The organism is Bradyrhizobium sp. SBR1B, from assembly GCF_014198205.1.
In the GTDB taxonomy this organism is placed as follows: domain Bacteria; phylum Pseudomonadota; class Alphaproteobacteria; order Rhizobiales; family Xanthobacteraceae; genus Bradyrhizobium.
The window spans coordinates 840,916-897,590 of sequence record NZ_JACIHC010000001.1 but is presented as its reverse complement, the minus strand read 5'-3'; the positions used below and the strand labels follow the sequence as shown (position 1 = coordinate 897,590).

At 64.1% G+C, this 56,675-nt stretch carries 52 protein-coding genes (1 of these 52 running past the window's edge); 32 read left to right on the top strand and 20 right to left on the bottom strand.

The window, feature by feature from the left end:
• The 3 genes in view from GGD61_RS04330 to GGD61_RS04320 are tightly spaced (at most 37 nt apart) and all read left to right on the top strand, a layout consistent with a single transcriptional unit that may run on beyond the window.
• A protein-coding gene (locus GGD61_RS04330) for an ABC transporter permease (RefSeq protein ID WP_092260864.1) crosses the window boundary here: on the top strand, positions 1-528 show its 3' portion. It extends 258 nt beyond the left edge of the window; the window shows 528 of its 786 coding nt (coding positions 259-786); its start codon lies beyond the left edge, outside the window; it ends in the stop codon at positions 526-528.
• Positions 528-1,292, top strand: a complete 765-nt coding sequence (locus GGD61_RS04325; protein ID WP_210310970.1) for an ABC transporter permease subunit — start codon at positions 528-530, stop codon at positions 1,290-1,292. The genes GGD61_RS04330 and GGD61_RS04325 overlap by 1 nt, the downstream gene beginning before the upstream one ends.
• Before the next feature lie 37 nt (positions 1,293-1,329).
• Complete coding sequence (locus tag GGD61_RS04320; RefSeq protein WP_183230283.1) at positions 1,330-2,376, top strand: peptidase M29; 1,047 nt, start codon at positions 1,330-1,332, stop codon at positions 2,374-2,376.
• Here the strand turns inward: GGD61_RS04320 and GGD61_RS04315 are convergent.
• Genes GGD61_RS04315 through GGD61_RS04295 form a run of 5 tightly spaced genes read right to left on the bottom strand, consistent with a single transcriptional unit; the run spans position 2,373 to position 8,109 of the window.
• Positions 2,373-3,365 carry a 3-hydroxybutyryl-CoA dehydrogenase gene (locus tag GGD61_RS04315; RefSeq protein ID WP_183230281.1) on the bottom strand — a complete coding sequence of 331 codons (993 nt, stop codon included), beginning with the start codon at positions 3,363-3,365 and terminating at the stop codon, positions 2,373-2,375. The two genes, GGD61_RS04320 and GGD61_RS04315, sit on opposite strands and share 4 nt — an antisense overlap.
• A gap of 3 nt (positions 3,366-3,368) precedes the next feature.
• Positions 3,369-4,457 (bottom strand): NAD/NADP-dependent octopine/nopaline dehydrogenase family protein, encoded by a 1,089-nt coding sequence (locus GGD61_RS04310; protein WP_183230279.1) that lies wholly within the window; start codon positions 4,455-4,457, stop codon positions 3,369-3,371.
• A complete protein-coding gene (locus GGD61_RS04305; RefSeq protein WP_183230277.1) occupies positions 4,454-5,989 on the bottom strand; it encodes a class I adenylate-forming enzyme family protein in 1,536 nt (511 codons plus the stop codon). Before GGD61_RS04305 ends, GGD61_RS04310 begins: the two co-directional genes overlap by 4 nt.
• 2 nt (positions 5,990-5,991) lie before the next feature.
• Positions 5,992-7,281 (bottom strand): acyl-CoA dehydrogenase family protein, encoded by a 1,290-nt coding sequence (locus tag GGD61_RS04300; protein ID WP_018319238.1) that lies wholly within the window; start codon positions 7,279-7,281, stop codon positions 5,992-5,994.
• 12 nt (positions 7,282-7,293) lie between these two features.
• The gene (locus tag GGD61_RS04295; protein ID WP_183230342.1) at positions 7,294-8,109 is read right to left on the bottom strand and encodes an alpha/beta fold hydrolase; all 816 of its coding nucleotides are present in this window, start codon (positions 8,107-8,109) and stop codon (positions 7,294-7,296) included.
• Positions 8,110-8,292: 183 nt separating this feature from the next.
• On the opposite strand from GGD61_RS04295, the gene GGD61_RS04290 reads away from it, so the two are divergent.
• The 4 genes from GGD61_RS04290 (at position 8,293) to GGD61_RS04275 (ending at position 13,688) form a co-directional block, all read left to right on the top strand.
• Positions 8,293-9,054 (top strand): SDR family NAD(P)-dependent oxidoreductase, encoded by a 762-nt coding sequence (locus GGD61_RS04290; RefSeq protein ID WP_183230275.1) that lies wholly within the window; start codon positions 8,293-8,295, stop codon positions 9,052-9,054.
• 43 nt (positions 9,055-9,097) lie between these two features.
• Entirely contained in the window at positions 9,098-9,934 is an 837-nt protein-coding gene (locus GGD61_RS04285) for an enoyl-CoA hydratase family protein (RefSeq protein ID WP_183230273.1), read from the top strand.
• 96 nt (positions 9,935-10,030) lie between these two features.
• Positions 10,031-12,382, top strand: coding sequence for a bifunctional salicylyl-CoA 5-hydroxylase/oxidoreductase (locus GGD61_RS04280; RefSeq protein ID WP_183230272.1), 2,352 nt, complete (start codon positions 10,031-10,033; stop codon positions 12,380-12,382).
• A gap of 55 nt (positions 12,383-12,437) precedes the next feature.
• The gene (locus GGD61_RS04275) at positions 12,438-13,688 is read left to right on the top strand and encodes a flavin-dependent oxidoreductase (RefSeq protein ID WP_092260882.1); all 1,251 of its coding nucleotides are present in this window, start codon (positions 12,438-12,440) and stop codon (positions 13,686-13,688) included.
• Between the two features lie 9 nt (positions 13,689-13,697).
• On the opposite strand, the gene GGD61_RS04270 is transcribed toward GGD61_RS04275, so the two are convergent.
• On the bottom strand, positions 13,698-14,156 hold the full coding sequence (locus GGD61_RS04270) for a cupin domain-containing protein (protein WP_018319243.1): 459 nt from the start codon (positions 14,154-14,156) through the stop codon (positions 13,698-13,700).
• Between the two features lie 12 nt (positions 14,157-14,168).
• A complete protein-coding gene (locus tag GGD61_RS04265; protein ID WP_183230270.1) occupies positions 14,169-15,362 on the bottom strand; it encodes an ABC transporter substrate-binding protein in 1,194 nt (397 codons plus the stop codon).
• 253 nt (positions 15,363-15,615) lie between these two features.
• Between GGD61_RS04265 and GGD61_RS04260 the strand changes: the two genes are divergently transcribed.
• The 3 genes from GGD61_RS04260 (at position 15,616) to GGD61_RS04250 (ending at position 18,443) form a co-directional block, all read left to right on the top strand.
• Entirely contained in the window at positions 15,616-16,134 is a 519-nt protein-coding gene (locus tag GGD61_RS04260) for a MarR family winged helix-turn-helix transcriptional regulator (RefSeq protein WP_018319244.1), read from the top strand.
• Between the two features lie 137 nt (positions 16,135-16,271).
• Complete coding sequence (locus GGD61_RS04255) at positions 16,272-17,963, top strand: benzoate-CoA ligase family protein (RefSeq protein ID WP_183230268.1); 1,692 nt, start codon at positions 16,272-16,274, stop codon at positions 17,961-17,963.
• 21 nt (positions 17,964-17,984) lie between these two features.
• A complete protein-coding gene (locus GGD61_RS04250; RefSeq protein ID WP_409362450.1) occupies positions 17,985-18,443 on the top strand; it encodes a RidA family protein in 459 nt (152 codons plus the stop codon).
• Between the two features lie 25 nt (positions 18,444-18,468).
• Here the strand turns inward: GGD61_RS04250 and GGD61_RS04245 are convergent, their stop codons facing one another.
• Complete coding sequence (locus GGD61_RS04245; RefSeq protein WP_183230264.1) at positions 18,469-19,197, bottom strand: CBS domain-containing protein; 729 nt, start codon at positions 19,195-19,197, stop codon at positions 18,469-18,471.
• Positions 19,198-19,410: 213 nt separating this feature from the next.
• On the opposite strand from GGD61_RS04245, the gene GGD61_RS04240 reads away from it, so the two are divergent.
• A complete protein-coding gene (locus tag GGD61_RS04240) occupies positions 19,411-21,261 on the top strand; it encodes an alpha/beta hydrolase (protein ID WP_183230262.1) in 1,851 nt (616 codons plus the stop codon).
• On the opposite strand, the gene GGD61_RS04235 is transcribed toward GGD61_RS04240, so the two are convergent.
• Together GGD61_RS04235 and GGD61_RS04230 are read right to left on the bottom strand one after the other, a co-directional pair.
• The gene (locus GGD61_RS04235; protein ID WP_183230260.1) at positions 21,258-22,229 is read right to left on the bottom strand and encodes a CHAD domain-containing protein; all 972 of its coding nucleotides are present in this window, start codon (positions 22,227-22,229) and stop codon (positions 21,258-21,260) included. The two genes, GGD61_RS04240 and GGD61_RS04235, sit on opposite strands and share 4 nt — an antisense overlap.
• Positions 22,230-22,254: 25 nt before the next feature.
• Positions 22,255-23,787, bottom strand: a complete 1,533-nt coding sequence (locus GGD61_RS04230) for a bifunctional aminoglycoside phosphotransferase/ATP-binding protein (protein WP_092260894.1) — start codon at positions 23,785-23,787, stop codon at positions 22,255-22,257.
• Between the two features lie 194 nt (positions 23,788-23,981).
• Between GGD61_RS04230 and GGD61_RS04225 the strand changes: the two genes are divergently transcribed.
• Positions 23,982-24,821 (top strand): universal stress protein, encoded by an 840-nt coding sequence (locus tag GGD61_RS04225; protein ID WP_183230258.1) that lies wholly within the window; start codon positions 23,982-23,984, stop codon positions 24,819-24,821.
• 66 nt (positions 24,822-24,887) lie between these two features.
• Positions 24,888-27,581 carry a bifunctional acetate--CoA ligase family protein/GNAT family N-acetyltransferase gene (locus GGD61_RS04220; protein WP_183230256.1) on the top strand — a complete coding sequence of 898 codons (2,694 nt, stop codon included), beginning with the start codon at positions 24,888-24,890 and terminating at the stop codon, positions 27,579-27,581.
• An 11-nt stretch (positions 27,582-27,592) separates the two neighbouring features.
• Here GGD61_RS04220 and GGD61_RS04215 read toward each other — a convergent pair whose 3' ends face one another.
• Together GGD61_RS04215 and GGD61_RS04210 are read right to left on the bottom strand one after the other, a co-directional pair.
• The gene (locus GGD61_RS04215) at positions 27,593-28,081 is read right to left on the bottom strand and encodes a phage holin family protein (protein WP_183230254.1); all 489 of its coding nucleotides are present in this window, start codon (positions 28,079-28,081) and stop codon (positions 27,593-27,595) included.
• Positions 28,082-28,357 (bottom strand): hypothetical protein, encoded by a 276-nt coding sequence (locus tag GGD61_RS04210; RefSeq protein ID WP_092260902.1) that lies wholly within the window; start codon positions 28,355-28,357, stop codon positions 28,082-28,084.
• Between the two features lie 174 nt (positions 28,358-28,531).
• Here GGD61_RS04210 and GGD61_RS04205 point away from each other — a divergent pair, with 174 nt between their 5' ends.
• The 3 genes from GGD61_RS04205 to GGD61_RS04195 are packed head-to-tail and all read left to right on the top strand — an operon-like array spanning position 28,532 to position 31,545.
• Positions 28,532-29,668, top strand: a complete 1,137-nt coding sequence (locus tag GGD61_RS04205) for an ABC transporter permease (RefSeq protein WP_183230252.1) — start codon at positions 28,532-28,534, stop codon at positions 29,666-29,668.
• A gap of 2 nt (positions 29,669-29,670) precedes the next feature.
• A complete protein-coding gene (locus tag GGD61_RS04200; protein ID WP_018319256.1) occupies positions 29,671-30,438 on the top strand; it encodes an ABC transporter ATP-binding protein in 768 nt (255 codons plus the stop codon).
• 3 nt (positions 30,439-30,441) lie between these two features.
• Complete coding sequence (locus tag GGD61_RS04195) at positions 30,442-31,545, top strand: ABC-type transport auxiliary lipoprotein family protein (protein WP_183230250.1); 1,104 nt, start codon at positions 30,442-30,444, stop codon at positions 31,543-31,545.
• Between the two features lie 6 nt (positions 31,546-31,551).
• On the opposite strand, the gene GGD61_RS04190 is transcribed toward GGD61_RS04195, so the two are convergent.
• Complete coding sequence (locus GGD61_RS04190) at positions 31,552-31,869, bottom strand: cytochrome c (protein WP_183230248.1); 318 nt, start codon at positions 31,867-31,869, stop codon at positions 31,552-31,554.
• A gap of 153 nt (positions 31,870-32,022) precedes the next feature.
• Between GGD61_RS04190 and GGD61_RS04185 the strand changes: the two genes are divergently transcribed.
• From GGD61_RS04185 to GGD61_RS04180, 3 genes are all read left to right on the top strand, one after another.
• Positions 32,023-32,736: a helix-turn-helix domain-containing protein gene (locus GGD61_RS04185; RefSeq protein ID WP_018319258.1), complete on the top strand. Its 714-nt coding sequence runs from the start codon at positions 32,023-32,025 to the stop codon at positions 32,734-32,736.
• A gap of 79 nt (positions 32,737-32,815) precedes the next feature.
• Positions 32,816-32,944: a hypothetical protein gene (locus GGD61_RS41195; protein WP_283806129.1), complete on the top strand. Its 129-nt coding sequence runs from the start codon at positions 32,816-32,818 to the stop codon at positions 32,942-32,944.
• Between the two features lie 273 nt (positions 32,945-33,217).
• Positions 33,218-33,946: a Crp/Fnr family transcriptional regulator gene (locus tag GGD61_RS04180; protein WP_092260910.1), complete on the top strand. Its 729-nt coding sequence runs from the start codon at positions 33,218-33,220 to the stop codon at positions 33,944-33,946.
• A gap of 10 nt (positions 33,947-33,956) precedes the next feature.
• On the opposite strand, the gene GGD61_RS04175 is transcribed toward GGD61_RS04180, so the two are convergent.
• Positions 33,957-34,733, bottom strand: a complete 777-nt coding sequence (locus GGD61_RS04175) for a cyclase family protein (protein ID WP_092261203.1) — start codon at positions 34,731-34,733, stop codon at positions 33,957-33,959.
• 291 nt (positions 34,734-35,024) lie between these two features.
• On the opposite strand from GGD61_RS04175, the gene GGD61_RS04170 reads away from it, so the two are divergent.
• From GGD61_RS04170 to GGD61_RS04155, 4 genes are all read left to right on the top strand, one after another.
• Positions 35,025-35,996, top strand: coding sequence for a TRAP transporter substrate-binding protein (locus GGD61_RS04170; protein ID WP_092260912.1), 972 nt, complete (start codon positions 35,025-35,027; stop codon positions 35,994-35,996).
• Between the two features lie 65 nt (positions 35,997-36,061).
• On the top strand, positions 36,062-36,613 hold the full coding sequence (locus GGD61_RS04165; RefSeq protein ID WP_092260914.1) for a TRAP transporter small permease: 552 nt from the start codon (positions 36,062-36,064) through the stop codon (positions 36,611-36,613).
• On the top strand, positions 36,604-37,896 hold the full coding sequence (locus GGD61_RS04160; protein WP_092260916.1) for a TRAP transporter large permease: 1,293 nt from the start codon (positions 36,604-36,606) through the stop codon (positions 37,894-37,896). Before GGD61_RS04165 ends, GGD61_RS04160 begins: the two co-directional genes overlap by 10 nt.
• A gap of 21 nt (positions 37,897-37,917) precedes the next feature.
• Positions 37,918-38,724, top strand: a complete 807-nt coding sequence (locus GGD61_RS04155) for an SDR family NAD(P)-dependent oxidoreductase (protein WP_092260918.1) — start codon at positions 37,918-37,920, stop codon at positions 38,722-38,724.
• A 14-nt stretch (positions 38,725-38,738) separates the two neighbouring features.
• Here the strand turns inward: GGD61_RS04155 and GGD61_RS04150 are convergent, their stop codons facing one another.
• From GGD61_RS04150 to GGD61_RS04135, 4 genes are read right to left on the bottom strand one after another with little or no spacing between them, the layout of a single operon-like run.
• The gene (locus tag GGD61_RS04150) at positions 38,739-39,437 is read right to left on the bottom strand and encodes a substrate-binding domain-containing protein (RefSeq protein WP_092260920.1); all 699 of its coding nucleotides are present in this window, start codon (positions 39,435-39,437) and stop codon (positions 38,739-38,741) included.
• On the bottom strand, positions 39,434-41,566 hold the full coding sequence (locus GGD61_RS04145) for a molybdopterin cofactor-binding domain-containing protein (RefSeq protein ID WP_092260922.1): 2,133 nt from the start codon (positions 41,564-41,566) through the stop codon (positions 39,434-39,436). The genes GGD61_RS04150 and GGD61_RS04145 overlap by 4 nt, the downstream gene beginning before the upstream one ends.
• The gene (locus GGD61_RS04140; protein WP_092260924.1) at positions 41,563-42,033 is read right to left on the bottom strand and encodes a (2Fe-2S)-binding protein; all 471 of its coding nucleotides are present in this window, start codon (positions 42,031-42,033) and stop codon (positions 41,563-41,565) included. Before GGD61_RS04140 ends, GGD61_RS04145 begins: the two co-directional genes overlap by 4 nt.
• 13 nt (positions 42,034-42,046) lie before the next feature.
• Positions 42,047-43,021: a tripartite tricarboxylate transporter substrate binding protein gene (locus GGD61_RS04135; RefSeq protein WP_183230247.1), complete on the bottom strand. Its 975-nt coding sequence runs from the start codon at positions 43,019-43,021 to the stop codon at positions 42,047-42,049.
• Positions 43,022-43,253: 232 nt separating this feature from the next.
• On the opposite strand from GGD61_RS04135, the gene GGD61_RS04130 reads away from it, so the two are divergent.
• Both GGD61_RS04130 and GGD61_RS04125 read left to right on the top strand, forming a co-directional pair.
• The gene (locus GGD61_RS04130; protein ID WP_183230245.1) at positions 43,254-45,341 is read left to right on the top strand and encodes a molybdopterin oxidoreductase family protein; all 2,088 of its coding nucleotides are present in this window, start codon (positions 43,254-43,256) and stop codon (positions 45,339-45,341) included.
• Positions 45,342-45,476: 135 nt separating this feature from the next.
• Positions 45,477-46,259: an enoyl-CoA hydratase/isomerase family protein gene (locus GGD61_RS04125; RefSeq protein WP_092260928.1), complete on the top strand. Its 783-nt coding sequence runs from the start codon at positions 45,477-45,479 to the stop codon at positions 46,257-46,259.
• A 1,150-nt stretch (positions 46,260-47,409) separates the two neighbouring features.
• Here GGD61_RS04125 and GGD61_RS04120 read toward each other — a convergent pair.
• On the bottom strand, positions 47,410-47,736 hold the full coding sequence (locus tag GGD61_RS04120) for a hypothetical protein (protein WP_183230243.1): 327 nt from the start codon (positions 47,734-47,736) through the stop codon (positions 47,410-47,412).
• A gap of 505 nt (positions 47,737-48,241) precedes the next feature.
• Between GGD61_RS04120 and GGD61_RS04115 the strand changes: the two genes are divergently transcribed.
• From GGD61_RS04115 to GGD61_RS04095, 5 genes are all read left to right on the top strand, one after another.
• Positions 48,242-49,843 carry a hypothetical protein gene (locus tag GGD61_RS04115; protein WP_092260932.1) on the top strand — a complete coding sequence of 534 codons (1,602 nt, stop codon included), beginning with the start codon at positions 48,242-48,244 and terminating at the stop codon, positions 49,841-49,843.
• 443 nt (positions 49,844-50,286) lie between these two features.
• Positions 50,287-51,303 carry a hypothetical protein gene (locus GGD61_RS04110; protein ID WP_183230242.1) on the top strand — a complete coding sequence of 339 codons (1,017 nt, stop codon included), beginning with the start codon at positions 50,287-50,289 and terminating at the stop codon, positions 51,301-51,303.
• An 11-nt stretch (positions 51,304-51,314) separates the two neighbouring features.
• On the top strand, positions 51,315-51,830 hold the full coding sequence (locus GGD61_RS04105) for a hypothetical protein (protein WP_143109095.1): 516 nt from the start codon (positions 51,315-51,317) through the stop codon (positions 51,828-51,830).
• A 348-nt stretch (positions 51,831-52,178) separates the two neighbouring features.
• A complete protein-coding gene (locus GGD61_RS04100; protein WP_244550752.1) occupies positions 52,179-52,862 on the top strand; it encodes a hypothetical protein in 684 nt (227 codons plus the stop codon).
• Positions 52,859-54,421 (top strand): AAA family ATPase, encoded by a 1,563-nt coding sequence (locus GGD61_RS04095; RefSeq protein ID WP_183230240.1) that lies wholly within the window; start codon positions 52,859-52,861, stop codon positions 54,419-54,421. Before GGD61_RS04100 ends, GGD61_RS04095 begins: the two co-directional genes overlap by 4 nt.
• A gap of 169 nt (positions 54,422-54,590) precedes the next feature.
• On the opposite strand, the gene GGD61_RS04090 is transcribed toward GGD61_RS04095, so the two are convergent.
• On the bottom strand, positions 54,591-54,848 hold the full coding sequence (locus tag GGD61_RS04090; RefSeq protein ID WP_210310935.1) for a hypothetical protein: 258 nt from the start codon (positions 54,846-54,848) through the stop codon (positions 54,591-54,593).
• A gap of 25 nt (positions 54,849-54,873) precedes the next feature.
• Here GGD61_RS04090 and GGD61_RS41595 point away from each other — a divergent pair, with 25 nt between their 5' ends.
• Both GGD61_RS41595 and GGD61_RS40350 read left to right on the top strand, forming a co-directional pair.
• The gene (locus tag GGD61_RS41595) at positions 54,874-55,050 is read left to right on the top strand and encodes a hypothetical protein (protein WP_183230238.1); all 177 of its coding nucleotides are present in this window, start codon (positions 54,874-54,876) and stop codon (positions 55,048-55,050) included.
• Positions 55,051-56,391: 1,341 nt separating this feature from the next.
• A complete protein-coding gene (locus GGD61_RS40350; RefSeq protein WP_246785857.1) occupies positions 56,392-56,577 on the top strand; it encodes a hypothetical protein in 186 nt (61 codons plus the stop codon).
• Positions 56,578-56,675: the final 98 nt, after the last annotated feature.

Below are 56,675 nucleotides of genomic sequence, written 5' to 3'. Positions count from 1 at the left end.
AGCCGCGGCGTCGCGGCCTTTTTCAATCCGCTCCTGATGGTGATTTATCCGGTGCCGAAGGCGGCATTGATGCCGATCATCATGCTTTGGCTGGGCGTCGGCGACGTCACCAAGACATTGGTGATCTTCCTGGGCGTCAGCCTTCCCGTGATCTATCACAGCTTCGAGGGGGCCAAGGCCGTCGAAGAGAAGATGCTGTGGTCAGGTGCCGCGATGGGGCTTTCGCCGGCGCAACGCCTGGTGCGGATCGTGTTGCCCGCGGCGCTGCCGGAGATCCTGACCGGCTGCCGCACGGGACTGGTGCTGGCGCTGATCACGATGATCACCAGTGAGATGATCGCCCGCCAGTCCGGCGCCGGCAATATCCTGTTCAACGCGCTCGACATGGGCCAATACGACACCGTCTTTGCGATGATCATCATCGTGGGCGCGATGGGTATCTGTCTCGACGCGATTTTTGAAAGGGTTCGGGCCAGACTCGTGCGTTGGTCCGAGCCTCAGTTCGACATGCCGCTGAGTTTTTCGTGATGTCGCGCCTTCTCTCCGCAAGCGTCCTTCTCGGCATTGCCCCGATCGTGCTGGTCATCGCCTTGTGGCAAGGCCTGGTATCATTCGGCTTCGCGCCTGCGGTCTTGCTGCCGCCGCCTGGCTTCGTCTTCGGCCGGCTGCTCCAGCAACTCGTGACGTGGACGTTTCAGCAGGAGATTGCCGCAACCCTGGTCCGGCTATTTGCAGGCTTCGCGATTGCCGTCGTGCTGGGTGTCAGTATCGGCATTGCCGCCGCCGCCAATCCGGCGATCAATGCCGTGGTTCGGCCGATCGTCCGCGTATTGGCGCCGCTGCCCAAGGTCGCGCTCTATCCGGCACTTCTGCTCTTGCTCGGATTCGGCCACGGGTCGAAGATCACATTGGTGGCCGCGGACGCGCTCTTTCCCATTCTGCTCTCGACCTATTACGGCGCGTCGACCGTCGAACAGAAGCTAATCTGGTCGGCGATGGCGGCGGGAACGCCGCGCTACGAAATCCTCTTCAAGGTGGTACTGCCGGCGGCGATGCCGTCGATCCTGACCGGATGCCGGATCGGGCTTGTCATTTCCTGCATCGTGGTGTTTCTGGCCGAGATGATCACGTCGACGGACGGATTGGGGCACGCGCTCGTGACCGCGGCGCGAACTTTTCAGGCCGTCGACATGTTCGTGCCGCTGATCACGATCTCGCTGCTGGGCCTGATCTTGAATGGCCTGCTCGGCGCGTTGCGCTCGTACCTGCTGCGGGGCTTTCCTGAGGCGTGAACCGACCAAGAAGAAACCAGAAGACCGGGAGTGAACCATGCTGGCTGATCGCATCGAGGCAAAATGGATCGACGCATTTTGCGAGATCTTTGAACGTTGCGCCGTCAAGGCCGGCGATACCGCGGCGATCCTGTCGGAAACCCAGTCGCGTGCGTTGAATGTGCATCTGGCGGAGCTCGCGCTGCTGCGTATGGGCGCACGGCCGTTTCACGTGGTGATGCCCACACCGCGCAACCGCAATATCGTTCCGGTTCGCTCAACGGGGGCGAGCGAGGCGATCCAGAAGCTTGGGCCAGTCATCAGCGCACTTCAGCAGGCCGGCTTCGTGGTGGATTGCACCATCGAAGGCTTGATGCACGCGGTGGAGACGCCGGAGATCCTCAAAGCCGGTGCGCGGATCCTGGTGATCTCGAACGAGCATCCCGAAGCGCTGGAGCGGATGGTGCCGGATCCTGCGCTCGAGAAGCGCGTTCGTGCGGCGGCGAAGATGTTGCGGGGGACCAAGCGGATGCGGGTGACCTCGAAGGCCGGCACCGCGCTCGATGTCGATATGGTCGGCGCGTCCACGGTCGGTGTCTGGGGCTGGACCGACAAGCCCGGCACGCTGGCGCATTGGCCAGGCGGAATCGTCGTCAGCTTCCCCAAGAGCGCGACCATCAACGGCACGCTGGTGATGGCGCCGGGCGACATCAATCTCACCTTCAAGCGCTACCTGACGTCACCTGTGAAGATGACGTTGAAGGACGACTATGTCGTCGAGCTGGAAGGCGAAGGCACGGATGCCGCCATGATGCGCGCCTATCTCGCGGCCTGGGGCGATCGTGAGGCCTATGCCGTCTCGCATATCGGTTTCGGCATGAACCCCGGCGCGCGCTATGAAGCGCTGTCGATGTACGACCAGCGCGACACCAATGGCACCGAGATTCGGGCCGTCTCCGGCAATTTCCTGTTCTCAACCGGCGCGAACGAATTCGCCGGCCGCTACACGGCGGGGCATTTCGACCTGCCGATGATGGGAACGACGATCGAGCTCGATGGCGTCGCGGTCGTTCGCGAAGGCGTGTTGCAGGACGTCTTCGGCTAACTGCGGTCGAGCACGGGTGGACGCGCCAGGTCGAAGTGGCGCAGCAGACCCACCATGGCCTGGAGCCGCTTTACGCGATAGGCGTCAACGTCCATACCCGAATAGTCGAGAAAGCCGGCCCCCGTGCGTAACCCGATCCGACCTTCATGCATGTTGCGTGAGATGACGTCCGGCGCGCGGTAACGGTCGCTGCCGAGCGCGCCTTCAAGATAGCGACTGGCGTAGTACAAGATATCGCCGCCACCCCAATCGATGAATTCGAGCAGTCCGAGTACGGCGTAGCGGAAGCCAAAACCGTAGCGGATCGCCTTGTCGATCTCCTCGGCACTGGCGACGCCTTCCTCGACCATGCGTGCGGCCTCGTTCATCGCCAGCGCCTGGATGCGCGGAACGATGAAGCCGGGCGTCGCCGCGCAGACGACCGGGACCTTGCCGATGCCTTCGAGCAGTCCCTTGACCTCGGCGACGATTGCCGGATCGGTGCCCTTGCCGGGCGAAACCTCGACCAGCGGAATCAGATAGGCCGGGTTGAGCCAATGCACGTTGAGGAAGCGGCGAGGATTCACGATCGCGCCGGAGAGATCATCGACGAGGATGGTCGACGTCGTCGATGCAATGATCGTGTCGGGTCGGAGCTGCCGTGAGGCTGACCCAAGCACCTCGCGCTTGAGCTCGACGACCTCCGGAACCCCTTCGAAAACCATACCGGCCTCGGAGAGTGCTGCCCCGCTCTGGCTGGCGGGCACCACCGAGACGCGCGCGACGAGCGGATCGACATCAGCCTCCGTCAGCAGCCCCAGCTTGGACAGGCTGGCAAAGGTCTTCGCGACCTCACCGAGCGCGTCCGCCTCCAGCTTGGCAAACTCCTCCGCGGAGCGCGCCTTGACGTCGATCATCGTGACCTGATGCCCGGCGTAGGCAAACGCGACGGCGATGCCGCGTCCCATGCGGCCAGCCCCCAGACAGACGATATCGGCGCGATTGATCATCGGTCAAAATCCATTGCGAAGCAACGTCTGCAATTCAGCCTTGCTGAGATTGTCGAGCCCCAGCGTCTCAAGCGTTCGGCCGCCCTGCGCAAAGCTCTCGCCGCAAATCGCGCCACCGATCGCCAGAAAAGCTTTCGCCAGCGGCGTGGCCACGCCGGCCAGGCCGGCAACGGAGACCAGCAGCGACAGCCCAAGCCGCAGGTCCTCACGCATATAGCGGTGCTCCGTCAGCACGATCCGCTCGCGCCAGTCGCCGGAATCCGTCAGCCGGTCATGCGAGCCGCGGCCATACATCCAGATCTCGCCTTCTTTCGCATAGTGATGGGCGAGCGGGAAATGCGGTGCGCCGTAACCAAGCGCTTCGCGTACGGCAATCCGCTCGATGTCGAGCGCGTCGGTCACCCGGCGGATCGCGGCCTGCGTGCCTTCCTTGTGAATGTCCCAGCGCTCGAAATGTTCGATTGGACCTGCATTCATCACGATCAGCGGCGGATGGATGATCGGCCCTGCATTCATCAGCGCACCGGACAGCGCGTCTCCGCACGGCTCGATCGTATCGGGGAAAGCGCGTCCGATCACCTCGAGCGCATGCGGTGCCTGGTCGAGCGGGAACACGCCGACTGGAAGCCGTTTGGCGCGGATGGTGATCGCGACCTCGAACGGTCCGTGCTTGCGGGTGAGCCACGGCAATGTGCCGGTTTCGGCAAAGCTTGCCTTGGCCTGGTTCCCAGCTTCCCGCGTGGCCTCTGCGAAGATCATCGAGCCGAATGTCGCTGGCGGCAGAAATACGACCTGACCGTCCCGCAGATGCGGGGCGAGCAGGCGAGCGATATCGGTCTGCGCGAAGGCAGGCGCGGGGCACAGGATCAGCTCGGTGCCGTTGACAGCTTCGGCGATGTCGGTCGTGACCAGCGCGAGCTTCACGTCGTGGCGGCCGTTGTGATCCTTGACCAGGATGCGCGAGCCGGCGGCGCGATGTGCCGCGACTTGATTGGCATCGCGGCGCCAGAGCCGCACCTCATGCCCCGACAGCACAAAATCGCCCGCGGCCGCGAAGGAGCCGTTTCCCCCACCCAGAACTGCAATCTTCAAGATGCTTCTCCTTGCGCGCGCGACTGCGCATCGAGCTGCTTCAGCAGGAAATGCTGGACCTTGCCCAGCGCGGTGCGCGGCAGGTCGGTGACGAAGACGATATCGCGTGGCACCTTGTAGCGGGCCAGTTGCGTCTGGATGTGTGTCTTGAGTTCATCCGCTTCGAGCCGGGAGCCGGATCTCCGGATCACATAAGCGATCGGCACCTCGTCCCAGCGCGGATCCGGCCGGCCGATCACGGCGCATTCGCTGACGTCAGGATGTTCGAGCAGGACGCGCTCGACCTCGGCCGGATAGACGTTTTCTCCACCTGAAATGATCAAGTTCTTCTTGCGGTCGCGGACCCAGAAATAGCCGTCGGCGTCGCACAGGCCGATGTCGCCGGTGCGATACCAGCCGTCGTGCAACGCATCACGCGTGGCGTTTGCATTGCCCCAATATTCGAAGAACACATTGGGACCGCGCACCGCGATTTCGCCCGGCGTGCCCGCCGGCAGTTCGTTGCCAGCCTGATCGATGATCTTTGCCTCGCAGCACAGGCCGGCGAGTCCGGTCGATCCCACCCGCGAGAGGTCGCCGCCGAGGCGCGTATAGATCGCGATGGGGCAGGTTTCCGTCGAGCCGTAGACCTGAAGCACCGGGACATCGCGCGCGACGAAACGCTCGATCAGATGCGGCGGCACGATGGTCGAGCCCGTGGCGACGGCCTTGAGTGACGAAAGATCCGTGGCGGCCCAGGCAGGATGCTCGCTCACCGCCTGGATGATTGCAGGCACCATGACCGTGAGTGTCGGCCGCTCCCGTTCGATGGTCGCGAGCGCGGTATCCGGCGTGAAACGCGCGTGGACCGTGACGGTCGCACCAAGCTGCAGTGCCGGCGTGGTCTGGATATTGAGGCCGCCGACGTGGAAGAACGGCAGCACGGTCAGCACATGATCGTCGGACGACATGTTGTGCATGTGCTGGCTCATGACACCGTTCCAGAACAGCGCCTCCTGGCGCAGCACTGCGCCCTTCGGCCGCCCGGTTGTCCCCGACGTGTAGACGATCAGCAGCGGGCAGGAGAGATCGGTGTGCGGATTTCGGCTGCTGCCGTCGCTGCGCGCCAGCAGGCTTTCGAATGTCGTGCCGCGGGGCGGTGCGAAGTCGAGGCCGACGACGGCAGTCCCCGGCGCAGTCCGGGCGAGCCCGGAAAGAACGCCCTCAAATGCCTGCTCGAGCACCAGCACCTTGGCGCCCGCATCGGTGAGAATGAAGAGCTGCTCGGCGACGGCGAGCCGCCAGTTCAGCGGCACAAGTATCGCGCCAAGTCGCGCGCAGGCATAAAGCAGAACCAAATAGTCCGGCCGGTTCAAACTCAGGATCGCGACGCGGTCGCCACGGCCGACGCCGAGCTCCTGCTTCAATGCCGTCGCGGTGTGTTCGATGCGTGCGGCGAACGCCGCATAGCTCAGCCGTTCCCCTTCGAAGGCAATGGCTGTCTTGTCTGGCGCGAACGCCGCGTTGCGATCGATCAGACTGCAGAGGTCCACCGTCAGTCGTCCGTCTCGCCGGTCTCATACAGCGCCTCGCGTCCGATCCGGTCGAGGCAGAGTTCGGCAGTCCAGGGCAGCATCAGCGAGCCGCAGCGGCTGTCGCGATAGATCCGCTCCAGCGGCAGCGAGCGAAGCATGGCCTGGCCGCCGCAGGTGCGGATCGCGAGCGCGGCGAGCTCGTTGGCACCCTCCATCACCGAATATTGCGCGGCGTAGGCCCGCAGCACCTGCTCCTTGCTCGGATTGGCGCAGGCTTCGGTGACGGCCTGGAACCAGATCGCCTTGATCTGCTCGAGCTTGATCTGCATCTGCGCGACCGCGATCTGCTTGGTCGGATACATCCGCCGCTTGACCGGCGGCATGCCCGGCACTTCGCCGCGCAGATAGCGCACGGTGAAGTCATAGGCGGCTTGAGCCAGGCCCATATAGGTCGGCGACAACGTCAGGAACATGTGCGGCCAGCGCATCGCGGCCTGGAAATAGACGCCGCGCGGCATCAGTGCAGAGTCGGTCGGCACGAACACGTCCTTGAACAGAAGCGTCCGTGAAACCGTTCCGCGCATGCCGAGCGGGTCCCAGTCACCGACGACCGAGACGCCTTCGGACTTGGCTGATATCGCGAGGTAAAGCGTGTTGCGGCGGGACGCCTTCTCGCCTTCCTCGATCTCGGTGCAGAGCACGCCGTAATAGTCGGCGTGGCCGGAGAGCGATGCAAAAATCTTCTTGCCGTTGACGATCCAGCCGCCCTCGACGGGCCTTGCTTCCGTGCCGAAGGCGACACCGCCTGCGGCGGCCGCTCCGCCCTCGGAGAAGGGTTGCGAATAGATCGCACCGTCCTCGACGATGCGCTTGTAGTGAACCGCGCGCCGCCGCTCGTGCTCGGCGCGGGTGTCCGCGTCCATGTCGAGATCGTCGGCGAGCGGCCCCGACCACAGGGTCGAGCACACGTGCATGTTCCAGGTCAGCGCGGTCGCGCCGCAATAGCGGCCGATCTCGGCAGCCGCCAAAGCATAGGTCTGGTAGTTCGCGCCGAGCCCGCCGTGTTTCTTGGGCACGGCAATGCCGAGCAGACCGACACGGTGCAGGTCGCGATAATTCTCGATCGGGAAGGTCGCCTCGCGATCGTAGGTCGCAGCGCGAGCGGCGAACACGCTTTGGCCGATCTCCCTTGCGCGGGTGATGATGCCGGCCTGCTCGTCGCCGAGGCGGAATGCAACGGGATCGAAGATCGGCGCATCCAGTGCAACCTTGTCGGTCGTGCCGATCGTCTTGCTGACTTGCATGGTCATTGCGCAGTCACCTTACGCTTTGGTCGCGAGAGAGTTCAGGAACCGGCCGAGGGCCTCGTCGAAGGCCTCGGGGCGCTCGAGGTTGGCGAGATGGCCGACGCCGGCGAGCTCGACATATTCGGCACCAGGGATGTAGCTCGCCGTCTTTGCCATCATCGGCGCGGGCGCATTGTTGTCCTTGGAACCCGACAGCAACAGCGTGGGGACGGAAATATTCGCAAGCGTGCTGCGCTGATCGAAGCCGATCAGAGCCAGCATCATGGCACGATAGCTTGCTTCGGGCACGCTCCCCATGCATTCGCGTGCAAGCTCCATCCCGTTCGGATCGGGATCGTCGCCGACAAGCTCCTTCACCAGCGAGGGCGCCAGTGACTTCATCGTCTCCCCGCGATCGAGCGGCCCGAGCCGTGCCGCGATGAACGATTTCTGCCACTCGCCCTCGGCCTTGCCGAAGGCAGGGCTGGTCTGCGCCAGTACGACCGCGCGTGCCAGCTTTGGAGATTGCACCAGCCATTTCTGCACGATCATGCCGCCGATCGAGTGACCGACCAGGATGGGTCTGGCCGCGCCGAGTTGTTCGATGAATTGCTGGAGTGCCGCCGCCAGGGCAGCAATACTGACGCTGGCGAGCGGCGCCGATCTGCCGTAGCCCGGCATATCCCATGCAATTGCGCGGAAGCCTCCGCCGAACGTGGCAAGTTGCCGCCGCCAGGCCCGCGCTGCACCGCCGATGCCGTGCAGGAAAATGAGAGGTGTCGCATTCGGATCGCCCGCGGCTTCATAGGCGAAGCGTCCGTCCTTTGTTATCATTGGCACAGGCTGCGACACGCGACATCCTTTTGCTTGGCCCTTGATGCTAACAGGCCTGTGGGGGATGGGAAGCGATAATTTTATACTTAAAGCAATTTTCGGGCCGCCCTCTCGTGTCGTGACGAGCGCCGCTTTCGTTGCAAAAATTTGAAGGTTAAAATATATCGGAGGAACGATCATTGGATCCGAGGGAGCCTGCGCATGTCCGGATTGCCGCACTCGCCGCACGCACTGGTGACCGGTGGTGGCCGCGGCATCGGCCGCGCGATCGCGGCGTCTCTTGTCGGTGCCGGGGCCATCGTGACGGTGCTTGGCCGGAATGCCGCGACTCTTGCGGAGGCGGTCGACGCCGGCGCCGCGCATTTTGCGGCCGTTGCCGATGTTTCGGACGAAACGTCGTTGAAGGCCGCTATTAGCGAGGCCAGCGCGCGGCAGCCGATTGATATCCTGATTGCCAACGCAGGCAGCGCCGAATCGGCGCCATTCGCGAAGTCTGACGCCGCTCTTTTTGCGCGCATGATGGATGTCAATTTCATGGGCGTGGTCCACGCCGCCCGTGCTGTGCTGCCGGGCATGAAAGATCGCCCCTATGGCCGAATTGTCGCGGTCGCGTCGACGGCGGGGTTGAAGGGCTACGCCTATGTCAGCGCATACAGCGCGGCCAAGCATGCCGTGATCGGTCTGGTGCGTTCCCTTGCCATCGAGATGGCCGGAAGCAATATCACCGTGAACGCTGTGTGTCCGGGCTTCACCGACACTGATCTCGTCGCCGGCAGCATCGAGAACATCATGACCAAGACGGGGCGTAGTCGCGAGCAGGCGATCGCAGAGCTCGCGAAACACAATCCGCAAGGACGCCTGATCGCACCTCGGGAAGTGGCAGACGCGGTGCTCTGGTTGTGCGGCGAGGGCGCCGGCGCGATCACCGGGCAGGCGATTGCCGTGGCCGGGGGCGAAGTCTAGCGTGAATGGCGCAGGCGCGGAACAACGAAGCCAAGGAGATCGCATGAGCAGACCAGCAAATCCCGTCACCATTCCGCTCGCGGACTATTCGCCGCAGCACTTCGTGCTGGCGGTGGTCGACGGCGTCGCGACGGTCACGCTCAACCGACCCGAACGAAAGAATCCGCTGACGTTCGAAAGCTACCGGGAACTGACCGATTTCTTCCGCGCTTGCGCCTTCGACGACCAGGTCAAATCCGTCGTCGTCACCGGCGCTGGCGGCAATTTCTCGTCCGGTGGTGACGTGTTCGAGATCATCGGCCCGCTGGTGAAGATGGACACCAAGGGTCTGACGGCCTTCACGCGGATGACCGGCGACCTCGTCAAGGCGATGCGGGCCTGCTCGCAGCCGATCATAGCCGCGGTCGAGGGCATCTGTGCCGGGGCTGGTGCGATCGTCGCGATGGCCTCGGACATGCGTCTCGCGGCGAGCGGGGCCAAGGTTGCGTTCCTGTTCAACAAGGTGGGTCTTGCAGGTTGCGACATGGGCGCCTGCGCGATCCTGCCGCGGATCATCGGACAGTCCCGCGCCTCCGAGCTGCTCTATACCGGCCGGTTCATGACTGCGGAGGAGGGTGAGCGCTGGGGCTTCTTCAGCCGCATCGTGACGTCGGAGCAGGTGCTGCTCCAGGCGCAGGTCCTGGCCAAGCAGATCGCGGAAGGGCCTACCTTCGCCAACACCATGACCAAGCGGATGCTGGCGATGGAATGGGCCATGTCGGTGGAGGAAGCGATTGAGGCGGAAGCCGTTGCCCAGGCCCTGTGCATGACGACGGCCGATTTCGAGCGCGCCTTCGAGGCCTTCGCCAACAAGGTCAAGCCGGTCTTCAGGGGCGACTAACGGCGTCTTTGTCGAGCCGGCCAGCAAGGGGGGACTTGCGCGAAATTATTTTAGGCTTAAAATAGTTTCATGGCCGGGTGAATTGGCGAGGCTCCCATGAAAGTCGCGATCATCGGTGGCGGACCTGCGGGTCTTTACGCTGCGATCCTGCTCAAGAAGCAGCGCCCGGGCGCCGACGTCACGGTTTATGAGCGTAATCGGGCCGACGACACCTTCGGCTTCGGCGTGGTGTTCTCGGATGCCACGCTGGACAATTTTGAAAAACACGATCTGCCGAGCTATCGCCGCATCACCCAGGAGTTCGCCTACTGGGACGACATCGCCGTGCATTTCCGCGGCACGGTGCACCGGGTCGGCGGTAACGGCTTTTGCGGCTGCTCGCGGCGCAAGCTGCTCCTGATCCTTCAGGAGCGGGCCCGCGAGCTTGGCGTCGTCCTGCACTTTGAGGTGGACGTTGACGACGAAACCCGGTTTGCCGACGCCGATCTCGTCCTGATTGCCGACGGCATCAACAGTCGCTTCCGCGAGAAATACCTCGATCATTTCCAGCCGGAGGTCGACCTCCGCTCCAACAAGTTCGCCTGGATGGGCTCGACCAAGCCGCTCGATGCCTTCACCTTCATCTTCCAGGAGACCGAGTGGGGGCCGTTCATCGCCCACGCCTATCAGTATGAGGCCGGACACTCGACCTGGATCTTCGAGACCGATCCCGAGACGTTCGAGCGGGCTGGCCTCACAGGGCTGGACGAGACGCAGTCCGCCGCGCGGATGGCCGAGATTTTTGGCTGGTTCCTCGATGGACATAAGCTGCTCGTCAACCGTTCGATGTGGCGCAATTTCCCGATGATCCGCAGCAAGCGCTGGGTCAAGGACAACATGGTGCTGCTCGGCGATGCCAAGGCGAGCGCGCATTTTTCGATCGGCTCCGGCACCAAGCTCGCGATGGAAGACGCGATTGCGCTGGCCGATGCGATGGAGAAAGCTCTCAGCATCAAGGCGGCGCTTGATGTCTACGAGCACGGCCGCCGTGAGGAGGTCGAGAAGACGCAGCACGCCGCCGACGTCTCGCTGGTCTGGTTCGAGCATGTCGACCGCTTCTGGAATTTTGATCCCGTGCAGTTCGCCTTCGGCGTGATGACGCGCTCGAAGGCGATCACCTATGACAATCTCAAGCTCCGCGCGCCCGATTTCGTGGCTGAGGTCGAGACGTCATTTGCCAAACAGGTTCGCGACAGCGGCTTTGACGTCGACATCAAAAAGCCGACGGTGCCGTTGTTCCAGCCGTTCCGCCTGCGCGAGATGGAGGTCGCCAACCGCGCCGTGATGTCGCCGATGTGCATGTATTCGGCGAAAGAGGGCGTGCCGACCGACTTCCACCTCGTGCACTATGGATCGCGCGCGATCGGTGGCGCCGGCCTCATCTTCACGGAGATGACCTGCGTCAGCCGCGATGCCCGGATCACGCCGGGCTGTGCCGGTCTGTGGAACGACGAGCAGGAGGCGGCGTGGCGGCGCATCGTGGGCTTTGTCCACGGCAATTCGGCCGCGAAAATCTGCCTGCAACTGGGCCACGCCGGCCGCAAGGGTGCGACCAAGCTGATGTGGGACGGCATGGACCGCCCGCTGGACGAAGGCGGCTGGGACGTGTTCTCCGCATCGCCACTACCCTATTTCCCCGACAGCCAGGTGCCGCGCGAGCTCGATCGCGCCGGCATGAATGCGGTGCGAGACTCTTTCGTCGCGGCGGCCGAGCGCGGCGAGCGCTGCGGCTTCGACATGCTGGAGCTGCACTGCGCCCACGGCTATCTGCTCGCCAGCTTCATCTCGCCGCTGACGAACACCAGGACGGACGAATACGGCGGCTCGCTCGACAACCGTCTGCGCTTCCCGCGCGAGATCTTCGAGGCGCTCCGCGCGGTCTGGCCGTCGCACAAGCCGATGTCGGTACGTATCTCCGCGACCGATTGGGCTGACGGCGGCATCACCGGTGACGATGCGGTGGCGGTTGCGCGCGCTTTCGCCGAGGCTGGTGTCGATCTCGTCGACGTCTCGACGGGACAGACGGTCCGCGACGCGCAGCCGATCTACGGCCGCATGTTCCAGACGCCGTTCTCGGATCAAGTCCGCAATGAGGCGCGCGTCGCCACGATGTGCGTCGGCAACATCACGACGGCGGACCAGGCCAATACGATCCTGGCGGCTGGCCGGGCGGATCTCGTCGCCCTTGGGCGGCCGCATCTGGTCGATCCGTTCTTCACCATGAGGGCGGCGGCCTGGTACGGGGCAGAAAGCGCATTCTGCCCGCCGCAATATCTGCCCGGGAAGGATCAAATTTTCCGCAACAGCGTCCGCGACCGCCAGGATCTGGAGGAGCTGCGCATTAAGGCTAAGCCCAAGACCCGGGCCGAGCTCAAGGCGGAGGCGACAAAGCCGCTTGCGGCGGAGTAACTGCCCGTGCGACGTTAACCTCATTGCCTGGCATATTTCGAGTGGAGTAAGGGCGATGAAGGCGATTATCGTCGGTGGCGGTATCGGTGGTCTCACCACGGCGCTGATGCTGCGTTCGCGTGGCATCGGATGCGAGATCTTCGAGCAGGCTGACACCATTCGTGAGCTCGGCGTCGGCATCAATACGTTGCCGCATGCCATGCGCGAGCTTGCCGGACTCGGCCTGCTCCAGAAGCTCGACGATGTCGCGATCCGCACCGATCAGCTTTACTATCTCAACCGCCACGGCCAGGAGGTCTGGCGCGAAGCCCGCGGCATCGACGCCGGTCACGACGTGCCCCAATTCTCGATTCATCGCGGCCGGCTTCAGGGCGTCATCCATCGCGCGGTCGAGGAGCGGCTCGGAGTGGATGCAATCCACACCGGCTGCCGCCTCGGCGCGTTCACGCAGGACGAGGGCGGCGTCACCGCTTACTTCTTCGATCGTGCCGGCGCGCATGTCCACACCGCGCGCGGCGACATCCTGATCGGCGCCGACGGCATCCACTCCCGCGTCCGCGAGACGTTGTTCCCAAATGAAGGTCCGCCGTGCTGGAACGGCTTGATGCTGTGGCGCGGTGCGCGCGACTGGCCGCTGTTTCTCACCGGCAAATCGATGATCGTGGCCGGCGGCCTCAATGCCAAGGTGGTGATCTATCCGATCGCGGAGGGATCGAGCTCGGCGAGCCGCCTGACCAACTGGGCCGTGCTGGTGAAGGTGGGCGAGGGCAATGCGCCACCGCCGCGGAAGGAAGACTGGTCGCGGCCGGGCCGCCGCGAGGAGCTGATGCCGCACGTCGCCCGCTTCTCAGTGCCTTATGTCGACGTCAAAAGCCTGATCTCGGCGACGCCCGAATTCTACGAATATCCGACCTGCGACCGCGATCCCTTGCCCTACTGGTCGTCAGGACGTGTCACGCTGCTCGGCGATGCCGCGCACCCCATGTATCCGGTCGGCTCCAACGGGGCCTCGCAGGCGATCCTCGATGCGCGCTGCCTTGCGGACGCGCTTGTGCGAGCCGAGCATCCGCGCCAGGCTCTGCTCGAATACGAGAAGAAGCGCCTGCCGATGACGGCGGATATCGTGCGCTCCAACCGGCGCGGCGGCCCTGAAGGCGTCATCGACGTCGTCGAGCAACTCGCGCCGGATGGATTCGACAATGTCGATAACGTGCTGAGCTATTCCCAGCGCGAGGCCATCGTGCGCGGCTATGCGACCAAGGCGGGCTTCGCCGCAGTGCCGGGGCTTGCGGCGGTGCGCGCTTAAGACCTGCCGCTAGCCAGCGCCGGGAGGCGGCGGCAGGAAGTGGATGTTGAACTCGGCGGCCATCGCCACCACGTCCTCGGGCTTCTGTTCCTTCATGTTGTGAAGGCCCCAGAACAGGTCGAACAGCTTCTTGGTCGGTGACACCCAGAACAGCACCTTTGCGGTCTGCTCCGACTTGTTGAAGATGCCGTGCGGCACGCCCATGCCGAGGCGGATCAGGTCGCCGGCGGTCGCCTGCGACTCGGAATTGCCCAGCATGAAGTCGAGCTTGCCCTCCAGCATGTAGAGATATTCATCCTGGTCGGGATGAATGTGCGGCGGCACGAACGTGCCCGGCGGCAATGTCGCGTGCCAGGAGAAGCTGTGCTCGGTCTTGCTCTTCGGCACGTAGGTTTGACCGAGGATGTTCCAGGAAATGCCCTGGATCCCCTCGTTGGCCCGGGTAATGCCGGTGATCTCGCTGCTCATTGAAGTCCTCCCTTAACGCGACGCGCGGCTGTAGTTCGCCGCCTTACAGTCCTTGGCGTAGCGGTCGCCGTAATTCTCGAAGACCTTCTGCACGATCTCGGTCTGGAACTTACCGTCCGGACGCTTGGCGACCTTGGTCAGATAAAAATCCTGGATCGGATAGCCGTTGGTGTTGAACTTGAAGGTGCCGCGCAGCGAGGTGAAGTCGGCTTTCTTCAGCGCGGCCTGGACCGCGTCCTTGTTCGACAGGTCGCCCTTCACGGCCTTGACCGCGCTGTCGATCAGCATCGCGGCGTCATAGGCCTGGAAGGCGTAGGTGCCGGGCACGACATTATAGGCGGCTTCATAGGACGCGACGAACTTCTTGTTCTGGGCATTGTCGAGATTGGGCGCCCAGTTGGCGCCGCCGAACATGCCGACGGCCGCATCCTGCTGCGCCGGCAGCGTCGATTCATCCACCGTAAACGCCGAGAGCACCGGAATGCTGTCGGCGAGGCCCGCCTGCCGGTACTGCTTGACGAGATTGACGCCGAGACCGCCGGGCATGAACGTAAAGAGTGCGTCGGGTTTCTGCGAGGAGATCTTGGAAAGCTCCGGCTGGAAGTCCAGCGTGTTCAGCGGCATGTAGGATTCCTCGACGATCTCGCCCTTGTAGTCGAGCTTGAAGCCCGCCACCGAATCCTTGCCGGCCTGATAGTTCGGCACCATCAGGTACATGCGCTTGTAGCCGCGATCCTGCGCGACCTTGCCGAGGATCTCGTGCACCTGATCGTTCTGATACGAGGTCACATAGAAGAACGGGTTGCAGTCCTTGCCGGCAAAGGTCGACGGGCCGGCGTTGGGGCTGATCAGAAAGGTCTTCGATTCCGTCACGGGCCGGTGGATCGCCTGCAGGATGTTGGAGAAGATCGGGCCGATCACGAAGTCGACCTTGTCGCGTTCCAGCAGCCCCTTGACCTTGGTCACCGCCGCGTCCGGCTTCAGTTCGTCATCGACGACGACGACCTCGACGTCACGGCCGCCCATCTTGCTGCCGAGGTCCTTTACGGCGAGCGCAAAGCCGTCGCGAACCTGCTGGCCAAGCGCGGCGGCTGGTCCCGACAGGGTCACGATCACCCCGAGCTTGATCTTCTCCTGGGCGAGGGCGGGGGTCACGGCGGTGCCGAGCAGCAGGGCTGTTGCGGCCAAGGTCGATTGCATTCTCATGATCTGTCCCTCGTGACGTCAGGGCTTGCGCCGCAAGCCGCGTACTTCAATCCAAGCTTATGCTGATGATGGCGGTCGCGGCAAGCAGCGCTCAAAGTGTCGTCATCCCCGCGGGCAGCGGCGCATGCAAGCGGCGCGCCAATTATTTGAAGCCTAAAGAAATTGGCGTGCGGTCGATTGTTGCAGCTTTGGACTTGCGGCCGGCGTCGATTTATTTGAAGCTCAAAATGTTGGGGAATCCGTGCCGGCGCCAATGCCCGCCGAGAGTGAACGCACCGAGATGCTCGATTCCGAGACCAAGGCCGTCGAAACGCCGGAAGACCATGCCGACGAGCTTCGGCTGTGGCTGCGCCTTCTGACCTGCACCACCCTGATCGAGGGCGAGGTTCGCGGCCGGCTGCGGCAGCGGTTCGACGTCACGCTGCCCCGCTTCGATCTGATGGCGCAGCTCGACAAGGCGCCTGACGGCATGACGCTGTCCGATGTCTCCAAGCGCATGATGGTGTCGAACGGCAATGTCACCGGTCTCGTCGAGCGCCTCGTGGAATCCGGCCATCTCGATCGCCGGACCTCGGAGACGGATCGCCGGGTCCAGGTGATCCGCCTCACGAAGCTCGGCCGCGCCGAGTTCCGCAAGATGGCCGCGGAGCACGAGACCTGGATCGCCGATCTCTTCGCCGACCTCTCGCCGAAGGATGTGCGCGAATTGATGCGGCTGCTCGCCAAGACCAAGGCGTCGGCGCAGAAATCGGCCGCGCGCCGCCGGCCGTAAGCGCCGCCGCCCAATCCCTTTTGCCGCAGGAAAAAGCACGGAATGCCCAAAATCCGCTATTGCGCCAAATTGTTTTAAGCCTAAAATATTTCCCAGATCGTGCTGCCGGGTGCAATCCATGCTGAAAGGAGCGTGCGATGGCCAACGCCGCCAAGATTCAAGTGTCGGGCTCGCATGACGGCAACGCTGCGACGGCCCATGTCGATACGTTTGCGCGGCAGCATCTGCCGCCACGCGAGCTCTGGCCCGAGTTCATCTTCACGCGGCCGGAGCTGCACTATCCGTCGCGACTGAACTGCGTCAGTTATTTCCTCGACCGCTGGGTCGAGCAGGGCCATGGCGATGCGCCCTGCGTCATCAGTCCCGCCGTCAGCTACACCTATCGCGAGCTGCAAGCGCTGGTGAACCGTATCGCCAACGTGCTGGTCGGCAAGCTCGGTCTCATCCCCGGCGGGCGTGTGCTGTTGCGCTCGGCCAACAACCCGATGATGGTCGCGACCTATCTCGCAGTGATCAAGGCCGGCGGCATCGTCGTGGCAACGATGCCGCTCTTGCGCGCCAAGGAGCTGTCCTACCCGATCCAGAAGGCGGAGATTGCGCTCGCGCTGTGCGACGGAAAGCTCGCCGAGGAGATGGAGAAGGCAAAGGCTGCGGCGCCAATTCTCAAGCGAGTTGTTTATTGGGGCAATAGCGCGGCGGACTCGCTCGAAGCGCTCAGTGCTGACGCGAGCCCGGAGTTCAAGGCCGTCGATACCGCCTCCGATGACGTCTGCCTGATCGCCTTTACGTCCGGCACGACAGGCGATCCCAAGGGCACCATGCATTTCCACCGCGACATGCTCGCGGTCTGCGACGGCTATGCGCGCAACATCCTGCGAGCCGAGCAGAAGGATCGCTTCGTCGGCTCGGCGCCGCTCGCGTTCACCTTCGGCTTCGGCGGCGTGCTGTTTCCGATGCACATCGGCGCCTCCTTCGTCGTGCTGGAGAAGACGACGCCCGACGACGTGCTGACGGCAATCGAGCAATACAAGACCACGGTCTGCTTCACGGCGCCGACCGCTTACCGGGCGATGATCGGCAAGCTGCCGGGCCGCGACATCTCCTCGCTTCGCAAATGTGTTTCCGCGGGCGAGACGCTGCCCAAGCCGACCTTCGACGCCTGGCTTAAGGCGACCGGGATCAAGCTGATGGACGGCATCGGCTCGACTGAATTGCTGCACATCTTCATCAGCGCGGCCGAGGACGAGATCCGCCCCGGCGCAACGGGCAAGCCCGTGCCGGGCTATGAGGCCAAGATCGTCGACGATGACGGCCACGATTTGCCGCCGGGCACGATGGGGAACCTCGCGGTGCGCGGGCCGACCGGATGCCGCTATCTCGCCGACGAGCGGCAGCGCAAATACGTCAAGAACGGCTGGAATATCACCGGCGACACCTACCTGATGGATAGCGACGGCTATTTCTGGTACCAGTCTCGCTCCGACGACATGATCGTGTCGGCCGGCTACAATATCGCGGGCACCGACGTCGAGGCGGCGCTGCTCACGCATCCGGCGGTCGCCGAGTGCGGCGTGGTCGGTGCCCCCGACGAGGCGCGCGGCATGATCGTGAAGGCCTATGTCGTCGCCACGCCCGACGTGACACCGGACGCAGAGCTCGTGACCGAGTTGCAGGAACATGTCAAACGCGAGATCGCGCCGTATAAATATCCGCGTGCCATCGAATTCGTGACGCAACTACCCAAGACCGAGACCGGAAAATTGAAGCGCTTTGCCCTGCGGCAACTGGCGCAGGCCGCCGCAACGTCCTCAGGCGTCGCGGCGGAATGAGAAGAGGATGAAGAATTGTCTGTGACGACGCCGAAAGGCCCGCAACTCGCGGTGCTGCCGACAGCAGCCGAGGATGACATCCGCTCGCGGGTGCAGGTGCTCCAGCCGTCGGGGTGGCCGATGCCGAAGGGCTATGCCAATGGCATGGCCGCTGAGGGGCGCATCGTCGTCACGGGCGGGGTGATCGGCTGGGATGCCGAAGAGCGTCTTGCCGACGGCTTTGTCGCGCAGGTGGGGCAGACCTTGAGCAACATCGCCGCGATCTTGGCCGAGGCAGGCGCGAGGCCCGAGCACCTCGTGCGGTTGACCTGGTATGTCGTCGACATGGACGAGTACCTGTCCAACCTGAAGGAGCTCGGCAAGGTCTACCGTGCCATCTTCGGCGCAAATTACCCGGCGATGGCGCTGGTGCAGGTGGTGCGCCTCGTGGAGAAGGCGGCGCGCGTCGAGATCGAGGCCACCGCCGTCATTCCGCGCTGAATCGCGTCCGGTTCAGCTCGCCTTGTCAGCTGGCCTTGGCGAGCTCGTCGTCCTCGGGCGAGTTCAGATAGACGCCCGACATGGTGTCGACCCAGCACAGATGGTCGTGCACCTTCTTCACGCCGTCGACGTTCTCGGCGGCCACCATCGCAGCCTGCCGCGTGCGCTCTTCGGTGATGACGCCGCTGAGGTGAACGATGCCGTCGCGGACGATGACGTTCAGCCCGAACGGGCACCAGTCGTTCTTCTCCATGGTGTCGATGATGCGGCTGCGAATGTGGTCGTCATCCGCCGTCGGATCCCGCACTTCGCGGGCGAGCCCCGCCACCGCCTGCAGCAGATTGGCGCGGGATACGATCCCGACGACCTTGTCGCCGCGCACCACCGGCAGCCGCTTCACGTTGTTCCGCTCCATGAGGTCGACGATCTCGGCGAGCGCCGTATCCTCCGTGATGGTGACGACCGTGTCGGTCATCACCTCCGCGACCTTGCGGCCGTGCTCGTGGACGAAATCGCTGGCCGACTTGCCCGGACCAAGGATGAACCGCAGCCAGCGTCCGCGCTTGCGCCCGGTGCCGATTTCGCTGCGGCGGATGAAATCTCCTTCCGACACGACGCCGACCAGCTTGCCGGTATCGTCGACCACCGTGAGACCGCTGACATGCCGCTTCAGCATGATATTTGCCGCCTCGACGATGCTTGTGTCGGGGGTAACCGAGATGACCGACCGGGTCATGATCTGGTGGGCGCGCATGGACAACTCCGCTGGCTCTATCGAAATTCAATGCGCGAAAACTAGCGCGGACATCAGGGTGCGGCTTGACTCAGGTCAATCGGACGAGGCCCGTCCGTCCTGATTAAGCAATCGTGATCCGCGCCCCGGATTTGATGCAGCTCAACGCCTCTGCGAAGCCTCGTCATATCCTGCTGCCGACCTAGACCAGAAGCCCCTCGGGAACATTGAGCCATGAGCGTCGTGCAGATCTTTCCACGGGCCGAAGTGCCGGCGGCGCAGGCTCTTCCCGTCAATCCCGTCGCTGCTCCCGAAGCCTCGACGGTGAGCCCCGAAACACCCGCCGGAATGCCTGCCGCCGATCCGCCGCCTGCATCGGAGCCATATCCTCTCGACCGCGCATTTCACGCGATGCTGGCGCGATTCACAGGCGGGATTTCGCCGCTGGCCTTGTCGCTGGCCTGGCTCGACTGGAGTTCGCATCTGGCTGCGGCGCCGCAGCGCCAGATGGAGATTGTCCGCAGCATTCTGCGCGACACCGGCCGGCTGGCGGAAGCCGCCGCGCACGCGGCGTCACCGGAGCAAAAGCCGTGGTCTGTGATCCAGCCGCAGGGACGCGATCGCCGCTTCAGCGGACCGCAATGGGAGACCGCGCCGTTCAATCTGTTGGCGCAGGCATTTCTGCTCACAGAGCGCTGGTGGCGGGATGCGGCGACCGGCGTGCGCGGCGTGTCGCACGCCAATGAGGCCATTGTCGAGTTCTCGATGCGCCAGATGCTTGACATGCTGGCGCCGTCGAATTTCGCGGCGACAAATCCGAAAGTCCTGGAGAAGGCGTTCCAGAGCGGCGGCGAGAACTTTGTCTTCGGTTGGCAGAACTGGTGCAGTGACTTGATGCGCCTGCTGTCCGCCTCGAAACTGGCGGACGGCGAGCAGTTTGTGGTCGGCAGGTCGGTGGCGGCGTCGCCCGGCAAGGTCGTCTACCGTAACGCGCTGATCGAGCTGATCCAATACCATCCGACCACGGCGCAGGTGCGACCAGAGCCGATCCTGATCGTGCCGGCCTGGATCATGAAGTACTACATCCTCGATCTCTCGCCGCAGAACTCGCTGGTCAGATATCTGACCGGTCAGGGTTTCACCGTGTTCGCGATCTCCTGGCGCAACCCGGATGCGACGGATCGGGATCTCGCCTTCGACGACTATCGCAGGCTGGGGGTCATGGCGGCGCTGGACATGATCGGCCGCGTTATGCCGGGTCGGAAGACCCATGCGCTCGGCTATTGTCTGGGAGGTACATTGCTGTCGATCGCTGCCGCCGCGATGGAGCGCGACGGTGATAAGCGCCTTGGCACCGTTACTCTCCTTGCCGCCCAGACAGACTTCACCGAGGCCGGAGAGCTGACGCTCTTCATCAATGAGAGCCAGGTCGCCTTTCTCGAAGACATGATGTGGCAGCGCGGTTACCTCGACACGACCCAGATGGCCGGCGCCTTTCAGCTGCTGCGCTCCAACGAGTTGATCTGGTCGCGGCTGTCGCAGGACTATCTGATGGGTGAGGGCGCGCCACCGAGCGATCTGATGGCGTGGAACGCGGACGCAACGCGGCTGCCTTACCGCATGCATTCGGAATATCTGCGAAAGCTGTTCCTCGACAACGATCTGGCCGGCGGGCGCTATCACGTCGGCGGCAGGAACGTTTCGCTGTCCGATCTTCACGCCCCGATGTTCGTGGTCGGCACGCTGGCCGATCACGTCGCGCCGTGGCGATCGGTCTACAAGATTCACTATCAGGTCGATGCCGACGTGACGTTCCTGTTGACCAGCGGCGGTCACAATGCCGGCGTCGTCGCGCCTCCCGACGAGCCCGGCCACAGCTATCAAGTGCTGAGCAAGGCCGAGGACGCGCCCTATGTCGGTGCGGACGAGTGGCTGAAGCTGGCTCCGCGCGTTGAAGGGTCGTGGTGGCCGGAATGGACCAAATGGCTGGCGGCGCGCTCCGGTGCGCCCTGCGATCCGCCACCGATCGGGCTTGGAGACGCTCCCGGCCTGCCCGATGCGCCAGGGGACTACGTCCACACTTAAACCTCCGGCTCGGAATTCGGTGCGAGGTCCGAGGAGCGGAAGGGTTTGGTCTTGTCCAGTTTGCGGTAGGCCGTTGACGCCGTCCGCAACAGCTTCTTTTCCCGTTTGCGGTTGCGGAATCGATTGCCGGCTTCGAGGCCGGCGCCGTTCAACGACGCCGCCAGCGCCTGTCCCCGCGCATCGTCGTTCAATCGTCCGAGCGACCGTTGCGCTTTGCGCAATTTCTTGAGGATGGATTTCTGTTTCGTCAGCGATTCATCGGCGAACAGGTCCTGGAGCGACTCGATCGAATAAGTCAGCCGCTTGTTGAGAATCCGCAGCTTGTGGCGTTTTTCGACGTCGAGCTTGCGGAGTTTTCGCGCCTTCTTGAGCAGCGCCGTTTCCCACTCGGTCAGCCGCTCCGTCGCGTGATAGGCGAGCGTGCAGCGGCGCAATCGTATGGCTTCCTTGCTGCGCCGGGTCGACCAGGGGCCGCTCTCGATCCAGGTCGAGGTCTGCTCGACAAGGCGGCGATACCGCGCGGATTGCAGCGCGCGCGCCAGCAGGCGGTGGCTCTCGGCGCGCTTTTCGTCCCAACACTGAAGCTCGGCGACCACCGCGAGATTGTCGCCACTCTCGGCGACGATCCGCTCGATCGCCACGTCGAGATCCCGTACCATGCCGAGCTGACCGTTCAGCCATTTTAGCTCGGTCCAGACCTTCGGGCGAAGGGCGTCGTCGACTATCGGCGAGAAGAAGCGGATGGCTGTTCGCAGATGCGTCAATGCGATCCGGATCTGGTGCAGCGCGTCGGGATCGCCGCGGCAGGTGCCGTCATGCTGGGCGAGCACGGCATCGAGGTGACGGCGCGCGATGATGCGGAACGCCGTATCGCAGGCCATGCCGGGGCTGAGGCGGCCGGGCAGGGCATTGCGCCGCGCCGCCGGCGTGGCGCGAACGGCCGTCGAGGTCGTGGTGGGTCGCGCCATCTTTGTCCGCGCCAATCAGATTGCCTTATTTGCTTTCAGCGATCGCGTCCCAGCAGTTCTGGAGCGTCTGCGCTTGTGTCCCGGATGCATCGATGGTCGCCCAGCCGACGTGACCGATATTATAGTGCTCTTGCTGCGCAGCAACCTCTTGCGTGGCGTCGGATGCGTCTCCCCGGCGACTTCCGATCCGCATCTGCCGGGTCGCGAGGTCCGCAACCAGGAACAGGCCGTTCAGGGGCACATTGCGCTCCCGCGCCAGTGTGGCGATCGCGTCCCGTTCGTCCTCGCGGGCGAATACGCCGTCGATGATCGCCGAATGGCCCTGCGCCAGCACCCGCCGGGCATGCTGAGCCAGCGTGGCGTAGACGCGGGCGGCGTGCTCCGGCGTGTAGGCGGACGGCGGCAGGCGGTGCGTGTCCTCGACCCCGAACATCTGCTTGCGGACGAGGTCGCTGCGCAGCACGACGGCTCCCGGGGCGGGTGCGACGACGGGGGCGAGCGCGTGTGCCAAAACCGTCTTGCCGGTGCCTGACAGGCCGCCGACCGCAATCAGGCGCGGGGCGGGAGGATGGAGCAGCGTCCTGGCGAGGTCAAAATAACGCTGTGCCTGGTCAAGGATGCCGGCGTCATCGGAATGCGGCGGCTTCAGCCGTGCCAGGGCTACCTGGGCGCGGATCGCCGCCCGGATGGACATCAACAGCGGCAGGGCCGAGAGCGCGTCGAGATTGTCGGCCGGCGTCACGGCGAGATAGCGGTTCAGGACGATGTTGGCCGCATCTGGCTGATCGTGGTGCAACAGGTCCATCAGCGTGAATGCGAGATCGTAAAGCACGTCGACGGTTGCCATCTGCGCATCGAACTCGATGGCGTCGAACAGCACCGGCCGGTCGTCGATCAGAACGATGTTTGCGAGATGCAGATCGCCATGGCAGCGGCGCACGAAGCCTTGACGGCCGCGCTCTGCGAGCAGCGGACGAACACGCAAAAATGCCTCGTGGGAGGCTTTGCCTAGCTTGTCGACGTCTGCCGCGTTGAAATGGCCGCCGGTCCGCAGGCCGTGACTGTTGCCGTGGATCAGGGCGGGGATGGAGGCGACCCATGCGTCGCCGTCGGCGCGTGTCGCCGCGCCGTGGGAAGCGACGATCGCGTCGGCGGCAGCCGAGGCAAGGGCTGCATCCAGCGGGCCGGCCTTTGCCAGATGATCGAGCGTCCGGTTTTCGTCGAAGCGCGCCATCTCCACCGCATACTCGATCGGCCGGCCGGGACCGTCGACCTGCACCGAGCCGTCCGCCTCCTCGGTGATCGCCACGACCCGGTGGTAGATCTGCGGCGCCAGCGGCCGGTTGATCCGGATTTCCTCCTCGCAGGCCGCCTTGCGCTTCTCGAGCGTCGAATAATCGAGGAAGGGAAACTGCACGGCGCGCTTGATCTTCAACGCGCGCTTGCCGTCGAGGAACACGGAAGCTGCGTGCGTATCGATCCGCCTCACGTCAGGATGCACGGCAGAATCGGTTAGAGCCGCAAAGATCCGGTCCTGGGTCGCAGAATCGTTTGTCATTCCCGCTGGCACATCCAGATGCGTCGGAAGGCGGCCCGTCCGCCGACCAAGGTAATCCTTAGAAGCAGATCGCGGCCAGTCCTTGACGTCGGTTAACGCCAGTTACTGATGGACTGGACGACGTTTTCTTGGCTTGACGAGGATCAAGCCTCTCGACCAAAGCCGGCCTATTGTGGCGGCCAAGGAGAATCCCGATGCCCATCAAGGATGTCTTTCTGCCGCTTGTCGGCCAGCCGCGCGGATCGGCCCTGGTTGCGATCGAGAAATGTGTGGCCGTCGCCGCCGACCTCGGCGCCAGGATCACGGCGCTCGCGCTCGAGGAAGACGTTTTCGAGCGGCCGAAAGTGATGCTGCCTCATGACCGCGATTCCGCGGAGGCCGTCAGTTCGTGTGAGGCGAACGACACGAAGCAGCTCCTCGATGCCTTCACCAATGCGGCGTCCCGCGCCAACATTCGCGCCCAGAGCCGAACGGGCAAGGTGCCGGCGGACGAGATCGCGGCGATCCTGGCCGAGCATGCCCGTTTCAGCGATCTCACGCTGTTTCCCGTGAAGCCGCACGACAGCCGAACGGAGCACATCATCGAAACTTTCCTGTTCGAATCCGGGCGGCCGCTGCTGCTCTGCCCGGAGCAGCATGCGGAGCAGTTGCGGCCGGAATTCGAGAACGTCATGATCGCCTGGGATCATTCTGCCCGCGCTGCGCGTGCGGTCGGCGACGCCTTGCCGATTCTTCAGGCTGCCAGCGTGGTCCGTGTGGTGACGGTAACGCAAGACAGGGATGACGCAGTCGTGCAATCCGGCGCGGCTCTCGTCGATCATCTCAGGGAACACGGGGTCTATGCCTCCTTCGAAACGGTGACCGGCAACGGCAGCTCGATCGGCAAGGTGCTGGGAAGCTGGGCGAATTCCCACGGCATGGATGCGATCGTGATGGGCGCCTACCATCATTCACGCCTGAACGAGATCGTGTGGGGCGGTGTGACAAAGACCGTCATTGGCCAGCCACCGTGCTGGGTTATGATCTCGCACTAGGCTCGCCATCTTCCCAGCCTGATCGTCAACCATCGGAACCGCCGCTGATCCGGCGCATTTGCTTTCATGTCAACCTATCGTCTCAACAATCTGCTGGCGCCGCGTTCGGTTGCGCTCGTCGGCGCGAGCGCCCGTCCGGTCTCCGTTGGACGCGCCGTTCTGGAAAACATCCACAAGACCGAATTCAAGGGGCGGTTCGGCCTCGTCAATCCACGCCATGCCGAAATCGGCGGCGTCGCCGCGGTGAAAAACCTGGACGGCTTGGACTTCGTGCCCGAGCTCGTGGTCATCACCGCGCCGGCGCGCGAGATTCCCGGTATCATCGACCAGGCCGGGCGTCGCGGCTCGGCGGGCGCGCTGATCGTCTCGGCCGGGCTCGGCCACGGACCGGGATCTCTGCACGAGGCTGCAATCGCGGCGGCCCGCAAATACGGCATGCGGCTGATCGGACCGAACTGCCTCGGCATCATGATGCCCGGGGTCAGCCTGAATGCCAGCTTTGCCGCACACATGCCGGGGGCAGGCAGCCTCGCGCTGATCTCGCAATCGGGCGCGATCGCTGCCGGCATGGTCGACTGGGCTGCGCAGCGCGGCGTCGGCTTTTCCGGCATCGTCTCGATCGGCGATCAGATCGACGTCGATATCGCCGATCTGCTCGACTATTTCGCGATGGATCACAAGACCCGTGCGATCCTGCTCTACATCGAATCCATCAAGGATGCGCGCAAGTTCATGTCGGCGGCGCGTGCCGCCGCACGCGTAAAGCCCGTCGTCGTGGTGAAATCCGGCCGCATGGCGCAGGGCGCAAGGGCGGCCGCCACGCATACCGGCGCGCTCGCCGGCGCGGACGCGGTCTATGACGCGGCGTTCCGCCGCGCGGGTGTCCTGCGCGTCTCAGATCTGCGTGAGCTGTTCGATTGCGCCGAGACGCTCGGCCGCGTCGAATCTCCGACGGGAAAGCGTCTCGCCATCCTGACCAACGGTGGCGGCATCGGCGTCCTCGCCGTCGATCGCTTGGTCGAGCTCGGCGGAATTCCGGCGACCATCTCTGCGGAGGCTCGCAAGACGCTCGATGCGGCGCTGCCACCGACCTGGTCCGGTGCAAATCCCGTCGACATCGTGGGCGATGCCGACGCCTCGCGCTACGCGGCCGCGCTGGAGGTGCTGCTGGCCGATCGCGACAATGATGCGGTCCTGGTCCTCAACGTGCAAACGGCGATCGCCTCGGCCGCCGATATCGCCACGACCGTGACCGAGATCGTCGGCAAATATCGCGAGCAGCACCGCCGATGGGCCAAGCCCGTATTGGCGGCCTGGGTCGGTGCCGATCAGCACATCATTCAGGCCCTTTCCGGTGCCGGTATGCCGAACTATCCGACCGAGGACGACGCCGTGCGCGGATTCATGCATCTGGTCCGGCACCGTGAAGTGGTGGAGGAGCTGAGCCAGGTTCCTCCCGCGATGCCCGATACGTTCGTACCGGATGCCCGGGGGGCGAGGCAGATTGTCACCGCCGCGATTGCTGATGGCCGCGAGTGGCTCGAGCCTGTCGAGATCAAGCACCTGCTCGAGGCCTACGACATCGCGATGGTGCCGACCTATGCGGCGGCCGATGTCGAGCAGGCGGTGGCCTATGCGAAGGAAATCTTCGCGCAGGGCGGCACCGTGGTGCTGAAGATCATGTCGCGGGACATCATCCACAAATCCGATGTCGGCGGCGTCGTGCTCAATCTGACGACGCCGGAGGCCGTGCGAGCCGCCACCTCCGATATCCTCGCCCGGGCGAGAAAGCTGCGGCCCGAGGCCCGCATCGGCGGGGTCATCGTCCAGGCGATGGTCGTCAAGGCGAAGGCGCGCGAGCTGATTCTGGGCCTCGCCGACGATCCCACTTTCGGCACCGTCGTGGTGTTCGGCCGCGGTGGCACGGCGGTGGAGATCATCAACGACAAGGCGCTGGCGCTGCCGCCGCTGGACTTGCAGCTCGCCCGCGATTTGATCGACCGCACGCGCGTGTCACGGTTGCTAAAAGCCTATCGTGATGTGCCGGCGGTCAAGCAGGACGCCGTGGCCATGGTGCTGGTCAAGCTGGCGCAGATGGCGGCCGACATTCCCGAGATCCGCGAATTCGACATCAATCCGCTGCTGGCGGACGAAACCGGCGTGACCGCGGTCGACGCTCGCGTTGCGGTCGGCCCGCCGCAGCGGAAGTTTGTCGGCTCCGGCCCGGCCAATTTCGCCGTTCGCGCCTATCCTTCGCAATGGGAGCGCCGCCTCAAGCTCAAGGATGACTGGCGCATCTTCGTGCGTCCCATGCGCCCCGAGGACGAGCCGACCATCCACGAATTCCTGCGTCACGTCACGCCGCACGACCTTCGCCTGCGTTTCTTCGCACCGATGAAGGAGTTTACCCACGAGTTCATCGCGCGCCTGACCCAGCTCGATTATGCGCGCGCGATGGCGTTCATCGCCTTTGATGAGGCCACCGGCGAAATGGTCGGCGTGGTCAGGCTCCATTCGGATTCGATCTACGAGAGCGGCGAATACGCGATCCTGCTGCGGTCCGACCTCAAGGGCAGGGGGCTCGGCTGGGCGCTCATGCAGCTCATCATCAACTACGCCAAGTCGGAGGGGCTGAAAGTCATCTCGGGCGACGTGCTCAAGGAGAACACTGTGATGCTCGAAATGTGCCGGCAGCTCGGCTTCGAGGTCAAGCCCGATCCGGCCGAGCCCGATATCTGCGACGTCAAATTAAAGCTCTGAGCGCGCCTGCTTCAGGAGCGCGCTTCAGCCGAATTCGCCGCGGCGGATGACTTGGCCGCCGTCCGCAGGTTCCTGATGATGATCGCGATCAAGGGCACCAGCACCGGCACGATCGTGCTGAGCGGATGATGCACCGCGCCCGACACCTGGGCCTGAAGCGCACGCGCCTCGAGCTGAAGGGCTTCGATGGAGGTGTCGTGAATTTCGTTGGCGAGCTCGATGTCGCGGCCTGACGGAGCCCGGCCGGCGATCGCGAAGAGAGCGGCCGCGATGGCGAAATTGACGGCGCCGAGGATGGCCGCCGCGGCAATCGCACTCCAGATCTGCACCAGCGCGAAATAGGCCGACAGCTCCAGCATCAGCAGCCCGAACGCCGCGATCAGCGCCGCAAAGGCACGCAAGCCGAGGCCAACAAGCAGATGGCGCAGCCTGATGTCCGCGATGATCCTGTCGGTGCGCCACAGCGCGCGTAGATGTTTGACCACATTCTCGGTATTCACCTAATGTCTCCTCAGCATGAAGCCGACAACGACGCCGAGCGCGAAGGCGGAGGCGAGCGACGTGATCGGACGCTCCGCTATGAGACCCTGGAGCTGCGCCTGCTCTTCGTCCACGGTCTCGCCGAGTTCGGTCAGCGCGGCACGGATCTGATCGGCGAGCGCCTCGGCGCGGTCCTTCGAGCTCTCGAACATCTCCTCGCCGGCGGTGCTCAGCAAGCGTGTGACGTCAACCTTCAGTGCCCGCAATTCTTCGCTCATCCTGTCGCTGTCGAACATGGACTCTTACCCCCATTGAATGAAAGCGAGCCTAAGGCGCACCTGTGCGTTCGCGCTTGATTTGCCTCAAGCGGTGGCCGCAGTCCGGGTCTTGAGACAGGTCAAGCCGGCCGCCATATGCTGGCCTAGAAATGCCGTCTGAATGGGGACCGATTGTCCCGATGAGGTGGAAGCGTGAACCACGAACCGCTGTTGCTCGCGACGCCATCCGGCGACGTGCTGAACCTGCGCCCCGAAGGGCCCTGGACCGCCGCGAATGTGGTCACGCTCGAGACATTGTCCCGGTCGGTCGGTGCCGACGTCGATCGCTCGCGCGTCGTCACCCTGGACATGTCGGGCGTCAGTGCGCTCGACACGCTCGGTGCCTGGGTCCTGGAAAAATTGTCGCGCAGGGCCGCAGCATCGGGCAGATCGGCCGAATTCGTCGGCGTCGCCGATCATTTCAGCGGGCTGCTGGATGAGGTGCGCCAGGTCAACCGCCACACGCCGGCCCCGACGGCTGCGCCCAATCCGGTGCTGGCGAGGCTGGGCGATCTTGGCAAGTCCACGGCCGATGCGCGGGAAGACATCACGATCTTCCTCCAGATGCTCGGCGCATTGTTCATGGCCGTGATCGGCGTGCTGCGCCGGCCGCGTTCGCTGCGGCTGACCTCGCTGGTGTATCAGCTCTACCGCATCGGGTGGCAGGCGATCCCCATCGTCGCGCTGATCACCTTCCTGATCGGCGCCATCATCGCGCAGCAGGGCTTCTTCCACTTCCGCAGGTTCGGCGCGGAATCCTACACCGTCGACATGGTCGGCATCCTTGTGCTGCGTGAGCTCGGCGTGCTGATCGTCGCTATCATGGTCGCGGGACGGTCGGGAAGCGCCTACACTGCCGAGCTCGGCTCGATGAAGATGCGCGAGGAGATCGACGCGCTCTCGACCATGGGGCTCGATCCCGTCGAGGTCCTGATCCTGCCGCGCGTTGCGGCCCTGGTCATTGCGCTGCCGATCCTCACCTTCCTCGGATCGATCGCCGCGCTCTATGGCGGCGGTCTCGTCGCGCAGTTCTATGGCGACATGGGGCCGGCGATCTACATCGCCCGGCTGCACGAGGCGATCTCAGTCACCCATTTTGAGGTGGGCATCCTGAAGGCGCCGTTCATGGCGCTGGTGATCGGAATCGTGGCCTGCAGCGAGGGATTGCGGGTCAAGGGCAGCGCGGAATCGCTCGGGCGGCAAACGACGACGTCGGTGGTGAAGTCGATCTTCCTGGTGATCGTGCTCGACGGCCTGTTCGCGATCTTCTTTGCCTCGATCGGAATGTGACGATGGACGCATCGCAGGACCAGTTCGCGATCCGCGTCCGTGACCTCGTGGTCGGATTCGGCCGCCAGACCGTGCTCGACCATTTGTCCCTCGACGTCCGCCGCGGCGAGATTCTCGGGCTGGTGGGGGCGTCCGGCGGCGGCAAGTCGGTGCTGATGCGCACCATCATCGGCCTCATCCCGCGCCAAGGCGGGACCATCGAGGTCATGGGGCAGCCCACCGGCGGCCACGGCCGCGGCGCAGCCACGACATGGGGCATCCTGTTCCAGCAAGGTGCGCTGTTCTCCTCGCTGACGGTCCGCCAGAACGTCCAGTTTCCCTTGCGCGAAAATCTCGTCCTGTCGCAGGAGCTGATGGACGAGATCGCGATCGCCAAGCTCGAGATGGTCGGCTTGCGCGCCCAGGACGCCGACAAATATCCGGCGGAGCTGTCGGGCGGCATGACCAAGCGCGTGGCGCTGGCGCGCGCCCTCGCGCTCGATCCGCCGATCCTGTTCCTGGACGAGCCGACCTCCGGCCTCGATCCGATCGCCGCCGGCGATTTCGACGCGCTGATCACGACGCTGCAAAAGACGCTGGGGCTGACCGTGTTCATGGTGACCCACGACCTTGCGAGCCTGACCACGGTCTGCGACCGCGTCGCCGCCCTCGCCGACGGCAAGATCGTGGCGATCGGCCCGATGCGCGAATTGCTGCAATCCGAGCATCCCTGGGTGCGCGCCTATTTCCACGGCAAGCGCTCGCAGATGCTGCAACACGAGATGAGATGAGACATGGAAACCCGCGCTCCCTACGTGCTGATCGGCAGTTTCGTGCTGGCCGCGATCCTCGCGGTGTTCGGCTTCGTCTACTGGCTGAACAACACCGGCGGCATCGGGCCGCGCACGAACTATCATGTGCAATTCCAGGGGCCGGTCCCGGGCCTCCTGGTCGGCGCCGGCGTGCTGTTCAACGGCATCCGCGTCGGTGAGGTGACCCAGCTCGGGCTCGCGCCGGATAACCCGCGCTTCGTCAATGCGACGATCTCGGTTGCGACCGCCACCCCGGTGCGTTCCGACACCAGGGTCGGCCTCGAATTCCAGGGCCTGACCGGCGTGCCGGTGGTGACGTTGGAGGGCGGCGCGATCGTCGCCAAAGCAGGCGAGCCCGTGACCTTGATCGCGGAGGCCGGCGCCGGCCAGAGCATGACGCAGGCGGCGCGCGATGCGCTGCGGCGGGTCGACACGGTGCTCCAGGACAATTCCGGCCCACTGAAGGACACCATCGCGAATTTCAAGACGTTCTCCGACGGGCTCGCGCGCAACACCGGCAAGCTCGACGGCATTATTGCGGGCCTGGAGAAGATGACCGGCGGTGGGGCGCCCGCGCAGAAAATTACCTACGACCTGCGTACGCCGAAGAATCTCGGGCCGGCCGGCAAGACGCTCTCCGCCTCCCTGGCCATTCCCGAGCCGACCGCGGTCGCAATGCTGCAGACCCAGCGCATGCTGTTCGCGCCCGTCGGGGACCGGCCGGGTTTTGCGGATTTTCTCTGGGCCGACAGCATTCCGAAACTGGTGCAGGCGCGCCTGATCGACAGCTTCGAGAATTACGACATCGCCCACGCCCCGCTACGCACGAGCGATCTCGGTCAGGCGGATTACCAGCTCCTGATCGACATCCGGCGCTTTCGGATCGCCACGGAGGGCGAGGCACGGGTGGAGATCGAACTCTCGGCGCGGATCGTTGACAAGAACGGCAAGGTGGTGGCATCCCGACTGGTCGAGACCAGCGAAAAGCTCGACAAGGTCGAGCCGGCCGCTGCAGTCGCCGCCTTCGATGCAGCCTTTGCCCGCATCGCCAAGGAGCTGATCGGGTGGAGCGTGCAGGCGGTGTGACGCCTTCTATTCCAACGTCTTCAGGTAGGACAGGAGATCGTGGATCTGGTCCGGACTGAGCTCGAAGGCCGGCATGTCGTCGTGACCGGTGTAGATCCCTTCGGCCAGCGCCTCACCAAGGGTCTCGATCGGATAACGCTGGTGCAGCGTGCGCAGCGGAGGCGCGCGCTCGAGCGGACTGCGGGAGACGCGGTCGATCGCGTGACAGCGTGCGCAATTGGCCCGTGCGAAGGCCTTGCCGCGCTGTTCGGCGGTCGGGGCCGCCAGCGCCGGCATCATCAGAAGTAGCCCGATCAGGCAGTGACGCAGGGCGGCTTGCAGCATGGAAAATGATCCCGTCGAACTCTGGACGCAGAATATGACGGGGACGCCGCTCAAATTTGATCTCTGTCAATTGGCTTTGGCGCAGTGCAGTAAAATGCACCCGCGCGGTGGACTCGGCCTGGTGTCGGGAGCAGCCGGCGCGGGGAGCGGTGGATGAAGCCTTCCGTGGTCACGATCGAGCCGAACGGCCATTTCTGCAGCGATTGCGCCGTACGTGGAGCGGCGGTCTGTTCGTCGCTGGATGCGGCCGAGCTCAGGGAATTCGAGCATCTCGGACGCCGCGTTCATTTTGACTCCGGCGAGACCGTGTTCTCCGAGGAGGACATCACGACCTCGTTCTACAACGTCCTCGAAGGCGTCATGCGGCTGTACAAGCTGCTGCCCGACGGCCGGCGGCAGATCGTCGGTTTTGCCTTGCCTGGCGATTTCCTCGGGATGAACATATCGGGTCGGCACAATTTTTCGGCCGATGCGATCGGCGCGGTGACCGTCTGCCAGTTCGCCAAGGCGCCGTTCGGCCGATTCATCGAAGACCGGCCGCTTCTACTCAGGCGGATCAACGAGCTGGCTATCCGCGAATTGAGCCAGGCGCGCGACCATATGGTCCTGCTCGGCCGCCGCTCGGCCGACGAGAAGGTCGCGACCTTTCTGCTCGGCTGGCGGGAACGGCAGGTCGCGCTCAAGGGGCTGTCCGACACCGTTCCGCTTCCGATGAGCCGTCAGGACATCGCCGACTATCTAGGTCTGACCATCGAAACCGTCAGTCGCACCTTCACCAAGCTGGAGCGTCACGGTGTGATCGAGATCATTCACGGCGGCATCAGCCTGCTCGATCCTGCCCGTGCCGAGGCGCTGGCCGCAGCCTGATAGTCCGTCCAAATTTTTGATCTCGATCAATGACACCGGGCGGCTGCAGCAAATAATGCTCCAACAATCCGGGAGGTGCATGATGCCCGCTGATGCGTTGCTGGTGACCATCGTCGTCGTCGCGATCTTCGTCGCATTCGCCGCAGCTCTGGCCTGGGCAGACCGGCAAACCAGTGCAGGCCGGCTCGATCCGGATTCCAAGCGCTGACCTCCTGAGGTCTTGATCCGCTCAGACCCGCCAACCGCCGACGCTCGGCGGCTTGGCCTTCGCCAGCGCCTCAACGCAAGCGCGGCTTGCGCTGCCTGCAACTCTGCATCGACCGGGCCGCATCGGCGCAGCCTTCGGATGCAGGCTTTCGGCTTGAACGCGGCCTTTTCGCGGCATTTGCCACAAAACGCGCGGGTGCTTTCCGGTTGAAAAGCCTGATAACGTTGACTACGCAGGAACCTCAGTGCCTCGCAGTCTTAGGAGCCCCGCGGCGTGCCTCAGGACAAGACCGGCGACCCCCGACAGTCGGCGGGCAACAAACTATCGGTCCTGCGCAAGCACCCGATCTTCGCGGATCTGGAGCCGGAAGCGCTCGATCAGCTTTGCCGCTACGCCAAGCACACCACCGTGAAGCGCGGCGCGACGATCGCTGCCAAGGGCGATCCGGGCAACAACCTGTTCGCGGTGATCACGGGGACAGTGAAGATTTCCTCCTCGTCGCCCGATGGACGGAACGCCATTCTCAATCTGATCGGTCCCGGAGAAATCTTCGGCGAGATCGCGGTGCTCGACGGCGCTCCCCGGTCGGCCGATGCGACCGCCAACACCAATTGCGAGCTCTACATCATCGATCGCCGGGACTTCCTGCCGTTCGTGAAGAGTCAGCCGGCGCTCGCGATGAAATTCATCGAGCTGCTCTGCGCCCGTCTGCGCTGGACCAGCCAGCAGGTCGAGCAAGTCATCCTCCAGAATCTGCCGGGCCGGCTGGCGAGCGCACTTCTCGGTCTCACCGAGGAGCGCAAGCTCGACTCCGGCAGCGGCACGCTCGCCATCACCCAGCAGGAGATCAGCGAGATGGTGGGGATGACGCGCGAGAGCATCAACAAGCAATTGCGCGCCTGGGCCGGCCGCAACTGGGTTCGCCTCGAGCACGGCGCCATCGTCGTGCTCGATACGGATGCGCTGCGCGAACTCGCCGAGAGCGGTCTCGACGGCGAGTAGTCGCTCCGTCTTAATCCTCGATGATCGCGACCGCGCGGGTCCAGCCCGCAGAGGCGCGTTCGATCTTCACCGGAAAGCATGAGACCGTGAAGCCGGTCGAAGGCAGCTGGTCGAGATTGTGCAGCTTCTCGAGATGGCAATAGCCGATGTGCCGTCCCGCCTTGTGGCCTTCCCAGATCAGGCCGGCATCCTTTGTTTCTGCATATTTCTTCGCGGTGTAGAGGAACGGCGCGTCCCAGCTCCAGCCGTCGGTGCCGGTCAGCCGCACCCCGCGTTCGAGCAGATACATGGTGGCTTCATAGCCCATGCCGCAGCCGGAATTGACGTAGTCGGCCTTGCCGAATTTGGCGCCGGCGCTGGTGTTGACGACCACGATCTCCAGCGGCGACAGCGTGTGCCCGATGCGCTTCAGCTCCTTCTCGACGTCGTCGGCACCAGCCACGTAGCCGTCGGGCAGATGCCGGAAGTCGAGCTTCACGCCGGGCTGAAAGCACCATTCCAGCGGCACCTCGTCGATCGTCCATGACCGCTCGCCGCGGTTCATGGTCGGATGGAAGTGCCAGGGCGCATCGAGATGGGTGCCGTTATGGGTCGACAGCGAGACCTGCTCGACGGCCCAGCCCTGGCCATCGGGCAAATCCTGCGCCTTGAGGCCCTCGAAAAACTGCAGCATGCGGGGCAGGCCCTGCTGGTGATCGATATACTGGATGGTCGGATGGTTGCCCGGCGGATCGGCCGTCACGTCGTTTCTGAGCGGCACCGAGATATCGATCAGCTTCCGCGGCATGGGCATTCCTTCGAGATAGTCCGCTGTTTCGGACATCTTGAGGGGCCTGTCTTGGTCGCGTCAAGTCACGTGCCGGCGACGCAAGCCGTCCCGGCGCTTCCACAACGACGCGAACTGCGCCAGATTGATCGATGCAACTGCTGCATCGATCAATGCCGGATTTGGCTTGGACATGGAATGCCGCGCGCCCTAGGGACGACATTGGCGCTTGACTTCACACCTGAAGGGGAGCGACCCAAGGCGGCGTGCAGCCTGCCGACAACGACATAATCAACCCAGGAGGAAGCCCAGATGAAGACACTCACCGGTATCATCGCAGCCGTTGCATTGGTGCTCTCAGCGCCGCTGGCGACCGCACGCGACTTCCGCTCCGCCGACGTCCATCCCGCAGATTACCCGACCGTCGAGGCCGTCAAGTTCATGGGCAAGCAGCTCGCGGCGGCGAGCGGCGGCAAGCTCGGCGTAAAGGTGTTTCCCAACGGAGCCCTGGGCTCCGAGAAGGACACCATCGAGCAACTCAAGATCGGCGCGCTCGACATGATGCGGATCAACGCATCGCCGCTCAACAATTTCGTGCCGGAAACCATCGCGCTGTGCCTGCCGTTCGTCTTCCGCGACACCCAGCACATGCGCACCGTCCTCGACGGGCCGATCGGCGATGAGATCCTGGCGGCCATGGAGCCCGCAGGCCTGGTCGGCCTTGCCTATTACGACAGCGGCGCCCGGTCCATTTACACCGTGAAGGCGCCGGTCAAGTCGCTCGCGGACCTGAAGGGTCTGAAGATCCGCGTTCAGCAGTCCGATTTGTGGGTCGGCATGATCCAGAGCCTCGGCGCCAACCCGACGCCGATGCCGTATGGCGAGGTTTATACTGCGCTCAAGACCGGCCTCGTGGACGCTGCCGAGAACAACTGGCCTTCCTACGAGTCGTCGCGCCATTTCGAGGCCGCCAAGTTCTACAACATCACCGAGCACTCCCTGGCGCCCGAAGTCCTGGTGATGTCCAAGAAGGTCTGGGACACGCTGAGCAAGGAGGACCAGGCCATGGTCCGCAAGGCGGCCAAGGAATCGGTTCCCGTCATGCGCAAGCTCTGGGACGAGCGTGAGCAGGCGTCCCGCAAGACCGTCGAGGCCGCCGGCGTTCAGGTCGTGACGATCGCCAACAAGGCGGAATTCGTCGATGCGATGAAGCCGGTGTACCAGAAGTTTGCAGGCGACGAGAAGCTGCAGGGCCTCGTCAAGCGTATCCAGGACACGAAGTAGCACCACAGCGTCGGGTCCGGCGTTGCCGCGAAGGCGACACCGGACCCTCGCAAGGAGACGCGGGAATGACAGACCCACACGTCGCAGATCACGAGCAGGGGGCAGTCGTGGCACGCCCGGCGACCGGCTTGCTTTCGCGCGTCAATGCCGTCGTCGCGCGCCTGGGCATGTATCTGTCCGTGAGCGGACTGCTCCTCATCGTCACCGTCGTGTTCTACCAGGTGTTCGGTCGTTACGTGCTCAATTCGAGCCCGACCTGGACGGAGAACCTTGCGCTGGTTCTCATCCTCTACGTCACGCTGATCGGCGCCGCCGTTGGCGTGCGCGATGCCGGACACATCGGGATGGACAGCCTTCTGGTGATGCTGCCGGATCACGCGCGCGAGAAGATCGAGCTCGTCATCCACGTCCTGGTGGCCGGGTTTGGCGTCGCGATGGCCTATAACGGCTGGATTCTCGGCGCATCCGTCGGGACCGTGAAGATCCCCAATCTCGGCCTGCCCGAGGTCATCCGCTATGTCCCGTTGATCGCCTCCGGCGTCCTGATCGTCTCCTTTTCAATCGAGCACATCATTGCTCTCCTGCGCGGCGAAGAGGTCGTCCCCTCATGGAACTGATCATCCTCGGCGCCACCTTCTTCGGCTTCCTGATCCTCGGCGTCCCCGTCGCCTTCGCGATCGGTCTCTCGGCGATCTGCACCATCCTCTACGAGGGTCTGCCGGTCGCCGTCATCTTCCAGCAGATGATGTCGGGGATGAACATCTTCTCGTTCCTTGCCATCCCGTTCTTCGTCTTCAGCGGTGAGCTGATGCTGCATGGCGGCGTCGCCGACAAGATCGTGCAGCTCGCCAAGAATCTCGTCGGTCACATCCGCGGCGGGCTCGGCATGTCGAACGTGGTCGCCTGCACCCTGTTCGGCGGCGTCTCCGGCTCGCCGGTGGCCGACGTATCGGCGATGGGCGCGGTGATGATCCCGATGATGAAAAAAGAGGGGTTCGACACCGACTACGCGGTCAATGTCACGACCCACGCCTCGCTGGTGGGCGCCTTGATGCCGACCAGCCACAACATGATCATTTATGCCCTGGCAGCCGGCGGCAAGGTCTCGATCGGCGCGCTGATCGCCGCAGGCCTCCTGCCGGCAATCGTGCTGATGGTGTGCATGCTGGTCGCCGCCTACGCTGTCGCGGTAAAGCGCGGCTATCCGGCCGGCAAGTTTCCGGGCTGGGCTGAGGTTTTTCGCTCGCTCGCGGCCGCGCTGCCGGGTCTTCTGATCGTCGGCATCATCCTGGCGGGCATCCTGTCCGGCGTCTTCACGGCAACCGAGTCTGCGGCCGTCGCGGTCACCTACACGATGCTGCTGACGTTCTTCATCTACCGCACCATGACCTGGAACAATTTCCTGCGCGCCGCCGCCAAGGCGGTGAAGACGACGGGCGTGGTGCTGCTGCTGATCGGCGTCTCCACCATGTTCCAGTACCTGATGGGGCTCTACGAGGTGGCGGACCTTGCCGGCGACCTGATGAGCAAGGTCTCCACGCAGCCCTGGGTCATCTTCCTGCTCATCAACGTCATCCTGTTCGTGCTCGGCACGTTCATGGACATGGCCGCGACCATTCTGATCTGCACCCCGATCTTCCTGCCGATCGCGATGAAGGCGGGCATGGATCCGGTGCAGTTCGGCATGCTGATGCTGATCAATTGCGCCCTCGGGCTGAACACCCCGCCGGTCGGAACCACCCAGTTCGTGGGCTGCGCCATCGGCGGCATTTCGGTGGGCGCGGTGATGCGCACCATCCTGCCGTTCTACGCCGCGCTGATCGCAGCACTGATGTTCGTGACCTACGTCCCTGCATTCTCGCTGTGGCTGCCCCGCCTGCTGATGGGTTACAAGGGCTAGCAGCTACAGGAGAAGCTATCAGTGACTGACTATCGCAAGCTCTTTGATCTCACCGGCAAGACGGCCGTGGTGCTCGGCGCCGCATCGGGCATCGGCAAATCGTCGGCCGAAGCGCTGGCTGGGCTCGGGGCCCGCGTTGTTTGCGCCGATCGCGCGCTTGACGCCGCGGAGGCGACCGCCGTCGGCATTCGCGACAAGGGCGGCTGGGCTGAAGCAGCCAGCTGTGACGCCGCAAGCGCTGCGGACGTCAATGCGCTGGCCAAAACGGTGATGCAGAAATTTCCGCGGCTCGACATCGCGGTGACGACGCCCGGGCTCAACATCCGCAAGACCATCCTCGACTACACCGAGGAGGATCTCGACCGCGTCCTCAGCCTCAACGTCAAGGGCACGGTGTGGTTCTTCCAGGCCTTCGGCCGCATCATGGTCGCGCAAAAGGGCGGCACCATCATCGCCTGCTCGTCGGTGCGCGCGGTGACCATCGAGCCTGGCCTCGGCGTCTACGGCTCGACCAAGGCGGCGATCGGCCTGCTGGTGAAGGGCTTTGCCTCAGAGGTCGGCCATGCCGGCGTGCGCGTCAACGCGATCGCGCCGAGCATCGCGGAGACCGCGCTGACCGGCCCGTTCAAGCAGCGGCCAGACATCTATAATCTCTACGCCGGCCATACCGTGTTCAACCGCTGGAGCAGCGCCGACGAAGTCGCGACCGCCGTGGCCTATCTCGCTTCGGACGCCGCGAGCTATGTCAGCGGCAGCACGATGTTCGTCGATGGCGGCTGGACCGCCGTCGACGGTCCGCCGACCGGTCTCACCCAGCTGCACAAATAGGGCGTCATCGGCATCTAGCCGGTAAAGCCAGCGCGCTGGCGCAGGTCCTTCCGATCTGCGCCGGTCAGCAACGCGATCAGCGCCGCCGCCTCTTTCGGATGCGCCGCCCGCGCGGTCACGCCGGCCGTGTACATTGTCACGAGTTCGCAGCCGGGGGGCAGCGCCCCCGACAGTGCAATGCCATCTGTCGCGATGATCTCGGTCGCCTGCGTGCATCCGATCGGCCGCGTCGCCGTGGACGCCGCGAGCTCCCGCATCGCGGTTGCACCGTTCGGAAAGATCTTGAGGCGCGATGCCACCTCATAGGCGATGCCGAGCTGGTCCAGCACTTTTGCGAAATGCTGGCCCGCGGTCGAGGCCTTGGTGTCGGGGACGTAGATCGCATCGGCGCTGCGCAGCACCTCGCGCAGATCGGCCTCGGTCTTCACCGTCACCTTGGCATCGCGGCTGCGGACCGCCAGCGCGGTCTCGACCCGGCCGACATCCGTGATCGAGGAGGGGACGATGAGCTTCTCCTCGGCAAGCCTCGCAAGCAGCGCCTGCGTCAGGATCACGAGATCGGCCGGCATGCTCGCGCGCAGCTTGTCCGCCATCACGCCGACCGCACCAAATTCGCCGTCGATACCGAGGCCGGTTTGCGCCTTGAAGGCCTCGGTGACGCCGCGCACCAGGCCTTGTGCCGCGCCTCCGCTCAAAACGTTCATTGTCGTCAAGACGCACGCTCCATCGCTGCAATGATCTTGTCGCGCGTGATCGGCAGGTCGCGCACGCGGACGCCGAGGCAATCGTGAACCGCATTCGCGATCGCCGCCGTCACCGGCCCGTGCGCAGCCTCGCCGGCGCCGACCGGCTCGATCTCCGGGCGCTGGATGATCTCGACATCCACCGCCGGCACCTCGCTGAAGGTCAGGATCGGATAGTCGGTCCAGGACGTCGAGGTGATGCGGGTCCGGTCGAAGCGGACGCGCTCCTTCAGCACCCAGCTCGTGGCCTGGATTGCGCCGCCCTCGATCTGGTTGATCACGCCGTCCGGATTGATGGCCTCGCCGACATCGACGGCGAGCGTCAACCGCCTCACGCTGATATCGTCGGCGCCCTCGATCTCGGCGATGGCAGCGCAATAGGCGCCCGTATTCTTGTAGCGAGCAAAGCCGACGCCGTGTCCGATGCCCGATCGCTTCTGCGGCTTCCACGCGGCGCGCCTCGCCGCGGCGCGGATGACGTCTCTGGCCCGTTCGTCCCGCAGATGCCGCAGACGGAACGCGATCGGATCTTCGCCGCGCAGGGCGGCGATCTCGTCGAGCAGGGACTCGATGGCGAAGACATTGCCTTGGCCGCCCAGCGTCCGCAACGCCGAGGTCCGCACCGGCATGGTCAGCAGCCGGTGGCTCGTGATGGTCCAGCCCGGGAAGTCATAGAGCGGAACGGAGTTGCGGTCGCCGCCGCCGCCATTGGCCGCGGGCGGATTGGTCGAGATCATGCGGGGATGGGGATTGGCGATCTCGGTTGCCGCGAGCAGCGCCGGCTGCGCCGCGCGTCCCGGCCTTGCTGCATGGCCGTTGCTCCAGATCGCATGGCGCCAGCCGGTGATCTCGTTGCCTGCGTCGAGATCGGCCTCGATCTCGATGGCCATCGCCGCCCCAAAGGGCGCGTGGGACATCTCGTCGTGGCGTGACCACTGCACCCGCACCGGACGGCCGCCAGCGGCCTTGGCCAGGAGCACGGCGTCGAGCGCGACGTCGTCGGCCGCGTTGTGCCCATAGCATCCGGCGCCCTCGATGTGCTCGACGACGATGTTCTCGGCCGGCAGCTTGAGGACGATTGCGAGATCGGCGCGCAGCAGGTAGACGCCCTGGCTATGCGTCCAGACATGGACACGATCGCCGTCCCATTGTGCGACGGCGCAGGACGGCGCGATCGAGGCGTGGGCGATGTAGGGGCGGGTGTATTGCCGGCGGAGGGTTTGGGCGGGTTTGTGCGCTGGCCCCGCCGCCTTGGTGTCGATGACGGTGGTCTCGAGCGGTTGGCTCTTCAAAAAGCCCGCCAGATCATCTTCATCCGGCAACGGCTCACCGGCCGACCACGTCGCGCCCTTGCGCAGAGCCTTGAGGGCCGCGTCCGCCGCCGCCTCGTTGTCGGCAACCACGCCGGCAAAGCCGCCGTCGCGGACGATCGCAACGAGGCCGGGGACGGCGCGTGCAGCCTCCTCATTCAGTGCGATCAATTTGGCGCCCGAGATATCCGGCCGCAGCACGCGCCCATGCACCAGTCCCGGCAGCGCAAAGTCGTGAATGAAGCGCGGCCGCGCGAGCACCTTGTCGGGAATGTCGACACGCTGGACCGAGCGTCCGGCGACGGTGCGCCCGGCGGCACTCTTCGCTGTCGGGCCTGCGGTGGCGTCGTGGTCGAGCGAGACCTCGTCCATCAACTCCCAATAGCTGGTCCTGACATTGCCGGGACCCGAGATGGTGCCGTCATCGATATCGAGCCGCGATGCATCGACGCCGAGACGTTCCGATGCCGCGCGAAGGAAGCGCTGGCGGACTTCGGCACAGACCTGGCGCAGCGCGCGGCCGGACTGCTGGATCGAGAGACTGCCCGAGGTGACGCCTTCATTCGGGCTGGTCGCCGTCGAGGCGCGGATCATCGCGATCCTGACGATCTCGACGTCGAGTTCGTCCGCCGCGATCTGCGCCAGTGCCGTGACGATGCCCTGGCCGATCTCGACCTTGCCGGGCGAGATCGCCACACGGCCGTCATCGGTGAATCGCACCCATGACGACAGCTTGGGATTGGCCGCGAGGCTGACCGGCAGCTTCGGGGCAGGAGAGGGCGCGCTCATGACGTCGCCACCTCTGCTGCCGCACGCAACACGGCGCGGACCATGCGGTTGTGCGACCCGCAGCGGCACAGATTGCGATCCAGCGCGGCCCTGACCTCGGCCTCCGTCGGGGACGGATTGCGCTTCAGCAGCGCCGCCGCGCTGATCAGGATCCCCGCGACACAATAGCCGCACTGCATCGCCTGTTCGGCGATGAAGGAGCGCTGCAGCGGATGCGACTGCTCCACTGTCCCGAGGCCTTCCACCGTGACGACGTCCTTGTCCGCGACCGACCACATCGGCATGTCGCATGAGGACATTGCGCGGTCACCGACCATGACATGGCAGGCGCCGCACTCCCCGGCGCCGCAGCCGAAATGCGGCCCAGTGATGCCGAGTTGGCTGCGTAGCACATCAAGCAGCATCTGGTCGGGATCTACATCCACGGCGATCGCCGCGCCGTTGAGCCGGAATTGAACGGAGGGCATGAGCAGTACGGCCTCAGGACTTGTCGAACTTCTTGACGACGTCGGCCCATTTTTCGATGTCGCCGCGCAGGAATTTATCGAACTGCTCCGGCGTCATCGACATGGGCACGGCGCCCTGTTCCGTCCAGAGCTTGACGATGTCGGGCCGCTTCACCATTGCGTTTACGGCTGCATTGAGCTTGTCGATCACGGGCTTGGGTGTTCCCGCGGGCGCCATCAGGCCGAGCCAGATCGTGGCCTCGTGGCCTGCTACACCGGCTTCACCTGATGTCGGCACGTTCGGCAGCACGGTCGAACGCTGCTTGCCTGTCGTGGCGAGCGCGCGCACCTGATTCTCGGCGATGTTCGGCGCCATCGCCGGCACCGCGTCGATCATCATCTGCACCTGTCCGCCGATCACGCCGCTGCGCGCCTCGCCGCTGTTGCGATAGGGCACGTGCACGACATCGATGCCGGCCATGGCTTTGAACAGCTCGCCGGCCATGTGGTAGGGCGTGCCTTGGCCCGAGGAAGCGTAATTCAGCTTGCCCGGCTGCGCCTTGGCGAGCGCGATGAACTCGGCCAGCGTCTTCGCCGGGACCTGCGGGTTCACCACGATGACGAGATCGGAATAATTCACCGGCGCGATCGGCGCGAGGTCGCGCATCAGCTCGTATTTGCGCTTGTCCGCCGTCAGCAGCGATTCATTCGCGGTCTGGGTGTTGGACATCATCAGCAGCGTGTAGCCGTCGGCCGGTGATTTCGCGGCCTCAATGGTGCCGATGACGCCGCCGGCGCCGGTGCGGTTTTCGACCACGAAGGGCTGACCAAAACTCTCCTGGAGCACGTTGGCGATCAGCCGGGCCGCGACGTCGGCCGGCCCGCCCGCGCCGAACGGCACGACGATACGGACCGAATGGCTGGGATAATCCTGCGCGAATGAGGGGGCTGCGGAGAATGCAGCAAGCAGGCCGGCCGCCAATGCCAGCACGGATCTTCGGGCGATCATGCCCACCTCCCTGATATCGTTCTTGTTGGCCGGCACTGTAGCGGCAGGGAATGCGGACTGTCGACGGCTCACAAAGTCGATTGTATCAGGGAATATCGCGCGGTTTTCGGTGTGACTGCGCCGCCTTCGCGCTTGCAGCAGGAACCCGCGGCGCGCGCTTTGAGCAAATCGCATGGGCCGTGCCGGATAAATGCGCTCGGCTGGCTGGTATTTTGGTGTTACGAACTGGGGCATGAACCAGCACGCCAAAATCGAAATCCGCCATTCGACCTGTCCGCATGATTGCCCCTCGGCCTGCGCCCTCGATGTCGAGGTGGTCGAAGGCCGCAGCATCGGCCGTGTCCGCGGTTCGAAAAAGCAGACCTACACGGCCGGTGTCGTCTGCGCCAAGGTTGCCCGCTACGCCGAGCGCATACATCACCCCGAGCGGGTCACGTTTCCGATGCGCCGCATTGGGCCGAAGGGCTCGGGGCAATTCGCGCGCATCTCCTGGGACGAGGCGCTGGACGAGATTGGGCATCGCTTCAATCAAGCCGAACGCGAGTTCGGCGCGGAATCGATCTGGCCCTATTATTACGCCGGCACGATGGGCCTGGTGATGCGCGACGGTCTCAACCGTCTCACGCATGTGAAGAAATATTCGCGCTTCTATCAAACCATCTGCGCCAATGTCGCGCGCATCGGATTCGCGATCGGCACCGGCAAGATCGCCGGCGTCGACCCGCGCGAGATGGCGCTGTCCGACCTCGTCGTGATCTGGGGCACCAACCCCGTCAACACGCAGGTCAATGTGATGACGCACGCCTCCCGCGCCCGCAAGGAGCGCGGCGCGAAGATTGCGGCGGTCGACATCTACGACAACGAGACTATGAAGCAGGCTGACATCAAGATCATCCTGCGCCCCGGCACCGACGGCGCCTTCGCCTGCGGCGTCATGCATGTCCTGTTCCGCGACGGCTACGCCGACCGCGCCTACATGGACAAATACACCGACTGCCCGGCCGAGCTCGAGGCGCATCTGAAGACGCGCACGCCGGAATGGGCGTCCGCGATTTGCGGCGTGCCGGTGGCCGAAATCGAAGCCTTCGCGAAAGCGGTTGGCGAGACCAAGCGCACCTTCTTCCGCTTTGGCTACGGCTTTACGCGCAGCCGTAATGGTGCGACCCAGATGCATGCGGCAAATAGCATTCCCGCGGTGACCGGCGCCTGGCAGTATGAGGGCGGCGGCGCCTTCTTCAACAATTACGCGCTGTGGCATTTCAACGAATCCATCATCGAGGGCCACGACGCCATCGACCCGAGCATTCGCGCGCTCGACCAGTCCAAGATCGGCCGTATCCTCACCGGCGATGCCGAGGCCCTGCGCGGCAAGGGGCCAGTCAAGGCGATGCTGATCCAGAACACCAATCCGATGACGGTGGCGCCGGAGCAGGCGCTGGTGCGGCAGGGCTTTGCGCGTGAGGATCTGTTCGTCGCGGTGCACGAGCAGTTCATGACCGAGACCGCGCAAATGGCCGACATCGTGCTGCCGGCCACCATGTTCATGGAGCATGACGATCTCTATTACGGCGGCGGCCACCAGCACATCTCGGTCGGGCCGAAGCTGATCGACCCGCCCGGCGAATGCCGCTCCAACCACGAGGTCCTGCAGGCCCTGGCGCCGCGGCTCGATGCCAGGCATCAAGGTTTCGAGATGACGCCGCGCGAATTGATCGACGCGACCTTGAGGCTGAGCAACCACGGCGACATCGGCGGCCTCGAAGCCGACATCTGGCGCGACCTGCAACCGGACTTCCGCACCTCTCATTATCTCGACGGCTTTGCCCATGCCGACGGGAAATTCCACTTCAAAGCCGATTGGGCGCATCCGCCGTTCGGCGTGACCATGGGCGATTTCGACAAGATGCCGTCGCTGCCGGATCATTGGGCGGTGATCGAGCACAGCGATCAGGCCCATCCGTTCCGGCTCGCCACCAGCCCTTCGCGCAGCTTCCTCAACACCACCTTCAACGAGACGCCGTCCTCGCAGGCGCGCGAGGGCAAGGCGAGCGTGATGATCCATCCGCTGGATGCTGCCGCCCTCGACATTGCCGACGGCGATGCGGTGACGCTCGGCAACACTCGCGGAGAGACCACGCTGGTGGCGACGCTGTTCGACGGGGTGCGGCGCGGTGTCCTGATCGCGGAATCCGTTCATCCAAATAAGAACCACATCGGCGGCCGCGGCATCAACATGCTGACCGGAGCCGAAACCGTCGCGCCGATCGGCGGCGCGGCGTTCCATGACAACAAGGTCTGGATCAGGAAGGCTGCGAGCTGAGGCGCGGCTCGCGCTTCGGTCGCCCCGCAAATTGCGTCGAGGCGCTAAAGCGGCGCCGCGCCACAGTTTGCGCTTGCACCTATCGCCCAAGCTGCCGCAAATGGCGGCAAACGGGAGCAAGGAAGCGAGCGTGCCATGACCGACACCACAGCCGTCGTCACCGAGAAGCGCGGGCAGGCGCTCTGGATCACCATCAACCGGCCGGACAAGCGCAACGCTCTGAACGGCGAGGTGATCGCCGGCATCGGCAAAAGCTATCGCGACGCGCATGAAGACAAGGACGTCCGCGTCATCGTGCTGACGGGCGCGGGCGACAAGGCGTTCTGCGCGGGCGCTGACTTGCAGAATTCCGGCGCCGCTTTCGCGATGGACCATTCCAAACCAAATGTCGACTATGCCGATCTGCTGCGCTTGTCGCAGAATGCGACGAAGCCGGCGATTGCGCGGGTCGGCGGCGTCTGCATGGCGGGCGGCATGGGCCTGCTCTGCATGACCGACATGGCGGTCGCAGCCGATCACGTCATCTTCGGCCTGCCTGAGGTGAAAGTCGGCGTGTTCCCGATGCAGGTGTTGAGCCTTTTGCAGACCATCGCGCCGCCGCGGCTCGTCAACGAATGGGCGCTCACCGGCGAGCCGTTCGGCGCCAAGGCCGCGCACGCTGCGGGCCTTCTCAACTACATGGTGCCAGCGGCCGAATTAGACGCTAAGGTCGACTGGCTGATCGGCCGCATCGTCGACAAATCCCCAACCGCGATCCGCCGCGGCAAATACGCCATGCGCGCCATAGCCTCGATGTCGTTCGACGAGAGCATCGCCTACACCGAAAGCCAGATCGCGCTGCTGGCCATGACCGAGGACGCCAAGGAAGGCTTGAAAGCTTTCAGCGAGAAGCGCAAACCGTCCTGGTCGGGAAGATAAATGCGTACCCTTCAACTTCCGTCTCGCCTGGCGGGTGTCCGGACCGCGCATTCTGTCTATTGGCGCTAGCCGAAGATGGGGCTTTCCAGTCGAGAACAAAAAGCGGCTCGTCAACAAACTGGCGAGCTGGCGATGAAGCTGAAGTAGTCTCTGAAGGCTCAGAAATTCGGATCGACTTCCAAGGGAATCCATCAGCCCGCGGGAGGGACTGATGCCTAAAGCCAGCAAGATGCGACCTCGGACGATCAGGCGAAGTGGTCAAACCAGCGTCAGTGTCCACGCCGATGCCAGATGGTAGTCGATGCGCGCCTGGTGCGATTTGCTCAGGCAGCAGAACGCGAGAGAGGCGCTCGCGCGCCTTGACGGATACATGAAAGAAAAAAAGAGCGCCTCCGGAGAGACGCTCTTTTGCCACCCCATTGAGGGGGCAAGACATCCGATTGCACAGAAAGCACTACGCTATCGCACTTTCAACCGCCCCAGGCCTCACGTGGCATAAGGGTTTCTACAGTCGAGGGCCCGGGCAGCACACGAGATTAGCTCGAACAACAACATCTCAATGCCAATGGTTAACAACGCCGGAAAATCTGCGAGACTCGCGAACGGGAGAACACTTCCGATGTGAGAGGCGGGGCTACGTTCCAAGGCTCGAGCCGGTACTGTAGGAGGCTCCGATCTGATGGGCAGCGTTTCACGATTCGCTGCCCTTTGCGGACCATGCGACACAGCCAAAGAAAAATTGCGGTGGTGGCGCTAACAAGGACAGTTACCAAGATCAGATCCCAGTGGCGTATCGTCAGGCATTCCTATGATATGCTCGTCGGTAGCCGGTAAGTGTTTGTCTTGATTCATGAAGTCAGGCGCCGCCTCGTATTATCCCGGCGAGTGCCTCCATCGAAGCTAGACCATATTCGGGACTGGCTCATTCCGATCCCGCGCGAAATGCTCGGTCTGTGTTCGGACCTTGCAAGCACGCCCTTCACGTGCCCTGTCGGGCGGCGGCATTTGGGGCGAAGGGCGCAGGAGCGTCAAATTCCTGGTGGGGACTAAGGAATGATCCCAGGGGCACTTTCGCCTCCAGCAGGCTGCCAGGGGCCTTCGCGGCCGGTGCATGGCATAATGCCCGCATAACGACGGCATAATAGTTGTATTATGCCTGCGCGATAATCGTACTCTCGGACGTTTCATATCTCACGTCATCTGTTTCATGATTTTCGACGTCTGTTTCTTTTGAGCCAATCCCCGTTTCATCCCGACCACAAGGTGTTTCAAAGCTCTCAACATGTGTTTCAAGATTCTGATGCTTTTTTCTTTGGCAGCTTCCAATTGCTTGAAAATGAGCTGTTTTCACAACTGCCCAGTACCTTGCATTGGCTAACAAGTGTTTCATCAGGGTGGCAGACCAGGGGGGAGTCGCCATAGTTCGACTGTTTGACTTCCAGTCGAAAGCGCGTCCGACGAGCGCCGCCAGTCCCATCCGAGATTTCGACGATTTTGGCCGCTGCAAATGGAGCCGGCAGGCCACCATCTTTTCTGCCGTTGCGTTCGTGCAACGGACTTGTTCGGGTTCAGACCGCCCCTTCTTTCAGTTAGAGATTCGATCGTTGATGGTCCCGATCTCAGAACGGCAGGCGGCTGCCCCGAGGCTCAAGTCCCGCGGCGACAGTCGGAGATTCAGATCCGACACGGTCAGGGATTCGGTGAAACAGTTGTTGGTTCTCTTGAAACAGGAGTTGGTGGCTTTCAGGCCTGCGCACTATAGTGGAAAGCGGCGCCTAACTAGTGTTTCACGGCACCCGGAAAGTGTTTCTTTTGTTACCATGTAACGGGGGGCCGACAAAAAAGTTTGCCGCCCTACCTTCCGCCAACGTCCGCCCAGACATCCACCTCAAAGGGGGGGGCCTTTCCTGAGCGGGCGTGACCAGTGCGGAGCCAAGGATCAGACATCCCGCCGAAGCGGGGCTCCCGAACGGAGAAGTAATATGGCCGAAGACGGCGAACAGGCGCGCCGCCAGGCGCAACCTCAGTGGCCTCGGGAGCTCACGCTCGAGGCCGGCTTTGCCGTCCGGCGCACCCCGCCGGTCGACCATCTGCCTAGCGAGGCGCACCCGCGACCTGATGCTTCGCGAACCGGCAAACACTTCCCATCGACGCGGCCAGCTCGCGAGCTCGGACGTCGGCCCGAGCCGGCGCGCTCGCGGGAAGAAGGAGATGGAGCCGTCGAATCCTTGGAATCCGGGCGATCCTGGATCCCGGACGAGGACCGGGAGCATCTCGAGATCGAGGACGATGTGATGGAGAGCTATCGTTCTACCATTCCGGCGGCCGACGCACTGCTCGAGGCCCCTGAGCCGGAGGACTTCCTACCGAGCCCCGAGCAAATGCTCGCCATCAATCCGGACAAGCCCAATGGTCCAGACTACGGCGAGCTGCGTAGTCTGATCGATGCCAACCACGCTCTCACAGAGAAGTCGCGTGAGAAGCGGCGTGCGGCTCAGGACCGCGAGGGCGATGACGCCGCTCCGAAGGTGAAGATCGCGACCGCGGAGACGCAGCGGGAATACCTTTCCCGCGGCCTGGGGCTGCTCAAGCGGTACATGCGCGAGTCGGACCTCCAACTCAGTCTTGAGGACACCGATCCGCAGCAGTTCGCCAGCTGGCTGCTGGGCTTGAAACCTTTCCTCTCCCGGAGCACCTGGCGGCTGTACCGCGCCTCGGCGATCGCGATCGTCCAGGCCATCCCCTCGATTTACAGGGACTCTGCCATCGCTATGCTGAACGCGGATCTCAAGATCGGCAACGACGAGGGGCAGTCAGGAAAGAGAAACGGTGAGGAGGAGGAGGTTCGAGCAGCGAGGCGCGCCAAGCGAATTGATCACCAGCATTTCCAGCAGCTCCGGAAGATTCTCCTCGTAACCTCCCGCAGTCCGGCGCAGGCGTGGCTCCGGGATTGGCTGCGCGCGGGGATCCACACCGGCTTACGTCCGGTGGAATGGTCTCTCACCACGTTTGAACGTCGTCCTGACAGACGTTTCCCGAACGGCCGGGTTTGGCTGCATGTGGTCAGCGCGAAGGCCACCGATGGCCGAGCTACGCACCGGACGCTGGATCTGTCGAATTTCTCGACCGAGGCCTTGGAGGCGGTGGAGCGGATGGTCAACCAGTCCAGGGAGTGGGTGCTGGCCGGAACCTGGTCGCAGCGGCAGTACGACGTCTCGAAGTTGCTGCGCAAGCTCTGCAAGACGCTGTTCCCGCGGATGAAGAAGCAATACACGCTCTACAGCCTGCGCCATCAGTTCATTGCCAATATGAAGACGATCTATACCCGGGAAGAGGTTGCGGCCATGGTTGGCCACATCTCGCTGGAAACCCAGGTCGAGCACTATGGCAAGCGGCGCCTGGCCTGGGATTCCCGCCTCATCACGGAGGTGCCGATGCCGGTCGAGGAGCAGGTCGCCCAGATCAAGAAACGGCTCGAGCTCTTTGATCTCCGGAAGATCGACCGTGCCACCAAAGAGGCCGCCAAGCGTGGTGTCGATCCCGACGATTTCGATGGTGAGGACTTTAGCGCTGGCCGTCGTTAACCATGAATTGTCGTGCCTGCTGGAAATTCCGATCACAAGCGACATATTGGAGGCTACTTCGCGTCCCTCGCGAAGCGGCCGCCGCCGGTGCTTCCAACACCGTCGACGGCCTAACCACGACGACTAAGCAGGAGTCACCATGGCTAAGCGCCATTATAACGCCGATTCGGCAGTCCTTCTCTCGTCCTCTCCGTTGCCCGATCTCCGGTCCGATGTGACCGGGTGCGGGCTCATGCCCGATGTCGGGTGCATGGCGGGCGCTATCGCCCTCATCACCATCACCATCACCATCAGCTAAGGCAGGGATCGCGAAGCGCGACGACATGCGGCGCGATGACGTCGCATGAATCGGTCCCGATCCGCTGCAGGCGTTGGCGATCCCGCTGGGAGCGACGCCATCCTGGCCGTCCGCGATTTCTGCGGGACAGGCCAGGCAAGCTGCGATGACAGCCGGACCCTGCCAAATCCAGCAGGGCGTTCGGCGGTCAGCCGGTCCGATGTCGTGCCTACGCGATCTCTCGAAGACAGAGAGATCGATCAATGAAGATTTCTTCCGAGACCCTGCAGCTCCAGCCCTGCACCCACACCATCATCGCCCGTTCGGCGGCATCGAAGGCTACCGCCTGATCAGCGATCCGGCTGGCCGGCTCGCCGTCACGACGTTCTCAACGGAGATGGCGAGGCGGCTTGCGGCGGGCTTTGATCAGTGGTCAGCGTGCTATGTGCTCGCGGGTAACGGCCAGGCCTACATCGCGCAGAGCCAGTGCGCGATGAAGTGCATCGCCGAGCACGCGGTGGATCCCGCCAAAGCTTTCGCCACCGAGGTCTTCCTGATCCATGAGCAGGAAGAGCCGCGCACGATGGATTGGTCGACCCGGCTCTACCTGGAACACCGTCTGAGCGTGCTCGTCAAAGAGGCGGGGCTGGTTCGCCTCGCCAACGCCGCGGAGCCGCGTGTTCTGCCCTGGCGTCTCGAACAGGCCGAGCGGCTCGTGGAAGAGGCCCGACGGCTCCTTTTCGACGCCGGCTGCCGAGTTCTGAACGGCAATTTCCCGAGCCAGCCGACCGCGGAAGCGAAGGGCGATGACAACCAGGATGCTGAGGAAGCCGTCGAGATCGCCTCGCCGATCGGACGGGTGCCCCTAGAACTCGAATTCGATTATTGCGGCATCTGGGCACGTGGCTCCGCCGATCATGAAGGTTTTTTCGTGGTCAAAGCGGGATCGGAGCTGCGGGCGAGGGAGAACCCGAGCTTGCGGCAGAACATCAGACGGCTGCGCGCTGATCTGCGCGGCCGGGGTGTCGTGGTTCCTATTGCTGGCGTGACGGATCGCCTGCGCCTCCAGGTCGATTGGCGATTCTTCAGCGCAGCGGTTGCAGCAAAGTTCGTGGCCGCGGCCCACGTGGCCGGCACCAAGTGGGTGCGCCCCGCAGCGCGCCCGATCGGGCGCGCTGCATAGGGGCTCGGCAAATGTCAAATATGGTCAGGCCGGGGCCGGAGCCCCGGCAAGGTGGTGCGGCCAGTCCTTCCGATCACGCTGGTGAGGGCGGCGCACCCGTCGGGATCAGCATCGCCTGCTGTGAGACCCTGAAGCCTCCGCGCGAGGGCGGGGATGCCAAGCTCCTTGAGACCTCGTCGCCGGTCGTCCGCGCCCTGCTTCAGATCGCACCGCTGCGCTGGTGGCGATCGATGCCGGCGGATACGTATCGGGCGGCGGAGTACCTCGCCATCCGCTGCGCGCTCGACGAGGTCGCAACGCTGATCGAGGGCGCCGAGGTCGAGCCGGCCCTGCGAGGCGATGTGGATGCCGCGATCGCGCTGGTGTTGACCTTGATGCCGATCAGGCGGCTCGGCGGCATCAGGACCGATATCGGGATGACGGCCGTGCTCCGTCTCGCGCTCGAGGGCGGGTCCAGATGCGCGCTCGTGCTCGCCTATGTCATCGATCGCGCCGAGCCAGATCCCCACGGCGCCGATTTGCTGTGAGCATCATGGTTCGAATCCCGCTGCGGCCACGCCGCTCTCCGCGGCGGCTTTGCCCAAGGCGAGAGGGTGGTGCTGAACGCGCTGCGCGCATTCGATGTGCCGCGCGCCTGCGGGGAGGGCGAGGCATGACGGTTGGTCGACATGGAGCCGGCCCGAGAGGCCACAACCGGCGGGAGGCCGCCACGCAGGCATCAGGACCGTTCCATGTCCGCCTTCAATCACGGCGTGCGCGGCTCGCCCGCGACAGTCCGTCGGCCTCGCGCGGACCGGAGCGACAGCGACAACCCGATTCGAGTGCCGGGGCCCGCTCCGCACTGCAACGTCGAGATCTCAGGCCTGGAGCAACCCATGGCTGATCTCGACGACAACCGGACGGTGGCAGCCCGCCTTTCGTCCATCCCTGTAGGAGAAGAGAGTAGTATTATGTACGACGTGACAGAGGCCCAGAGGCCTCACGATGATTTTTTTGTCTCGGTCAAGACCAGGACGGCGATCCCGGTGCGACACTTGGCAATGCGCCATGCGCTGATCCAGGCCTCGCTCGATCCGCAGGTGCGCTCCATCGGCTACGTGGCGTCAGCCTGGGTCGCGTCCGAGGTGTCCTCGCTTGATGCTGTCATCGTGGAACGCGAAGACGGCCGCTATGTCCTCGACGTCGTGCCGGCGCGACGCCTGGGCGATGCCGAGGACGAGGGTCCAGTGCTGATCGCGTCGGATGAGCTTGAGCTGGAGCCGCTTGTTTTGACTGCCGAAGAGATTGCGCGCGAGCCGCGGTGCAGCAATGCGAACCTGGTTTGGTCCTACCACGACCTCGCTGTTCCGATCGGGCTCCGGCTGCGCATCCAGCAGCTCCTGCTCGACGAGCGAGCGATGCCGCTCGGCCAGCTGCTCAAGGCTGTGGCCGGCGAAAGCGATCCCGCGGCGGCGGTGATGGCGCTCGCCTGCGCCAACCTCCTCTGGCTCGATCTGCTCACGCGCCCGTTGGACCCGACCACGCTCGTTCGATGCTGCGATCTGGCGGAGCGCGCATGAGCTCCGATGATGAGACAGGTGACCTGCCGGCAGCCCTCGAAGATATCGTCTCGACAGGAGCGGCCGCCGATGCGGGTGACGGCGAGGATCGCCTGAAGGGACTGCCGCGCCTCCTGCGCTATGCCATGCTGAGCACCAACGGAGCCCAGCATGTCGCGGAGCGACTGATCGCCGAGATCCATGAGCTGTGTCCGCACCTGCCGCAGAGCGCCGCCTGGGCCTTGGAGCGCACGTTTGATACCGGGGTGGAGCTCGCAGCCGAGCTCGATCAGCGTGCCGTCATGCAAGACGAACCGAACTTGCGGAGCCTGGCCGACTGCGTCCGGCTGCTGTCGCTGCCGGCGCCGCGCAATTCTCGTCACCTCGAGGAACACCAAAGGGTCGGCAAAGCGCTGGTTCACGCGTTTTTTGAGAGCCTTGGGCCTGTGGAGAAGGAGCTCGGCTGCGACATCGAGCAGTTCACCTTCGGCTGGGCAGCGCTGCCGGCTTGCACAGGGATGCTGTCCGCCAGCGTTTCGGCAACAGCGAACGCGGTCTACATCGGAAGCCGCATGGCCGAACGCCGATTTGCTGCTGCGAAGGCAAAGATCTGGCAGCAGTTCCAGGACGAGTACCGGCAGAAAGCCAAGAAGGAAGAGGAGCAGTCCGCCGCTGGTCAAGTGCCCGCGAGCGCCGAAGCGGACGTCATTCCCGCGCGCCACGTCATGGTCGCGCGCCTGTCTGAGCTCGAGATGAAGAGCTCCAAGCTCAAGGACATCCTGGCGCCCCTCAAGCACGCCATCAACACGCCCCTGCCGCTGGTCGAGGCGCCGCCGCTGCACAAGGTCCGCAGTGCGCTGGCATTCGAGTTTCCCTGGGCCATGAATGTGATCGACTTCGCGCTCGCCGATCTCGTCGGCCGTACGACGGTCTACCTGCGCCCCCTGCTGTTGGTCGGCCCGCCCGGCGTTGCCAAGAGCCGATTCGCCAGACGACTGGGCGAGACCCTCGGCGTCAGCATTTGGCGGGAGGATGCCGCGCGCGCCGACAGCGCGGTGTTCGGTGGCACGGACCGGCGGTGGAATTCGGCCGAACCCTGCCACGCATTTCTGGCGATCGCACAGGGCAGAATCGCTAACGCGCTCGTGCTGATCGACGAATTGGAGAAGGCCGGCACGCGCTCCGACTATGGCCGCTTCTGGGACGCGTTGCTGGGCTTCCTCGAACCTGAGACCAGTGCCCGCTATCCCGATCCCGCACTTCAGACAACTGTCGATGTCTCCCACGTCTCCTACCTCGCGACCGCTAACAGCCTCGATCCGCTGCCCTCGCCGATCCGCGACAGGTTTCGCGTGGTGACGTTTCCGAGCCCCGGTCCCGACGACCTCGACGCCCTGCTGCCCGCCGTGCTGGTCGACCTCGCGCGGGAGCGCGGCCTAGATGCGGTTTGGGTCCCGCCGCTCGACGGCACCGAGCGCGCTGCGATTGCGCAGCATTGGAAGGGTGGCTCGTTGCGGCAGCTGCGCCGCATGGCCGATGCGATCCTGCGCGAGCGTGATCTGCGGGCGGCGAGAAATTGAACATGGTGAGTCCTGTGCATAGCGGCCTCCTCAACGTGCCTGCAGAGTGCTCACCGCGGGCCCATCATATCACCTCCGACGTCAGCGGTGGCCATCTGGAGCGCCCCGTCCAGCGTCGGCGAGCCCGCGCGATTCGGACAAATCGTTTATGCGAGGTCGCCTCATGAGATTACTGGATGCCCAAGTATGCGATGGGGAGTTGCTCCTCGTCCTCCACGGAGATCGCGCCGAGATGTTCACAGCCAGGGCGATGCTCGCCGATATTCTCGGAACCAGGGTTCATCTCGTCACGGCGGGAATGCTGCGCCGGATCAGGGGCGGCCAGAGGAACGTGGGGGAATCCACCCTCGATTTCCTTGCCCGGATCGCTCTCGTCGAGGCCGTCGCTGGCAGCCTTTCGGCGGACGAGCTGGTCATCGTGCGGCACCCCGACGTGCTGAGCGGGTCCCCCGGTGTTCCGGGGCACGCGCGTGCCGCCGGGGCCGGTTTTCGCCACGCTGGCCGACAGATTAGCCGGCGAGATTGTGTGCCTTGGCTATCCCCAACTCTCACCGGACGAGATCAAAATGGCCCTGCAGCAGGCCTGCCGTCTGCTCGAGCGCGATGCGCCATTGATGAGTCGGAGCTGAAAAGATCGTTTGTCCCCATAGAGCGACCAGACCTAACTGCACGTGGGGCCAGAATGGCACGTTAAGGCGTTCGGCTCGGAGAGGGAGAGCTTGCAGGTACAGATCGACCTTTCGGATAAAACGACCTCGCGGCTGCATCGGGTCTCCTCCACGGACAAACAGCTCACGGCCGCCGGGTTCGAGCGCCTTCGCAGCCAGCCAGGCTCCGCGATCAGATCGCTTGCTGCAAAATCGGCGGGACAAGCGTCGAAAGCGCCGTACCGCTCCGCGGATCACCGCAAATCCTCTCTCGGATGAGAGCGGACAGCCGCTAGGATCATCGATATATCCGCCTCTTAGGGATCGTGCGCGATCGCAAGCCTTTGAACTCGCGACCGGCGGCAGCAGCGACGCAATCGCCGGCCGGCGCTTCGCCGACCCGAGCGCAGGTCGATAGCGCCGAGATGGAAGCTCAGCCCTGCGCCTCATTCACGTGAAATCAGGATTTCGAGTAATTTTCTTGCGCATTTGATGACCTAATTCCTGCCTCGCAAGTGTCTGAGTGAACTCGCGAAAATCCGATCGCACCCTCATAACGCCGGCATAATGCCCGCGCGATAGAAATTCTTCAGACTAATAAAATTGCTCGCTGATTTATTGAGGCTCTAAGGTCGATTTCTCGTCATCAAACACCAGCTTCTGTTCGCCCTAAGAATCCGGCGGGCTCGGGATGCCATTACTCGACAAGGAGCACTTACCTAAACATCGGCGCGCTCGCAGATGGCAGAGGCACAGGCCGGGTTGACATCGGCCGTGAAGCGTGTTCGTGGCGCAGGCCCGGTGCGACTTCGCCAGAAGCTGCCAGCCGAACTGCGAGATCCGGCAGCTGCCAAACCAGTACAGATTGCTGAAAGCAATAAGACTGAGCATTGCGGGAAGGCTGGGCCGCACTCGAATCTCTCCAACTAGGTAGTGCGATGAGATTGTGATCGCGTTCTCGCCCGCAATGTCGCAGTGCACCTGGTCTTTTTCATCCAAGGATGAATACAAACGAGTCTTGCCTTCAACGTGTTTCGGGGGATGTCATGACGGCGCCTGCGGAGGCCAATCTGGCCGATGAGCTCACCGCGCATGCGGTTGCGAGCATTGAGGCGGCGGATCATTTCGCCCTTCCGTTCCCGCATATCGTGTTCCGCGACTTCTTCCCGGCCGATTCCTACCAGTACCGGGTGCGGCACGCCCCCGACCGAGGGGTACGATCCGATCACAGGCACGGGAACGCGCACGGCTCTGCCCCTCTATGGCGATAATGTCCGAAAAATCGAGCAGCCGCTCCGGCACGGATCGGCCGCGCTTTCGACCATGCTGACCTCAAAGGCGGTCGAAGATGCGATCCGGAACAAGCTGCGTGACGGGCTGGAAATTCGTGCCGGCGGCAACAAGCTCGCCGGCCCCGACGACGTGAGGCTGGTCGCCAAGCCGGTGGTCTACCGGATACCGACGGCTATCCGATCAAGCCGCATCCGGACAAGCGCAAGAAAGTGGTGACGATGCAGATACGCGTTCGTGGTGCTGAAGGCCTATTACTCGCTGACAAAGATGAGCTGGCACCCGCAGATCCACACCACTCAGCCCCGTATCACCAT

What these genes read in the sequence shown, in the direction of transcription:
- GGD61_RS04290 (WP_183230275.1), top strand. Translation starts at nt 8,293, where the DNA reads ATGTCCGGATTGCCGCACTCGCCGCACGCACTGGTGACCGGTGGTGGC.
- GGD61_RS04170 (WP_092260912.1), top strand. Translation starts at nt 35,025, where the DNA reads ATGAAGACACTCACCGGTATCATCGCAGCCGTTGCATTGGTGCTCTCA.
- GGD61_RS04160 (WP_092260916.1), top strand. Translation starts at nt 36,604, where the DNA reads ATGGAACTGATCATCCTCGGCGCCACCTTCTTCGGCTTCCTGATCCTC.
- GGD61_RS04275 (WP_092260882.1), top strand. Translation starts at nt 12,438, where the DNA reads ATGAAGGCGATTATCGTCGGTGGCGGTATCGGTGGTCTCACCACGGCG.
- GGD61_RS04175 (WP_092261203.1), bottom strand. Translation starts at nt 34,733, where the DNA reads ATGCCGCGGAAGCTGATCGATATCTCGGTGCCGCTCAGAAACGACGTG.
- GGD61_RS04195 (WP_183230250.1), top strand. Translation starts at nt 30,442, where the DNA reads ATGGAAACCCGCGCTCCCTACGTGCTGATCGGCAGTTTCGTGCTGGCC.
- GGD61_RS04165 (WP_092260914.1), top strand. Translation starts at nt 36,062, where the DNA reads ATGACAGACCCACACGTCGCAGATCACGAGCAGGGGGCAGTCGTGGCA.
- GGD61_RS04210 (WP_092260902.1), bottom strand. Translation starts at nt 28,357, where the DNA reads ATGTTCGACAGCGACAGGATGAGCGAAGAATTGCGGGCACTGAAGGTT.
- GGD61_RS04325 (WP_210310970.1), top strand. Translation starts at nt 528, where the DNA reads ATGTCGCGCCTTCTCTCCGCAAGCGTCCTTCTCGGCATTGCCCCGATC.
- GGD61_RS04185 (WP_018319258.1), top strand. Translation starts at nt 32,023, where the DNA reads ATGAAGCCTTCCGTGGTCACGATCGAGCCGAACGGCCATTTCTGCAGC.
- GGD61_RS04315 (WP_183230281.1), bottom strand. Translation starts at nt 3,365, where the DNA reads ATGATCAATCGCGCCGATATCGTCTGTCTGGGGGCTGGCCGCATGGGA.
- GGD61_RS04095 (WP_183230240.1), top strand. Translation starts at nt 52,859, where the DNA reads ATGAGCTCCGATGATGAGACAGGTGACCTGCCGGCAGCCCTCGAAGAT.
- GGD61_RS04110 (WP_183230242.1), top strand. Translation starts at nt 50,287, where the DNA reads ATGACAGCCGGACCCTGCCAAATCCAGCAGGGCGTTCGGCGGTCAGCC.
- GGD61_RS04135 (WP_183230247.1), bottom strand. Translation starts at nt 43,021, where the DNA reads ATGATCGCCCGAAGATCCGTGCTGGCATTGGCGGCCGGCCTGCTTGCT.
- GGD61_RS40350 (WP_246785857.1), top strand. Translation starts at nt 56,392, where the DNA reads ATGCTGACCTCAAAGGCGGTCGAAGATGCGATCCGGAACAAGCTGCGT.
- GGD61_RS04225 (WP_183230258.1), top strand. Translation starts at nt 23,982, where the DNA reads ATGCCCATCAAGGATGTCTTTCTGCCGCTTGTCGGCCAGCCGCGCGGA.
- GGD61_RS04190 (WP_183230248.1), bottom strand. Translation starts at nt 31,869, where the DNA reads ATGCTGCAAGCCGCCCTGCGTCACTGCCTGATCGGGCTACTTCTGATG.
- GGD61_RS04300 (WP_018319238.1), bottom strand. Translation starts at nt 7,281, where the DNA reads ATGACCATGCAAGTCAGCAAGACGATCGGCACGACCGACAAGGTTGCA.
- GGD61_RS04285 (WP_183230273.1), top strand. Translation starts at nt 9,098, where the DNA reads ATGAGCAGACCAGCAAATCCCGTCACCATTCCGCTCGCGGACTATTCG.
- GGD61_RS04265 (WP_183230270.1), bottom strand. Translation starts at nt 15,362, where the DNA reads ATGAGAATGCAATCGACCTTGGCCGCAACAGCCCTGCTGCTCGGCACC.
- GGD61_RS04125 (WP_092260928.1), top strand. Translation starts at nt 45,477, where the DNA reads ATGACCGACACCACAGCCGTCGTCACCGAGAAGCGCGGGCAGGCGCTC.
- GGD61_RS04260 (WP_018319244.1), top strand. Translation starts at nt 15,616, where the DNA reads ATGCCCGCCGAGAGTGAACGCACCGAGATGCTCGATTCCGAGACCAAG.
- GGD61_RS41195 (WP_283806129.1), top strand. Translation starts at nt 32,816, where the DNA reads ATGATGCCCGCTGATGCGTTGCTGGTGACCATCGTCGTCGTCGCGATC.
- GGD61_RS04280 (WP_183230272.1), top strand. Translation starts at nt 10,031, where the DNA reads ATGAAAGTCGCGATCATCGGTGGCGGACCTGCGGGTCTTTACGCTGCG.
- GGD61_RS04140 (WP_092260924.1), bottom strand. Translation starts at nt 42,033, where the DNA reads ATGCCCTCCGTTCAATTCCGGCTCAACGGCGCGGCGATCGCCGTGGAT.
- GGD61_RS04245 (WP_183230264.1), bottom strand. Translation starts at nt 19,197, where the DNA reads ATGCGCGCCCACCAGATCATGACCCGGTCGGTCATCTCGGTTACCCCC.
- GGD61_RS04105 (WP_143109095.1), top strand. Translation starts at nt 51,315, where the DNA reads ATGTCAAATATGGTCAGGCCGGGGCCGGAGCCCCGGCAAGGTGGTGCG.
- GGD61_RS04230 (WP_092260894.1), bottom strand. Translation starts at nt 23,787, where the DNA reads ATGACAAACGATTCTGCGACCCAGGACCGGATCTTTGCGGCTCTAACC.
- GGD61_RS04270 (WP_018319243.1), bottom strand. Translation starts at nt 14,156, where the DNA reads ATGAGCAGCGAGATCACCGGCATTACCCGGGCCAACGAGGGGATCCAG.
- GGD61_RS04200 (WP_018319256.1), top strand. Translation starts at nt 29,671, where the DNA reads ATGGACGCATCGCAGGACCAGTTCGCGATCCGCGTCCGTGACCTCGTG.
- GGD61_RS04115 (WP_092260932.1), top strand. Translation starts at nt 48,242, where the DNA reads ATGGCCGAAGACGGCGAACAGGCGCGCCGCCAGGCGCAACCTCAGTGG.
- GGD61_RS04235 (WP_183230260.1), bottom strand. Translation starts at nt 22,229, where the DNA reads ATGGCGCGACCCACCACGACCTCGACGGCCGTTCGCGCCACGCCGGCG.
- GGD61_RS04100 (WP_244550752.1), top strand. Translation starts at nt 52,179, where the DNA reads ATGGCTGATCTCGACGACAACCGGACGGTGGCAGCCCGCCTTTCGTCC.
- GGD61_RS04120 (WP_183230243.1), bottom strand. Translation starts at nt 47,736, where the DNA reads ATGGGACTGGCGGCGCTCGTCGGACGCGCTTTCGACTGGAAGTCAAAC.
- GGD61_RS04145 (WP_092260922.1), bottom strand. Translation starts at nt 41,566, where the DNA reads ATGAGCGCGCCCTCTCCTGCCCCGAAGCTGCCGGTCAGCCTCGCGGCC.
- GGD61_RS04130 (WP_183230245.1), top strand. Translation starts at nt 43,254, where the DNA reads ATGAACCAGCACGCCAAAATCGAAATCCGCCATTCGACCTGTCCGCAT.
- GGD61_RS04240 (WP_183230262.1), top strand. Translation starts at nt 19,411, where the DNA reads ATGAGCGTCGTGCAGATCTTTCCACGGGCCGAAGTGCCGGCGGCGCAG.
- GGD61_RS04255 (WP_183230268.1), top strand. Translation starts at nt 16,272, where the DNA reads ATGGCCAACGCCGCCAAGATTCAAGTGTCGGGCTCGCATGACGGCAAC.
- GGD61_RS04220 (WP_183230256.1), top strand. Translation starts at nt 24,888, where the DNA reads ATGTCAACCTATCGTCTCAACAATCTGCTGGCGCCGCGTTCGGTTGCG.
- GGD61_RS04320 (WP_183230283.1), top strand. Translation starts at nt 1,330, where the DNA reads ATGCTGGCTGATCGCATCGAGGCAAAATGGATCGACGCATTTTGCGAG.